This window comes from Streptosporangium heterodermiicola (assembly GCF_051390675.1).
Classification (GTDB): Bacteria; Actinomycetota; Actinomycetes; order Streptosporangiales; family Streptosporangiaceae; genus Streptosporangium.
Genome location: NZ_JBPJSR010000032.1, coordinates 1 through 56,913 on the forward strand (window position 1 = coordinate 1; position 56,913 = coordinate 56,913).

Sequence of the window (56,913 nt, forward strand, 5' to 3'; positions counted from 1 at the left end):
TGCGATGGTCGAGGCGTTCCTGGTCGTCCTGGACGAGCACGGGGAACAGATCAACCATCTCGCCCGGCCGGATCGGGCCGATCCCGTCGAGCACGGGGAGCAGGAGCCGGACACGCCGGCCGGCATCCCGCAGATCGTCGATCGCCGATGAGAGGCATCGAGCCTGGACGGTACGAGGTCGGCGCCGGTGACCGAGAGTGGTCTCGTCGGCGTGCTGTGACAACGCCTGGAGGTTGGGCTGCGACAACGCCTGGAGGCCGGCTGTGACAACGCCTGGAGGCCGGCTGCGGCAGCGCGGGCGTGGGGCGCTGGGCTGTGGTGACGAGAGGTGACGGTGCTCGTGTGGTTGTAGTGAGACGCCGAACCCGGTAGGCGGAGGATGCCCGGTTATCTCGCGGCGTGACCCCACTTGACCTTGACACGGTGACAACGTCTTCACTGTCGCCAAGGAGGTGGTTCCCATGACCATGCCGAAACAGGACGTGGTGGCGGTGCCCGCGGCCCGCCCGCAGGAGCGGTTCCTCTCGCTGGGCTCCCGTTTCGCGGGAGAGCCCATGCGGAAGCCCGCGGCCGTCGGCGACGTCTCCTCATGTCCGGTGGCCGGTTCCGCTCCGCGCGCGCTCGCCGACGCGTCGAACAGATCCGACCGCGGATGGTTCGTTCCAGAGATCGACGCGCTCGACGCGCGACCGGGGGCGCGGCCGTCATGACCATGATCTACAAGTCCGAGGCCGGTGAGCGCGAGCTCCGCGACCACTACCGGCAGGTGCTGGACGCCTGGCCGGTTCCCGCCGAGCACGTACGGGTACCGACGCGCGAGGGCGAGACCTTCGTCCTCGTCTCCGGCCCGCGGGACGCGCCACCCCTGGTGCTGCTGCACGGCTCGGGCGCGAACACGTCGATGTGGCGAGGAGATGTCGCCACCTGGTCCCGGCACTTCCGCACCTACGCCGTCGACCTCGTCGGCGAGCCGGGCCTGAGCGCGCCCTCGCGCCCCGCCCTGGACTCCGACGCCGTGTCCCTCTGGCTGGACGACGTACTGGAGGGACTCGGGATCACCGGCGGCGCGTTCGCCGGCACGTCCCTCGGCGGCTGGACGGCCCTGGACTACGCCATCCGCCGTCCGGGACGCGTGACCCGCCTGGCCCTGATCTGCCCCGGCGGCGTGGGACGGCAGAAGGTCGGCTGGATCCTCAAGGCCCTGCTGACCCGCCCGTTCCGACGCGGCGGCGGGCTGCGCGAGTCGGCGATGGCCGTCGCGGGACTGGACGGGGAGAGGGACCGGCAGGCGCTCGACGCCGTCGTCCTGACGTTCACGCACTTCAACCCGCGCAGGGAGAAGCTCCCGGTGTTTCCCGACGAGGCGTTGCGCGGCCTCACCATGCCCGTACTCGTCATCGTCGGTGGCCGTGACGCCATGTTCGACTCCCGCCAGAGCGCGCGGCGCGTCCGTGAGTGCGTCCCGCACGCGACCGTGAACCTGCTCCCCGAGGCCGGTCACGCCATCTTCGGCCAGGCCGGGCCCGTCGCCGAGTTCCTCCGGGCCTGAGGTGGAAGTCGTCCGGCACCGAAGGCCGGAGGTGAGGAGGCCCTCGGCGTCCTGGCCGTCGAGGCTCGGCCGGGTGATCGGACTCCTCACCCGGTACCGCTGACGGCGAGGTGAGCGCTGCCGCGACTCACGGAGGTGCGGGCCGTGATGTGAGGGCGGTTGAAAGTTGAGCGGCGATTAGCTTAGGCTTCCCTAAGTTACTGCAGTTAAGGCTGTGACCTAAACAGCTTTTTGATCCGGCTCGATATCGGGTTTCGCCTCTCCTTGCAGGGGAGGGACGTGACCCCGCGGTCCATGAAACGCAAGGAACCCCCAATGCCGTTCACGCTCACCCGCACGCGCCGCCACGCGCTCACCCTCTCCGCGGCCGCCGCGGTCGTCCTCGCTCTCGGCGCCTGCTCGGCGGCGGAGGAGGCGAAGGAGGAGCCCGCCGCCGCACCGGCGAAGGCCGTGGCCGGAGCGTTTCCGGTGACGATCGACAGCACGCTCGGCCAGGCGACGATCACCGAGCGGCCCGAGCGCGTCGTCACCCTCGGGCAGGGGTCCACCGAGACCGCGATCGCGCTCGGCCACACGCCGGTGGGGATCGAGAGCTACCCGTGGGGCAGCGACAAGACCGGCTATCTCCCCTGGATCCACGAGGCGGTGACCAAGGCGGGCGGCACGCTGCCGAAACAGTTCGCCGGCGCCGACAACCTCGACTTCGACACGATCGTCGAGCTCGACCCCGACGTGATCCTGGCCCCGTGGTCGGGGGTCACGCAGGAGCAGTACGACATCCTCTCGGACATCGCCCCGACCGTGGCCTACCCGGACCTGCCGTGGAGCACGGACTGGGACCAGCAGATCGACATCATCTCCCGGGCGCTGGGCAAGCCCGACGAGGGCAGGAAGCTGGTCGAGCAGATCAGGCAGCGGTTCGCCGACGCGGTCGCGAGCCGCCCCCAGTACAAGGACGTCACCTTCTCCTACACCTACACCTCCGGCCCCGGCACCCTCGGCGTGTTCAAGCCCGGCGAGCAGCGGGTCGCGATGGTCTCCTCCCTCGGGCTCACCGTCGACCCGGTGGTGAACACCTTCGAGGAGACCAAGGGCACCGACTCCTCCCTCATCGGCCTGGAGAACGCCCAGAAGCTCGCCGGCAGCGACCTGATCTTCACGTTCTACTCGGACGACAAGACCCGCACCGAGATCGAGGCGCAGAAGCTGTACGGGGCGATCCCGGCTATCAAGCGCGGCTCGGTCGTGGCGAGCGACGACACCTCCTTCGTCACCGGGTCCTCGCTCGTCAACCCGCTCACCGTGCCGTGGGTGATCGACCGCTACCTGCCGCTGATCGACAAGGCCGTCGCCGCCCTCGACAAGTAAGCCCGGCCGGCCTCGATGACCACCGGCGTCCACACCCCGCCGGGCGCCGCCCGGCGGGTGTACCTCCCGACCGTCCTGATCGCCACCCTCGCCGTGCTCGCGCTGGCCGTGTTCGCGAGCGTCGCGTTCGGCAGCCACCCCAACTCCCTCGCGGACGTCCTGGACGTCCTCTCCGGCGTCGCGGACCCCAACACCGCCGCGGTCGTCGAGAGCCGCTACCCGCGCACCGCCCTCGGCCTGCTCGCCGGGCTCTGCCTGGCCGTCGCGGGCACGCTCCTGCAGGGCGTCACCCGCAACCCCCTCGCCGATCCCGGGTTGTTCGGGATCACCGGCGGGGCGGCCGCCGCCATCGTCACCGCTACGGCCTTCCTCGGGGCGTCGGGCCACTCGGCCGCCGTGTGGTGGGCGCTGCCCGGGGCGCTCCTGGCCGGGCTCGTCGTCCACGTCCTCGGGTCGGCGGGCTCCGGCGGCGGTCTCGTGCGGCTCGTCCTCGCCGGCGCGGTCGTCTCGGCGGTGCTGGTGGCGTACGTCCAGGCGGTGACCCTGAGCATGCCGAAGGTCTTCGACAGCTACCGCTACTGGGTGGTCGGCGCCCTGGGGGGAAGGGATTTCGACGTCTTCTTCTCGGTTCTCCCGCCGGCCGTGCTCGGGCTCCTCCTCGCGGCGGCGCTGGGTTCCGGGCTCAACACGCTCGCGCTCGGCGACGAGTCCGCCTCGGCGCTCGGCGCGAACCCCGCACTGACGCGTTCCGGGGGGCTCCTCGCCGCGATTCTGCTGAGCACCGCGGCGACCGCGGCGGTCGGCCCCATCGCCTTCGTCGGCCTGGCCGTGCCGCACATCGTCAGGGCGCTCGTCGGCGTCGACTTCCGCGCACAGCTCGCCTTCTCGGCCCTGGCCGGTCCCGCCCTGCTGCTCCTGGCGGACGTCGCGGGCCGCATGGTCCTGCGTCCGCAGGAGCTGATGGTCGGCGTCGTGACCGCGTTCATCGGGGCACCGGCACTGCTGATCGCCGTACGCATGATGAGGGGCTCCGTATGAGCTGTATGAGCTGCATGAGCTGTGTGACACGGGCCCACGCCGCACGCATGACGAGGGGGACCGTATGACACGGGCCCGCGTCGCCGCCCCACGTGGCTTCGTCACGTTCGGGCCCGCGGTGGCGATCCCGGTCGCGCGCGCCTCCCTCGTCACCGCGGTCGTCACGGTCGCGCTCGTCGCCGTGGCCGCCGTCGCCACCCTGTCGCTCGGCAGGCTCGGCGTCCCCCTCGCCGACCTCGCGGGCGCGCTCACGGGGGAGGCCGACGGCAAGCAGGAGTTCGTGCTGGAACGCCTGCGCGGGCCCCGTCTGGTCGTGGCCGCCGGTACCGGAGCCGCGCTCGGCCTGTCGGGCGCGCTGTTCCAGACCGTCACCCGCAACCCGCTCGGCAGCCCGGACGTGATCGGGCTCGCCGCAGGTGCCGGCTCGGGCGCCGCGGCCGCCGCGCTGCTCCTGCCCGGCGTGCTGCCGGCCCCCGCCGGCGCCCTCGGCGGCGCCGCGCTCGCGATGGCGCTGGTGTACGTCTCGACCGGGACCGGGTTCCGCGACCCCGGGCGCCTCATCGTCGCCGGGATCGGCGTCTCCGCGATCGCCACGGCGTTCACCCAGTACGTCGTCTACGCCGTCGAACGGGACAGGGCCACCGTCCTCACCGCCTACCTCAACGGCAGCCTGGCGGCACGGTCGTGGGAGCACGCCGCCACGATCTGGGCGGTCCTGCTCGCCGCGGCGCCGCTCGTCGTGCTCCTCTCACGGCGTCTCGTCGTCGCCGAGATGGGGGACGAGGTCTCCAGCGGGCTCGGCGCCGGTCCCCGGGGCGCGAGGGCGGGCGCCGTGACGCTGTCGATCGTCCTGTCAGCGGGCGCCGTCGCCGTCGCGGGCCCCGTCGCGTTCATCGCCCTGACCGCCCCGCAGATCGCCAGACGGGTCACCGGCGGGCCGGGCCCGCACCTGACCCTGGCCGCGCTGATGGGCACGCTGCTGCTCGTGCTCGCGGACCTCGCCGCGCAGCAGGCCCCCGTACCCGTCAGCCTGCCCGTCGGCATCCACACCCTGGCCCTCGGCGGCCTCTACCTCGGATATCTGCTGGTCCGCGAATGGAGAAGGGGAACACTGTGAGCACCCGGGCGACACCACGTGAGACACCAGGTGAGACAGGACTGGCCGCGCGGGACGTGACGCTCTCCTACGGCGGCGCCCCCGTCGTGCGCGACGTCAGCCTCGACATCCCGCACGGCGGGCTCACCATGATCATCGGGCCGAACGGGTGCGGCAAGTCGACCCTGCTCAAGGCGCTGGCCCGGACGCTGCGGCCCGGCAGCGGGACCGTGCTGCTGCACGGGCGCGACCTCCGGTCGTACCGGGGCAGGGAGGCCGCCCGCCACGTGGCCTTCCTGCCGCAGAACCCGGTCGCGCCCGAGGGGATCAGCGTGCGGGGTCTCGTACGGCGTGGCCGCTACCCGCACCACACGCTGCTCCGCCAGTGGTCGCCGCAGGACGACGTCGCGATCGGCCTCGCCCTGGAGCGCACCGGCCTGCACGACCTCGCGGAGGCGCGGGTGGGCGAGCTGTCCGGCGGCCAGCGGCAGCGGGCGTGGATCGCCATGGTGCTCGCCCAGGAGACGGGCACGCTGCTGCTCGACGAGCCGACCACCTTCCTCGACATCGCCCACCAGTACGAGCTGCTGGAGCTCTGCCACGAGCTGCACCGGGACGGCCGGACCGTCGTCGCCGTGCTTCACGACCTCAACCAGGCCGCCCGCTTCGCCTCCCACCTGGTCGTGATGAAGGACGGGCGGGTGGTCGCGCAGGGCCCGCCGCCGGAGGTCCTGACCTCGCGGCTCGTCGAGGACGTGTTCGGGCTGGCCTGCGACGTCGTGCCCGACCCGCGGACCCTCACCCCGATGGTGGTGCCGCACGCCCGTTTCCCCGTCGGGGACCCGAGCGCGAGCGCGCCCGGGAACGTCCCCGGGTGATCACCGTTCGGCGGCCGCCGCGAGGTCGCCGATCCGATGCCGCCGGGCGACCGTGCCGGCCAGTTCCCTCAGTGCCCGTTCGGAGTCGCTCCCCGGTTCGGCCGCCAGGGCGACGAACTTCTGGCCGGTGCCGCCGACGGAGAGCACCTCCCAGGAAAGGGTGAGATCGCCCAGCGTCGGGTGGCGCAGCTCCTTGGCCTCGTTGCCGCGCGTCCGCACCTCGTGGCGGGCCCAGATCTGACGGAACTCCCCGCTGCGGGCGGTGAGCTCCTCCACCAGCCCGTGCAGGTACGGGTCGTCGGGGTCGGCCGCCACGGCGGAGCGCAGCTGCGCGGTCTTGGCGCGGGCTGCCTTCTCCCAATCGGGGTAGAAATCGGCCGCTCGCGGATCGAGGTAGATCATGCGCAGGCAGTTGTCGATGTTGGTCATGCCCTCGTACAGGGCCCTGATCATCGGATTGGCGGCCAGGATGTCCAGGCGCCGGCCGATCACCATCGCGGGAGTCTCCGGGCAGAGGTGGATGAGCCTGAGCAGGCTGGGACCGACCCGCTCCACGGTGCCGGTCTCGACCCGGGGGCGGGCCCAGGGGTGGGCGAGCGAGTAGAGGTAGCCGGTGGCGTCGGGCTCCAGGCGCAGTACCCGTGCCAGGGCGCCCAGCACCTGGGGGGAGGGGTTGCGCTCGCGTCCCTGTTCCAGCCGGATGTAGTAGGAGGCGCTGACGCCGGAGAGCAGGGCGACCTCCTCGCGCCGCAGGCCTGGGGTGCGGGAGGAGGGGGAGTGCAGGAAGCCCACCTGTGCCGGACTGGTGGCTTCGCGCCGGGCGCGCAGGAACTCGCCGAGCAGGTTGCGTTGACCATTGTCCATTTAATCACTATATGTCCGCATTGTCTGATTAGTTCAGGGTGACGCTTCTTCGGCTGTCGTTCGCGGCTCGCGCCTCGGGGCCGTCGTCGGTGACGGCGATGACGGCCTGGCCGTGGGCGGTGGTGAGGGTGAGGTCGGCCGCGGCGACCGCGTGCCTGCGGGCGTTGCCGAGCAGGTTGGCGAGGGCGCGGACGACCTGGACGCGCGACCCGCAGACCCGCACGTCCCCCCCGGTGCGCAGCCGGACCGGGATGTCCCGGGGCACCCCGCCCGCCCGCGCGCCGGACGATCCGTCGGCGTGAGCGCCGTTCGGCCGGTCGGCGTCGGCGGCGCACTCCGCGTCGACGGCGTCGCCGTCGCGGCCGCCGGTTCGGGGGCGCGTCCTGTTCGTACGGGCGGCCTCCTGGGTGACGAGCTCGGTGAGGTCGATGAGCTCGTGCCCGGGGGCCGTGCCGGTGGTACCGGTGGTACCGGCGGCGTCCGTGCGGGCCTGGGCGAGCAGGTCGGTGACGATGGTGTCGAGGCGGTCGGCGATGGTCAGGGCCGTGCGCAGGGTACGGCGGGGGTCGGTGTCCTCGGGATGGTCGAGGGCGTCCTCCAGCTCGGCGCGCAACCCGGTGATCGGGTCGCGCAGCTCGTGCGAGGTGGTGGCGACGAAGCGGCGCTGCCGGGTGACGGCCTCGTCGAGGCGGGCGAGGGTCTGGTTGGTGGTACGGGCCAGCTCGGCGATCTCGTCGTCTCCCGGCGGGACCCGCATGCGGCGGCCGAGGTCGTTCACGGTGACCTTCTCCAGATGGGCGCGGATGGCCTGGACGGAACGCAGCGCGCGGCCGAGAACCCACCAGGTGGCCAGGCCCGCGCCGGCGGTCAGGATCGGGACGAGGACGACGATGAGGCATTCGAGCCCGTGCTCCTGGAGCAGGCCGGGAACGCCCGGGGCGGTCACCCGGCCGGCCCGGGGGTAGGCGTCGGAACCCAGGGCGTGGCGGACGCACAGGCAGACGCTCGCGCCGAGCAGGGCCAGGGCGATCAGCGCCAGCAGGGACGTGGCCGCGGCACAACGCCCGCGGATGGATCGGGGACGGCGGATCATGGTCATGGTCCCTCCGGCGGGACGTAGGTCTGCGGCCGGCGGGGCGCGGACGGGTGGTCGCGCTCGGGCCGGCGTGGCGGTGGGGTCGTGCGGAGGAGGTGGTCGCGCTCGGGTCGGTGCGGTGGTGAGGCCGTGCGGAGGAGATCGCCGGGATGTCTGCTGGTGTTCATGCCGTCACCATAGGTCGGGGCCGCCCGGCCAGCGTGACCGTGGCACTCCCACGCAGCCGTCACCCGTAAGGCCAGGTCACGGGCGGTGTGAGCGGATCGGCGTCCTCGCCGGGGATCGCGCCCGCCCCCGCTCGCCGTGCCGCTCTCCGCGAGGGTTTGCCTGGTAGTAAAACAACCAGTCAAATTGGATAAATCGGACATATGCTTCCTTGATGGCCAGTGAAAGGCTGCTTGGCGAGTTCCTCCGCGCCCGGCGCGCGGTCACCACTCCCGCCCAGGTCGGACTGCCGGACACCGGACCCCGCCGGACGCCGGGGCTGCGACGGGAGGAGGTCGCGATGCTGGCCGACGTCAGCACCGACTACTACGTCCGCCTGGAACAGGGGCGCGAACGCCACCCGTCCGACCAGGTGATCGCCGCCCTGGCGGAGGTGTTCGGCCTCGGCGCGGACGCCACGGCGCACCTGTACGCGCTGGCGCGCACGGACGTGCCGGTCCGCCGGGGGCCGCACGCGCCTGCCGCCGCCACGGCGCGGGTCAGCCCGCACCTGATCCGGCTGATGCACACCTGGCGGACGCCGGCCTTCGTGATGAGCCTGTGCATGGACGTGCTGGCCATCAACCCGCTGGCCGCGGCCTTCTACGGGCAGGGACTGCGCACGGGGCTGAAGGTCGGCGACAACGTCCTCGGCGCGATCTTCCTCGACACCGCCGCGCGGAGGTTCTACCCCGACTGGGAGTCCGCCGCCCACGACGCGGTCGCCCACCTGCGCGCCACCGCCGGCAGGGACCTCGACGACCCCCGCCTGGCCGCGCTGGTCCGCGAGCTGTCCGACCGCAGCGGCGACTTCCGCCGCGTGTGGGCCCGGTACGACGTGCGGACCGAGATCAGCCGCGTCATCCGCTTCCGCCACGACCTCGTCGGGGAGCTGACGCTCGACTACGACATGTTCTCCGTCGCCGAGGCGCCCGGCCAGCAGCTGGTCACCATCCAGGCCGCCCCCGGCAGTCCCTCCGCGCACGCGCTCACCGCGCTCTGCGGGCAGGCCCGCGACGGCTATCCCGCCTCAGGTCACCCCACGCGGTACCCCGGCACCGGGAACGAGCGCCCGCGGTACTCCGGCACCGGGAACGAGCGCCCGGCCCAGGGGGGAGCGTCGTGCTGAGCCGGTACCTGCCGTCGTTCCGGGCCCGCCGGACGGTGGCGACCGCCGCCCTCGCGGCGTTCATGTGCCTCGGCTGCGGCCTGCTCTTCCTGCTGTTCGCCGGTGGCCGGGAGGCCGATCTCTCCCACGCCCGCGTCACGGACGCCTGGAACCGGGTGGTCCCTCTCATCCGGGAGGGCCCGCTTCCGCCCGTCCTGTACCGGGGCGAGGTGGAGGCGATCCAGGTGCTGGACGCCCGCGGCCGGGTGGCCGCGTCGACCCCGGGGCTCATCGGCAAGCCGCCGATCGCCACCTTCCGGGCCGCCGACCGGAACGTGCGCACCACCCGGGTGCTCTGCCCGCGCGGGTCCGCGGGCTGCGTGACCGTCGCCTCCTACAAGGTCTACCAGCCGCAGGGGGTCTGGCTGCTCTACGTGGCGGTCCCCGAGGTGCCCTGGTACGGCACGGCCACGGACCTCCTGCTGGTCATCGGCATATCCGTGATCGTGACCATCATGACGACCGCGTGGTCCTTCCGTAACCTCACCAAGGCCATGGCCCCGGTGAACGCCATCCGGGCCGAGCTCGGCGAGATCACCCTCACCGCCCTCGACCGGCGGGTCCCGGTCCCCGTGAACTACCAGGAGATCAGGCTCCTGGCGGAGACCGTGAACGACACCCTGGACCGCCTGGAAAGCGCCTCCACCCGGCTGCGGCGCTTCACCGCGGACGCCTCCCACGAGCTGCGCACCCCGATCACCGCGATGCGCGCCCACCTGGAGGAGGCGCTGCTGTACCCGCAGGACACCGACTGGCCCACGATGACCCACGCCGTGCTCGCCGGGGTGGACCTGCTCCAGGTGACCGCGGCCGACCTGCTCACCCTGACCCATCTGGACGCGCGCCCCCTCCTGCGGCACGATGTCACCGATCTGGGCCGGCTGGCCTCCGCCGAGCTGAAGCGCCGGCCGCGCCAGCACAAGATCGTCGAGGACCTGGCCGAGGGCGCCCACGTCAAGTGCGACCGGCTGCGGATCACCCGGCTGCTGTGCAACCTGCTCGACAACGCCGAACGCCACGCCGCCTCGCGGATCACCGTGAGCGTTCGCGCCGAAGGGACGTCGGTGATCATGGAGGTCGCCGACGACGGCCCCGGGATCCCCGCCGAACACCGGGAGATGGTCTTCGACCGCTTCACCCGGGTGGACACCGCGCGCGACCGTGGCGCGGGCGGGACCGGGCTGGGACTGGCGATCGCGAAGGAGATCGCCGAGGCCCACGAGGGCGCGCTGACCATCAAGGACAGCGAGCGGGGCGCGTGCTTCGTCCTGCGCCTCCCCGCGTACGACGCCTGCCACTCCGTCCAGATGGGATGAGCCGTTCCCCGCACGGCGCGGTGATTCTCCGGCGGGGGCCGGATGGGTGGCAGTTACCCGGCCCCCCTGACCCTATATTCCCGACATACAGTGTTTAAATGGACAAAATCCGGCTGTTGGGCGACTTTCTTCGCGAACGGCGTGAGGCTGTCTCTCCCCGCCAGGTGGGGCTGCTGAACTCCGGTCCCCGGCGGAGCCCGGGGCTGCGCCGCGAGGAGGTGGCGATGCTGGCCGGGGTCAGCACCGATTTCTACGCCCGGCTGGAGGAGGGACGCGAGCGGCACCCGTCGGGACGGGTGCTCGACGCGCTGATCCGGGTGCTCGCCCTCGGGCCGGACGCCTCCCGGCACCTGTACGACCTGGCGCAACGGTGTCCGGTCCGGTACGGCGGCAGCACGGAGAGGGTGAGCCCCGGGCTCATCACCCTGATCAGGAGCTGGCCGACCACCCCCGCGCTCGTGTGCGGGCGCTTCCTGGACGTGCTCGCGACGAACCAGTCGGGCGCCGTGCTGTACGACGGCCTGGACTATCGCGACAACCTCCTGCGCATGGTCTTCCTCGACCCCGCGGCGCGGACCTTCTACCTCGACTGGGAGCGGCTGGCCAGGGCGCGGGTCGCCTGGCTGCGCCTCGCGGCCGCCGCGGACCTGGAGCACCCCTACCTCACCGAGCTCGTCGGCGAGCTGGCGCTGAAGAGCCAGGAGTTCCGCAAGCTCTGGGCCTGCCGGGACGCCGACGACCTGACCTGCACGCCCCAGGGCATCCGGCACTCCATGGTCGGCGAGCTGGACGTGACCGGCACCACCTACGACGTCGGCCAGGCGCCCGGGCAGCGGCTCCTCCTCCTGCAGGCCGACCCCGGCAGCCCCTCCGAGGAATCCCTCGCCTTCCTGAGCGGCCTCGACACGAGCCCGTGAAACCTCGGGGTGTCGTGTCCCTCCAAGTCGCGGAAAGTACTTGACGACATGGAAAGTAGAAAGTATTTTCCATGTAGGAAAGTAAAGGAGCCGGCATGGACATCACCCCCGAAGAGGCCGCGCGGACGCTGGCCCAGGTCCACGAGACGCGGCGCAGGGTCCTGCGCGCCGCACCGCCGATGTTCCCCGCCTGGTATCCGGTGGCGGTCTGGGCCTTCGTCACCGGCATCCAGTTCTTCACCGAGATCCCACCCACCTGGTGGCTCCTGGTCGCCGTGCCGGCCCTGACGGCCGGTCTCGTCCTCGCCGTCCTCAAGTTCGTGCGAGACGTCAGGAACGCGAATCTGCGCCCGCACTCCTCGGTGGTGGACCCGTGGGCGTGGGTCGGCTTCACCGGCTGGATGGTCGTCACCAGTCTCGCGTCCGTCCCGCTGGTGCTGTGGTTCGTGGAGCAGGGCATCGCCTATCCGCGCACCACCATGGGCGTGATCATGACAGCGGTCGTGGCGGTCACCTCACCCCTGCTGGCCCGGTGGATGTCCAGGCGGACCGCGAGACGGGCAGAGAGGACAGAGCAGACGGAGAGGGCGGAGAGGGCGGAGAGGGCGGAGCGATGACGCCGCGACTCGACCCGGCGATCCACGCGCCGACGCGGCTGCAGATCGTCTCGCTGCTCGCCGCCGCCGACGAGGCCGAGTTCGCCTTCGTCCGCGACAACCTGGGCGTGAGCGACTCGGTGCTGTCCAAGCACGCGAGCGCCCTGGAGGCGGCCGGTTACGTGAAGATCCGCAAGGGGCACGTCGGCAAGCGCCCGAGGACGTGGTTCAGCCTCACCCGCGAGGGGCGCGCGGCCTACACCGGCCACGTCGCCGCGCTCCAGGCCATCGTCGCCCAGTCCGGCCTCTCGGTCCTTCCCGGCTGAGGACCCCGGCCCTTCCCGGCCTGAGGCCTCTCGGTTCTTCCCGGTCTGAGGCCTCCGGTTCTCCCCGGCCGGGACGGAACCCCCACCGGCTCAGTGACCGGTGACCGGTGAACGTCCCGTCTACCTCGGTCGCCGCGAGCGTACGGCGTCCAGGAAGGCGCGCACCGCGCGCAGGTACGCGTCGGCGGTGTCGCGGCGGACGTTGTGCCCGGCGCCGGGCACGCGGACCGTCGTCACGGTGCCGGTCGCCGCCTCCCGGAACGTGTCCGCGTCGGCGTCGGTGACCATCGCGCCGAGGCCGGCGTCGCCGTACAGGAGCAGCGTGTCGCAGCGCACGTCCGGTGCCAGGTCGTGGAGGGGGTCGAGGAGGGTGACGTCCCGTTCGCAGTAGCGCGGGTCGACCCGCTCCTTGCTGAGGGCCCACGGCGGCAGCTCCGCCTCGCTCCAGGCGGGGTCGTGCTCGCGGGCGTACGCGACGCGCCCGGCGAGGTCCAGGGCGCGCAGCTCGGTGAGCCAGGCCGGGACGCCGCGCGGCCCGCCGCCCATCCCGTACGGCGGCGGGTCCTCCAGGACCAGCGCGGCCACCAGCTCCGGCCGGGTGGCCGCCAGCGTGACGGCGGTGAGCGCGCCCATGGAGTGCCCGATGACGACGACTGGCTCGGTGACCCCGAGGTCGTCGAGGACGAGCGCCTGGTCGGCGGCGTGCTGGCGTGGCCCGACGGGTCCCTCGGGAAGGCCGGAGCCGCCGTGCCCGCGCGCGTCGGTGGCGATGACACCACCGACGCCCGCCAGCGCGGGGACGACCGGGTCCCAGCAGGTGGCGGAGTCGGTGAACCCGTGCAGGAGCAGCAGCGCGGGCGGAGCGCCGGTGTTCCCGTGGTGGCGCCACGCGACGTGCGCGGTGCGCCGGTCGGTCACCGCCGGATGGGTCATTTGGTGGCTCCCGAGACGAGGCCGCTGTAGATGAACCGCTGCAGGGCCAGGAAGACGATCAGGCTCGGCAGGATGACGAGCGCGGCGCCCGCGGAGATGACCTCCCAGTGCGCCCCGTACGGCCCCTTGAACCGGAACAGTGACGTCGAGATCGTACCGAGTCCCTCGGAGGGCATGTACAGGAACGGGATGTAGAAGTCGTTGTAGATCGCGACGCCCTTGACGATGACCACGGTGGCGATCGCCGGGCGCAGCAGCGGCATGATGACGCGCCAGTAGATGGTGATCGACGTCGCGCCGTCCAGCCTGGCCGCCTCGTCCAGGGACATCGGGATCGACCGGATGAACTGCAGGAAGATGTAGATGGAGACGATGTCGGTCCCCATGTAGAGGAGGATCGGAGCCCAGTGCGTGTCCATCACCCCCAGGTTGTTCACGACCTGGTAGGTGGCGACCTGCGTCGTCACGCCGGGGACGAGGGCGGCGACCAGGAAGAGGGCCATCACGACCCCCTTGAACCGGAACTGGAAACGGTCGACCGCGTAGGCGGTCATCGAGCCGACGAAGACCGTCCCGAGAAGCGAGAAGAACAGGATGAAGCCGGTGTTCCACAGCGCCTGCGGCATCTGACCGTCCGTGAAGGCGACGCGGTAGTTCTCCAGGTTGAACCAGTCGCCGGGCGCGGCGAGCGGGTTGTCACTGGCCGCCATCTCCCCGGCGGTCCGCAGCGAGGTGAGGAGGATCGCCGCCAGCGGCACGACCACCACCGCGCAGGCCAGGACCAGTGACAGGTACGTGAGAAGGCGCGCCGCCGCCCCGCGTACGGGAGCGTCGCGGCGGCCACCGCGCGGGGGAGCGGAGCCGGTGGCTCCGGTGGCTCCGGCAGGGCCGGTCATCGTCCTCACGACTGTTCCACCCTCTCGTCGGGAACCAGCAGGCGCTGGAGCCAGGTCACCAGCAGGACGATCGCCAGGAGCACGACCGCGGCCGCTGACGCGAGGCCGACCTTGTTGAAGTTGAAGGCGAGCTTGATCGTCTGGATGACGAACGTCTCGCTGTTGTTGGAACCCCCGGTCATGATGAATGGGATCTCGAAGACCGACAGGGCGCCGGATATCGCCAGGATGGCGCTCAGGCTGATGATGGGCTTGATGCTGGGCGCGATGACGAACCTGAACTGCTGCCACCGGCTCGCGCCGTCGAGCGAGGCCGCCTCGTACAGCTGCGGGGGGATCGACTGGATGGCGCCGATGAACAGCACCAGGTTCAGGCCCATGAAGCGCCACACGGAGACACCGGCCAGCGAGGTGTTGACCAGGTCGGGATCGCCGAGCCACAGGCCCGGTTCGACCCCGAACGCGCCCAGCACGGTGTCCAGGGTGCCGCCCGGCTGGAAGAAGTAGAGAAAGACGAAGCCGATGGCCACGCCGTTGACGAGGTAGGGGAAGAAGAGGATCCCCTTGAAAAGGTTCCGCAGCCGTATGTCGAAGCTCAGGATGGTGGCGAAGTACAGCGCCACGACCATCTGGACCGCCGAGCCCGCCAGATAGAACAGGCTGACGGTGAGGACCTGGAAGAACCGGGGCCTGGTGAACAGGTCGACGTAGTTGTCGGCCCCCACGAAGTTCCTGACCGGGCTGAGGCCGTCCCAGTCGGTGAGGCTGTAGACGAACATGTCCACGACGGGGACGTACGTGAACAGCACCAGCAGCGCCAGGGGAGCCAGCAGGTACGGCCAGGGGGTGTACCACCGGCGCGTACCGGCCGCGCGCGGCCTCCGGGCGGACGGCCGGCGCCGGTGCCGAGGGGGCGCGACCTGCGGTTCCTGGTGCGGGACCCCGGGTCCCGCGACACGGAATGCGGACATCTGTTCCTTCTCTCGGGGAGGCTCCGCGTGTCGAGCCGGTGCCGCCTCTCGTCGTTCGGCGGGGCGTGCGCGGGGGAGTCGCCGCCTCTCCTCGCGCGGGCGGGGGGCGTACGGAGAGGCGGCGTGCGCGGGCGAGGGGCGTCCGCCCGGGCGTCGGGCGCGTCAGCCCGGATGACGGCTGCCTGGATGACGACCGCTTGGGTGACGGTCACCCGGATGGCGGCCGTCTGGGGGACGGCCGCCCCCGCGCCCGGCGCGCGGCCGGTGTCAGCCGACCGTCGCCTGGGCCTCGGACCACCTCTTGTTGAGGTCGGCGAAGACGCCGCCGAGGTCACCCTCGGCCGCCCCGCGGGCGACGTCGACGATGCGCTGGCGGTACTCCTGGGCGTTCAGGCCGACCTCCGAGGCCTTGTCGATGTCGTTGACCAGGGCGTTCTTCGCGAAGCCCATGTGGACGAGCTTCACCTTGGCCTCCTGGAAGGGCTGGAGGCTCTCCGGCAGCGGCGCGCCCTTGACCGAGGAGATCGACAGAGCCTTCTGGGCGTCCCCGGACGAGTTGACGAACCACTCGATCCAGGCGCGGGCCGCTTCCTTGACCTGGCTGTTGATGTTGACCGCGTACTGGTAGTCGGGCCGGACCACGCTGCAGAAGGTGCCGTCGACCTGGGTGGGGAACGGCATGAAGCCGATGTCGTCGGGGTCGCCGCCGGCCTTCTCGGCGGCCTCCTTCATCTGCACCACGGCCCAGGAGCCGAGCCACATCGTCGCCACCTTGCCGGTGCCGATCAGGTTCTTGGAGTTCTCCCAGTTGGTGGTGTTCGGGTCCTCCTCGGAGAGCTTGTTGCCGACGATGTCGTGCAGCAGCGTGTCGACGACGTTCAGGTCCTGGCCGGGAGCCCAGGGCTCCTTGGTCTCGGCGAGCCTGTCGTTGGCGCCCGGGTCACAGCTCGGCGAACCGAGGGCGTTGCCCCAGTTGGTCAGCGGCCACCCGTCGTGGTAGTTGGTGTAGTACGGCGTCGCGTCCGTCTTCTCCTTGATCGCCTTCAACGCGTCGAGGAACTCCTGGGGCGTCTTCGGCCAGCCGGTGACGCCGGCCCGCTCCCACACGGCCTTGTTGTAGACGAATCCGTTGGCGGCGCCGATGTTGGCGATGCCGTAGACCTGGCCGCCGACCGTGGCCCGGTCGGTGAAGTCGTACTTCCCGGACAGCTCAGAGGCCGGTCCGAGGGGGGAGAAGAACGACGGGTACTGGTTGAGCGGCACCGAGTTGGGGATCAGCAGGACGTCCCCGTAGTTCTTGCTGTTCATGCGGATCTTCACGTCGCCCTCGTAGTCGGTGAGTCCCTGGAACTTCACCGTCACGTTGGGGTAGACCTTGTTGAACTCCGCGGCGTACTTCTCCGTCGTGCCGTCCTGCACCTGGTCGGTACGGTTCGTCAGCACCGTGATCGTGCCGGTCACCTTGGCCGGGTCGTTCGGGACGGCCGCCACGCCCGCCTTCTCGCCGCCGCCTCCCCCGCCGCAGGCGGTGAGGCCGACCGCCAGGGCGAACCCGGCCGCTGCCACGCGTGTTCCTCGCACGTCGTACCACTTCCTCGTTGTGAGCTGCGGCGCCGCGCTGCGTCGGCGCAGCGACGGGTACCTCGTCGTGGCCTGGCGGCTGATGGCTGCTTAACCTAGACGCAACATTTCGCGATGTCCATAGAACGGTCTAGTGTTACTTATGCGTGACCAGACGGGGTGTCGGAGTGGTCCGTACTAAAATTTGACTCAACGTGCGGCGGCTGGCTCGTCGACAACAGGTGACATACGCCCTGTTCATTAGTCATTTACGAACAATGTTCGTTTAGTCGGGCGAGTGCCGTGGTGAGTGGACGAACATCTCCGGCCAGGTCGAATCCGGCTTCGACGGGACGAGGACCGGCGACCTCCCGCTGACCGGCCGGCCCGCCCGGCGCCTCGGCAGCGCGTCCGGGCCGGTCGGCGGCGGTTCGGCGGTGACTCGGTGGCAGCTCGGCAGTGGTTCGACGGTGGTTCGACGGTGGTCCGGTCGCGGTCCGGTGTGGTGTCCGCAGCCTCCGGCCGTGCCTGACTCTTTTATCAATCGTTGTAGTACGGTGTGTGGATATCCGGGGAGGTGGGGGCGCCCTGCTCACGCCGCCGGGGGGTGAAGGCGCTCACGCCGGCGTCGAGCGGATTCGGCCCGTCCGAATCGCCCGTGACCACGCCGACCCGGGCCTCGTACGCCCTCCGGTGCCCGCCGTGAGCGAGCCGTCCGTCCGGGCGGGGGCCGCCCGTGACGCGACGGCCGGACCGGACGCGCTGCCCGCGGCTAGGGTCGGACAGGTGGACCGTTACAGGAGGGGGATGTGCCAGGTGAGGCAGATGGACGCGACAGACAAGGGGCGTAAGGCGACGATCAAGGACGTCGCGGCACGGGCGGGTGTGTCCCCCTCGGCCGTGTCGATCGCGCTGCACGACAAGCCCGGGGTGTCCGCCTCGACCAAGGAGCGCATCCTCCAGGCCGCCAGCGAGCTCGGCTGGCGGCCGAACCAGGCGGCGGCCTCGCTGTCCGGGCACAACGTGCACACCGTGGGCCTGGTGATCGCCCGCCCGGCCCGGATGCTGGGGCTGGAACCGTTCTACATGGAGTTCATCTCCGGTATCGAGAGCGTCCTGGTCCGCCGTTCGTGCTCGCTCCTGCTGCGGCTGATCGAGGCCGACGAGGAGATCCAGGTGCACCGGGAGTGGTGGCAGGGCGGGCGCGTCAACGGCAGCATCCTGGTCGACCTGCGGGTGGACGACCCGCGTGTCCCCGCCCTGGCCGAGATCGGCCTGCCGGCCGTCGTGGTGGGACACCCGAGCCTCGCGGGCCCGTTCGCGTCCGTGTGGACCGACGACGCCGCCGCGGTCGTGGAGGCGGTGCGCTATCTCGCCGCCCTGGGGCACCGCCGCATCGACCGGGTCAGCGGCCCGGCCGAGCTCGGGCACAGCGTCATCCGCACCGACGCCTTCACCGCGGTGACGCGGGAGATGGGCCTGGAGTCCCGCACCGCCGTGGCGGACTTCTCCGCCGACCAGGGCAGCCGCGCGTGCCGCAACCTCCTGCTCGCCCCCGACCGGCCCACCGCGATCATCTTCGACAACGACATCATGGCCGTGGCGGCGCTCGGTGTCGCCGGGGAGTTCGGGCTGTCGGTGCCCGAGGACCTCTCGTTGCTGGCCTGGGACGACTCCCAGCTGTGCCAGCTCACCCGGCCGACCCTCTCGGCCATGCAGCACGACGTGTTCTCCTTCGGGGCCGAGGTCACGCACGCCCTCTTCGGCGTCATCAACGGGGAGGAGCACGTCTCCCACCCCGCCCAGTCCCCGAGCCTGATCCCGAGGGCGTCGACCGCTCCGCCGCGCCGCTGACGGCGGGACCCGGATGTGCGGGTCCGATCGGGGATCCAGGGGATCCGGGGGAGCCGGGAATCCGGGGAGCTGGGGAGCTGGGGGATTCGGGGGAGCCGGGGGGATACGCCGGGCCGCTCCCGTGTCCGCCGTGTCCGCGTCCGCCGTGTCCGCGTCCGCCGTGTCCGCGCGGGCGCGGGTGGAAAATTTCAGCTCAACGGCTAAACGCACTAGTGGAAAGGGTGAACGCGAGCCCCAGGTGTGCGTGCCGGGAAGCGGCGGGCCGCTGAGTGCGGGGGCGACGGTGGCGTGAGCCGGGCGTCATGACCGTGCCCTTCCCGCCCGGCCTCCTCTGTGGTTGACGCGATATGCCTGCTGAGCAGGCTTTTTGCCATCTTGCCGCCCGGTGGTGCCATGCCGTCCCGGGTGTGGGCGGCCGTGCGGAGGGAGCCGGTGATCCGGGAAGCCCGTCCGAGCGGACTTACTAAAACGGTCTAGACAGGAGTCGGGTGAATGGTTACGTTGATCCGAGAATCGTCGCGGTTGGCCGAACACCGCTTTGTTTGTCCTGTTATGTCCTCCATCAAGCAAGGAGCACCGGTTGAAGCAGAGCACGCCCCTCACCTCGGGGTGGACCCTCCGTCTGGCCGAGGGGGCGGCTCCCGAAGACCACGGCCGCCTCCGGCGCGAGGCGGTGCCCACCGAGATGCCCACCGAGATGCCCACCGAGATGCCCACCGAGGCGTCGGCCGAGGTGCCGGCCAGGATGTCCGCCGAGGCGCCGATCGAGGTGCCCGCCGAGGTGCCGGGCTGCGTTCACGTGGACCTGCTGGCCGCGGGGCTGATCGACGACCCGTACCTGGACCGCAACGAGCTCGACGTCGCCTGGGTCGGCCGGGCCGACTGGCGTTACGAGACCGCGCTGCCCGCCGCGCCCGGGGGTTTCGAGCGCACCGACCTGGTCTTCGAAGGGCTGGACACGGTCGCGACCGTCACGCTGGACGGCACCGAGCTGGGCACCACCCGGAACATGCACCGCTCGTACCGGTTCGACGTGACCGGCCGCGGCGACAACGGTGACATCGGCGCTCACGGCGGCCGGGTCCTGTCGGTTCTGTTCACCTCGGCCTACACCGAGGCGGAGAAGGTGCGCGAGCTCGTGGGCGCCCGGCCCAGCGCCTATCCCGAGCCCTTCAACTACATCCGCAAGATGGCGAGCAGTTTCGGCTGGGACTGGGGCCCGACCCTGGTCACCGCCGGGATCTGGCGGCCGGTCCGGCTGGAGAGCTGGAGCACCGCGCGGCTGGCGGGCGTACGGCCGCTGGTGACGGTCACGGACACGGACGCGGACACGGACGCGACCGGCAGGGTCGAGGCCCATGTCGACCTGGAACGGACCGCCACCGGCGCGACCAGGGAACTTGTCGTCACCGTCGAGGTGGCGGGCCGTACGGCGCGGGCGGAGATCGAGCCCGGCCAGGTCCACGCGGTCGTCGTGCTGGAGGTGCCGGAGCCGGAGCGGTGGTGGCCGCGCGGGTACGGGGACCAGCGGCTGTACGCCTGCCGCGTCACCCTGGCCGACGCGGGAACGGGCGCGGAACTCGACCGCTGGGAGCGGCGGATCGGGTTCCGTACGGTCGCCCTCGAATACGCCCCCGACGAGCACGGCACCTCCTTCACACTCGTCGTCAACGGTGAGCCGGTGTTCGCCCGGGGCGTCAACTGGATCCCCGACGACGCCCTTCCCGCACGCGTCACCCCCGAGCGCTACCGGCACCGCCTCACCCAGGCCAGGGACGCGGGAGTCAACCTGGTCAGGGTGTGGGGTGGCGGGATCTACGAGGAACACGCCTTCTACGACGCCTGCGACGAGCTGGGCCTGCTGGTCTGGCAGGACTTCCTGTTCGCCTGCGCCGCCTACCCCGAGGAACGGCCGCTGCGCGGCGAGGTCGAGGCCGAGGCCCGCGAGAACGTCGCCCGCCTCGCCCCGCACCCCAGCCTCGTGCTGTGGAACGGCAACAACGAGAACCTGTGGGGTTTCCGCGACTGGCGGTGGGAGGCGGAGCTGGCCGGTGACAGCTGGGGCGAGGGCTACTACCTCGGCCTGCTGCCCCGGGTGGTCGCCGAGCTCGACCCCACCCGCCCCTACAGCGCGGGCAGCCCCTGGTCGGGCTCGTGGGACCACCACCCCAACGACCCGGCGCACGGGCCGTCCCACTTCTGGGAGGTGTGGAACCGCCGCGACTACACCGACTACCTGAACGACGTGCCCCGCTTCGCCGCCGAGTTCGGCTGGCAGGCGCCACCGGCGTACACCACCCTGCGCGACGCCATCACCGACGAGCCGCTCGGCCCTCGCTCACCCGGGATGCTCCACCACCAGAAGGCCGAGGACGGCAACGGCAAGCTCGACCAGGGCCTGGCCCACCACTTCGGCGCTCCGGCGACCTTCGACGACTGGCACTACCTCACCCAGGTGAACCAGGCCCGCGCCATCGCCACCGGGGTCGCCCACTGGCGGTCGTACTGGCCGATCTGCGCCGGGACGGTCGTGTGGCAGCTCAACGACTGCTGGCCGGTCACCTCGTGGGCCGCGATCGACGGCGCCGGTCGTCCCAAACCGCTCTACCACGAGCTGCGCAGGCTGTACGCCGACCGGCTGGTGAGCTTCCAGGTCCGGGACGGGGAACGGGTGCTGGTCGTCGACAACCAGTCCGCCGGACAGTGGGACGGGTTCGCGGGCGCGCGAAGGGTGTCGGCCGACGGGATCGTCCTGGCGGAGGAGACCCTGCCGTTCACCGTGCCACCGCGATCGGTGGCGCTGCTGCCGCTCTCGGCCGAGGTGGTCACGTTCGAGGACGGGCACCGGGAGCTGCTCGTCGCCGACGTCGAGGGGCTGCGGGACGTCGTCCTGGGCTGCGAGGACCGCGACTTCGCCTACCCGGCGGCCGATCTGGAGATCGACGTCGAGCCGCGCGCCGGTGGATTCGACCTGGTGATCACCGCGCGCGCGTTCGTCCGCGACCTGCTCCTCCAGGCGGACCGGGTCGCCCCGGGGGCGGGCGCCGACCGGGGCCTGGTCACCCTGCTCCCGGGGGAGAGGTGCGTCGTCGGTGTGACCGGTGTCGACGCCTCCGAGGTGGACCTCGCGTCGGTACGGTCGGCGTTGTTCACGGTCAACGCCGCGCAGGCGCCCGCGCTGGAGGCCCCACGGGAGGTCCCGCTGGAGGCACCGCGAGAGGTCGCGCGGGCCGTGGAGGAGGCCGCCCGGCCGTGACGACACGGCCCGGCCGGGCCGGGCCGGGCCGGGCCCGGTGACCGTTCCCCACGATGACCGGGCCCCATGACCCTCGCTTCTCCACCGCCCTCGCCCTTGTTCTCCACGGCCCCGCTCTCCACGGTCACCGGACGGTGCGAGAGGCGGGCGCCCAGGAGCCGGTGGGCGGTCACCACCCCACGACGGCCCCGACGGGCCGTCCCTCAGTCCTCGGGGGACACGTCAGAGAAGAGGAGAAAAGAAGTGCGTCTCACCTCACCGCGGCATCTCGACGGCCCGCCCGGCCGTCCGCACGCCGCCGCTCACCGCACCGCGAGCAGGACACGTCACCGTCTCCAGGCCGGGATCGTCGCCTTCCTGATGACGCTGGGCCTGGGAGTCGTGGGATCCCCGCAGGCCCAGGCGTTTCCCGCGTCGTCCAGGCAGGCCGTCATCGACTACCTGACCTCCATCACCGGCAGGAACGTCGTCTCCGGGCAGCACAACAAGGAACCGGCGAGCAGCCCCGGCCAGTACACCCAGCAGGTCAAGGACGTCACGGGCCAGTACCCGGGCCTGTGGGGCGGGGACCTGATGTTCCGTCCCGAGGACGTCGCCAACCGCCAGCGCGTGATCGACCAGGCCAAGACCGAATGGGCCAACGGCTCCCTCGTCGCCCTCAGCTGGCACGTCTGCACGCCGACCGGCGGCAGCACCTGCCAGTTCGACGGCGGCGTGAAGACGCAGATCTCCGCCGACCAGTTCAACCAGATCGTCACCAACGGCAGCGCGCTGAACAACGCCTGGAAGCGCCGCCTGGACGAGGTCGTGCCGTACCTCCAGCAGCTGAAGGACGCGGGCGTCCCGGCCCTGTTCCGCCCGCTGCACGAGATGAACGAGTCCTGGAACTGGTGGGGCAACCGTCCCGGCCCCAACGGCGGTGCCCGCCTCTACCAGATCACCCGCGACTACCTGGTCGGCAAGGGGCTCACCAACCTGGTCTGGGTGTGGAACGTCCAGGACAACCCCGCCGGCAACTGGGCCGCCTACTATCCCGGCTCCCAGTACGTCGACGTCGTCTCCCTGGACGTCTGGTACAAGAACCACCCCAGCCAGGGCGACTACCAGCAGATCCAGAACATCGCAGGCTCCAAGCCGATCGCGCTGGCGGAGATGGGGAAGGTCCCCAACGCCGCCCTGCTCGACGGCCAGACACGCTGGAGCTACTTCATGCTCTGGTCGGAGCAGCTGCGCGGCAACAACAGCAACACCGAGATCCAGAACGCCTACTACCACCCGCGCGTCCTGAACCAGGGCGAGTTCACCGTCTCCGGCGGCGGCACCCCGGCGCGGACGGGCCCGATCAGGGGTGTGGGCGGTAAGTGCGTGGACGCCGCGGCGGCGAGTTCGGCCAACGGCACCGCGGTCCAGCTGTGGGACTGCAACGGCGGTACCGCCCAGAGCTGGACGGTCGGCACCGACGGGACGGTCCGCGTCCTGGGCAAGTGCATGGACGCCACCGGCTCCGGCACCGCCAACGGCACGAGGATCCAGCTGTGGGACTGCAACGGCTCCACCGCCCAGCAGTGGCAGGCCACCTCCGCCTCCCAGCTGCGCAACCCCGTGTCCGGCCGCTGCCTCGACGCGCCCGGCGGTGCCGCCACCAACGGCAACCGGCTGCAGATCTGGGACTGCAACGCGAACGCCTGGCAGAGGTGGACCCTCCCCGCCTGACGTCAGGGTACGAGCCCGCGTCCACGTCCGGGTGTGAACCCCGGCCCACGAGCGGGTACGAGCCCGGATCCACGTCCGGGTAGAAGTCCTGGCCCACATCGGCGGCCCGGCCGGTGCCCTCCCTGAGGCGGCGCCGGCCGGGCCGCGCCATCCGCGCCATCCGCGCCATCCGCGCCATCCTTACCCGCCGGGACACCGGTCATCGGTGGCGCCTGAGAACAGCCGGTGCCCGAGAAGCGTGCAAGGAGAGGCTGCCCGCCTTCGTCGAGTACGCCGGGACCCGGCCCGGCGGGCGCGACGCCGTGCTGGCCGTGACCATCGGCAGCCGGGAGGAGACCACGGCGCTGGCCGAGTTCCTCGACCGGTGGCGGCGCGGTGCTGGTGCCGGTGCTCGCCGTGGTGGCCGCGGCCGTCCCGCTGCGCGGGCACCTCGTCGTGCTGTCGGTCAGCGGGCTGAGCATGGCGCCGGCGCCGCGCCCCGGAGACCGGGTGCTGGTCCGCCGGACGCCGGGGGAGGGGAACGCCCGCCCCGCCCGTCCGGCGGGCGTTCCCCCTTCTTCCGCGTTTCCGGGAGCGGCCCGGTCACCCGCCGGTCCCGCCGCCGGGCGCGGGAGTCCGGGCCGCCCGGCGGCACGCCGAGGTCGTCACCGGGGACCGGTCCCGCCGGGCGCCTGGTTCCGCAGGAGCACGTTGCCCGAGATCCTGGACTCACACAGCCTCTCCGCGTCCGGGGCGCCGGCCACGACGGTGAAGCCGGTCGGCGCCAGCCGCAGCTCCATCACCGCGGCCCGCTCGGCGACGGGCAGCCCGGCGTAGCGCGCGAGCAGCTCGTCGTCGTCGAACAGGTCGGCGTCCGACAGGAACACCGGGGAGACGGGGTGGCGGCGGCCCAGGTCGAGGATCTTGCCGCCGCCGTCCCAGTTGACGCCGTTCAGCGCGACCCAGCCGATCCCGTCGAGACCTTCGAACAGGCGGGCCGCGTCGCCGAAGCGATGGGTGCGCATGACCGGGTGCAGATAGGCGTCGGCGTCCAGCACGTCCTGGTCGCGCGGGTCGGCGCCGGGCGCGGTGCCCGTGCCGTAGCGGCCCGCGGACCGGCCGAAACCCAGCCGGTGAACGACCGAAAGGCCCTCCTCGCCGGTGTCGCCGCCCGACAGCAGCCGTACCAGCTCGCGGTCGATCAGCCGCTGGTGCTCGCCGAAGCTGTGGAACAGCCACAGGTACATCAGCCCGCCGGGCGACAGCCGCTCGGCGAGCCAGGCGAGGCCCGCGCGGGGGTCGTCGAGGCAGTGCAGCACCCCGGTCATCACGATCAGGTCGTAGGGGCCCTCGAAGCCGTCCCCGCCGATGGCGCCGCGTACCAGCTCCACGTTGTCCAGCCCGTTGCGCCCGCGCAGCTCCTCGGCCACGTCGAGCGACGACCGCGACAGGTCCATGCCGGTGAAGTGCGCCTGGGGGTACTGAGAGGCGAGCCCGAGCAGCTGGTGCCCGGTGCCGCACCCGGCGTCCAGCACCCGCTTGCCCGCGAGGGTCTTGTCCCTGGCGACCATGCCGATGCCGAGCGCCAGGTCCAGGATCAGGTCGTCGCCGACGGTGAGCGACGGGCACGGGTAGCGCTCGTACAGCTCCCTGACCTGCTCGACGGCGCTCATGGGGTGTCGATCTCCTCGTACGGGATCTCCTCGACCCGGCGGGCGAAGACCCAGTGGTGTCCTTCCAGGTCCTCGCTGGTGTAGTTGCGGTCGCCGTAGAAGCGCGTGTCCGGCTTGTCGCGGATCACGGCTCCCGCGGCCTTCGCCCGCTCGTAGTGCTCGTCCACGTCGTCCACGAACACGTACAGGCTCTGGCGCGGCTCGCCCTCGCCCTGCGGCTCGTGCCTGCGGCCGTCGCCCGTCCCGGCGAGCTGCACGACACCCTCGCCGAACGACAGCTCGGCGTGGACGACCGACCCGTCGTCGTCGTTCAGCACCTTGCGCTTTTCGAATCCGTACGCCTCGATGAGCCATTCGATGGCTTTCTCGACGTCGGAGTAGAAGATGACCGGGGTGATTCTCGGCATTCCGTCGGGTGGGGTGAGCAATTTCTTCATCTCCCTCGATCGGTGACCATGGAAACGTAAGGGGACGCTACCCCGCATCCCGCCGGCGAGACGTGCAGGCGTTCGCGGGTTCGGTGTTCTGCTCGGAGATTCCGGTCCCAAACGTCTCAGGTGTTGGGCAGGCGCAGGCCGCCGTCCAGGCGGACGACCGCCGCGTTGAGATAGCCCAGCTCGCACACGGCGCGGACCGCCCGCGCGAACTCCTCGGGCGTTCCCGGCCGGGGCGGGAAGACGATCTGCCGTTCCAGCGGGTGCCGGAACTCCGGCGGGATCGCCGCGAGCAGCGGGGTGTCGAACAGGCCGGGTGACAGCGCGCACACCCGCACGCCGACCGAGGCCAGGTCGCGGGCGGCCGGCAGGGTGAGCGCCGCGACCGCGCCCTTGGAGGCGGCGTAGGCGACCTGACCGGCCTGGCCGTCCTCGGCGGCGGCCGAGGAGGTGTTGACGACCACGCCGCGCTCGCCGTCCTGCAGCGGCTCGGTCGCGGCCATCGCGGCGGCGGCCAGGCGCATCACGTTGAAGGTGCCGACCACGTTGACCGCGAGCGCCCGCTCGAAGGTCTCCACGTCGTGCGGCCTGCCGTCGAGGCCGACCGTGCGGGCGGCGGGCGCGATCCCCGCGCAGCTCACCGCCACGCGCAGCGGCCCCGCGACCCCGGCGGCCAGCTCCACGGCGCGCTCGACCGACCCCGCGTCGGTCACGTCGGTCTCCACGAACGTGCCGCCCACCTCGTCGGCCACCGGGCCTCCCGTACCGGCGTCCAGGTCGGCCACGACCACGTGCGCGCCGGCCTTGGCGAGCTCGCGCGCGGTGGCGGCGCCCAGCCCCCCGCCGGCCCCCGAGACCAGCGCCGTCACACCCTGCAGCTCCATATCCGTTTCGCCGCCTTTTCGCAATAGAGGGTAAATGCTCTCGCTTATCAAGACATATCCTGACGCAAAATTCTGCATTCACGCTGCACCCCACAGACGTGAGGACACCATTCACATGACGATTGCCAACAGCGCGGACAATGTGCACGACCTGATCGCCCGCCGCCGGCGCGAGCGAGATCGCATCCCGCGACATCCCGTGCCGGCTTCGGGGGTGCCGGTCTCCTCAACCCAGGAGCGCATCTGGTTCGGCGAGATGTTCAATCCGGGTTTCGGGTTCTACCACGTGCCCGCCACCCTGCGGCTGCGCGGTCCCCTCGACGCGGGCGCCCTCGACCGGGCGCTGTGCGAGGTGATCAGACGCCACGAGATCCTGCGCTCCACCGTCGAGGAGGTCGACGGCATGCCCGTGCAGCGCGTCGGCGACGCGCCCGCGAGCGTGCTGCGCTCCGTGGACCTGGGCTCCGAGGACCTGGGCTCCGAGGACCTGGGCTCCGAGGACCTGGGCTCCGAGGACTCGGCCGGAGAGGCCGATCCCGAGGTCGAGGCGGAGGCCGCGCGGATGGCCGCCGACGACATCCTGGCCCCGTTCGACCTGCGTCACGGGCCGCTCTGGCGGGCCCTGCTGCTCCGGCTGGGACCCGACGACCACGTGCTCGTGCTCACCTTCCACCACATCGTCTTCGACGACCCGTCCTTCGGGATCGTCGGGCGCGAGATCGAGACCCTCTACGGCGCGGCCGGTGACGGGCCCGCGAACCTGCCCGACCTGGACCTGCAGTACACCGACTTCTCCGTCTGGCAGCGCGAGCGGCTGCGCACCGAGGACGTGCGCTCGCGCCTGGTCGACTACTGGCGGCGGACCCTGGACGGCGTTCCCCGCCTGCTCGACCTGCCCTCCGACCGGCCCAGGCCGCCGCACCGGCGCCGCGCGGGCCGCTTCCACCGCTCCCGGCTGTCCGGCGACGTCGTCGCCGCCGTCCGCGCGGTGGCGCGCGACGAGGGCACCACCCCGTTCACCGTGCTGCTGGCCGCCTACGGCGTGCTGCTGTCGCGCTACGCGGGCCAGGCCGACATCGTCACCGCCGTACCCGCCGCCGGGCGCATCCGGCCCGAGCTCGAAGCGCTCGTCGGGTGCTTCATCAACATCATCTGCCTCCGCCTCGACCTGCGCGGCGAGCCCACCTTCCGCGAGCTGCTGCGCCGGGTGCGCCACGCCTCCGTGGAGGGACACGACCACGAGGAGATGCCCTTCGAGGAGCTGGTGCGCGAGCTGCACCCGCAGCGTCCGCGGAGCCACACGCCGCTGTTCCAGGCCGGGCTCGGGGTGCGGGACAACGACGGGGTCTTCCTGAACCTGCCGGGCGTGCGGGCCTCGGAGTTCGTCCCCGACGTCGAGGTCTCGCACTTCGACCTGATGGTGGACTTCAGCGTCGACGGCGACGGCATGGCGGGCCTGTGGGGCTACAACGACGACCTGTTCGACCCCGAAACCGTCGAGGTACTCGCCGGGCAGTTCGCGCTCCTGGTCGCCGGGGCCTGCGCCGACCCGGACCGGCCGGTCGGCGACCTCTCCCTCCCCCCGGCCCCCCGGGCTCCCGAGCCGGAGATCGGCGACGCGGAGAGAGCGGCCGCCGTCCTGGCCGAGCGGGTGCGGCTCACCCCCGGCTCGCCCGCCGTCACCGCTCACGGGTCCTCCACGGACGCTTCTTTCACGGACGCGTCCTCCGAGGGCACGTCTTCCGGGGGTGCCTCCTCCGCCGTCACGCTGACGTACGCCGAGCTCGACGCACGCGCCGAGACCCTCGTGCCCGCCGTGCGCAGGGGAGCCGAACCCCCGGCCGCCGACAGCCCCGACCCCGCCGTCTGGCGGTACGCCCGCCTCAAGGCGGACGTCCTCGACGGCGGTACGGCGAGCGCGGCCACCGTGCCGATCGCGGACCTGGCCTCGCGGGCCGGCCTGGGTGCCGCCGACACCGTGCTCACCTTCGCCCCGCCCGCGTCCGGCGCGTTCGCCGACGCCATGCTGCTGGCACTCCTGCACGGCGCGCACCTGGTGACCGCGCCCCCCGAGGCCGCCCGCGACGCCGGGCGGCTGAGGGAACTGGTCGCGGACGCCACCGTCGTGCACGCCCCGTCCGCCGCGTGGCGGCTGCTGCTCCGGGACGGACTGCCCGCCGACCGGCCGTTCACCGCGCTCTGCGACGCGGCCACCACCCCGCCCGGCCTCGCGCGGGAACTGGCCGCGGCCGTCCCCACCTGGACCCTGTACGGGGAGCGCTGGGCCGCGGCCTGCCGGGTCGACCCGCTCGCCGAACCCCGCAGGGGTGTCCTCCTCGGCGAACCGCTGGCCGGTACGCCGATCGAGGTCGCCGACCGGGCCGGGCGCCCCGCCGCCACCGGCGTGCCCGGCGAGATCCACGTCGGGGGCGCCGCCACCGGCGACCGCGGCCGTACCCTGCCCGACGGCTCGACGGAGCTGCTCGGCCGCTTCGACCGGATGTTCACCGTCGGCGGGTTCCAGGTGGACACCGACGAGCTGGCCCGCTCCCTGGCCGGCCGCCCCGGCGTGGCCGAGGCCGCCGTGGACGTGCGCCACGACCGGCTCGCCGCGTACGTGGCGGGGGAGGGGATCGACGCCAAGGAGCTCACCGCCCACCTGCCCGAGTACCAGGTGCCCGGCTCCGTCACCGTCCTCGACGCCCTGCCCAGGACCGCCGGGGGCCACATCGCCCACGAGGAACTGCCCAGCCCCGACGCCCCCGGCGACGAGGGCGGGCACGTGCCGGTCCAGGGCGGCACCGAGGAGGCCGTCGCCGGGATCTGGCGCGAGCTGCTCGGCGTGGAGGAGATCGGCGCCTCCGACGGCTTCCTCGACCTCGGCGGCCACTCGCTCACCCTGGCCAGGCTGAGCCTGCGCTACGAGGTGGCGTTCGGCGTCGAGGTGGAACTGCCCGACCTGCTGCGCCACGCGACCGTCCGCGAACAGGCGGCGCTCGTCGACGAACGCCGCGCGCAAGCCGGCCTCACGGGAGAGGAGGCGGCGTCGTGACCTCGTTGGCCGCCAGGCCGTCACCGGAAACGATCGAGGGACCGCCCAGGACACGGCTGGAGTCGCTGACCGGGCTGCGGTGGTTCGCCGCGTTCGGCGTGTTCTTCAGCCACGTCGCGATCCTGCTGCCCCTGCCCTACCTCAACGAGCTGTTCGTCCTCGGCACGGCCGGGGTGACGTTCTTCTTCGTCCTGTCCGGATACGTCCTCACCTGGACGTTCTTCGACAGGGACACCGCGCCGAAGTTCTACTGGCGCCGCTTCGCCAGGATCTGGCCGTCGCTGCTCATCACCACCGTCGCGGCGGTCGCGCTGCTCGTCGGCGGCCAGCTCTGGCCCACCGAGGGCGGCACGTCGCTGGTGTGGTGGACGGTCGCCACGCTGCTCATGGTGCAGGCGTGGTTCCCGTCGTCGTTCCAGGGCGACACCGTGCCGCACACCGTCTCCTGGTCGCTGTCGTGCGAGGCGTTCTTCTACGCGGTCTTCCCGTTCGTGGTGCGCCCGATCGTGCGGCGAACCCTGCGGCAGATGGTGCTGATCGCCGCGGCGCTCATCGCGATCAGCATCGGCACGCGCGTGTGGCTCTGGCTCGCCAACCCGCAGCTCACCGCGGAGAACTGGTTCACCTCCGACCTGTACTACTTCGCCACCCACTCGCCGATCTCCCGGGTCAGCGAGTTCGTGCTGGGCATCGTGATCGCCGCCGCGGTGCGCAGGGGCTGGCGCGGCCCGATCGGGCTGCGCACGGCGACCGCGATCACGGTCGGCTACTTCGCGCTGCTGTGGGCGTGGTCCTGGTCCGGCGTGTGGCAGACCGCGCTGGCCGAGACCGCCAACCGGGGCAGCATCGTGGTGTTCGCGCTGCTCATCGCGGCGGCGGCGACCAACGACCTGGCCGGAAGGCGCAGCCTGCTGAGCTCCCGCCCGCTGGTGGCGCTCGGCCAGTGGTCCTACGCCTTCTACCTGATCCACTTCCTGGTGCTCTTCCCCATCGCCAAGCACGCGTTCGGGCGGCAGTCGCTCTACGACTTCCCGCAGCCCACCTGGGCGCACCTGCCGTACGCGCTCATCGGCCTGGTCGTCAGCGTGCTGCTGTCGTGGGGGCTGTACCGGCTGTACGAGTATCCGATCGAGAGGAAGCTGCGGGCCCTGCTGCGCCGCGAGCCCAAGGCCGCCACCCCGGCACCGGGCGCGGAACCCTCCATGTGAGCGGAGGTCCACGGGGCCCGTCGCGTCGGCGCGGGCCCCGTGGACGGGGCCGGCGAAGGTATAGTCGATCCTCCCTTCGGCATGGGTTCCGGATCCGGGGCCGCGGACGGCGTGGCGCCGCGGATCCGCCGGAACCCGCCGCGTCCGCCTCCGGGGCTCCGCGACGCCGGGCGGGTCGACCTATCGGGGGAAGAGCATGAACGCACGTCCCGGGGCGGGCGACCGCCTCACCGCTTTCGGCACACAGCTGCTCGAAGTGCACATCTGGCTCCGCGAGATGCTGGAGGACCTCCAGGACGGCGTCGACGACTACTTCGACGGCAAGGGGCTTCCGTCCCGTGACCTGCGCGCCCACTGCCTCTCCTTCTGCACGGCGTTGACGCGCCACCACGTCGGCGAGGACAGGGGCGCGTTCCCGGCGATCGCCGAGGAGTTCCCCGAGCTGCGCAAGGTGCTCTCCGACCTGCGTACCGACCACAACCAGCTGGACTGGCTGCTGGGAAATCTACAGAAACTGCTCGAATCCCTCCCGGAGCAGCCGGACCCGGTCACGGCCTCCAAGGTGCGCCAGGAGGTGGAGGCGCTGTCGGCGGTCATGCGGACGCACTTCATCTACGAGGAGAAGAAGCTGATCTCCGTGCTCAACTCGATGGACGTGCCCGGGTGGCGCGAGAACCGGCCCGACTTCCTGCTGATCGACGACGACGAGGAGGAGGACGGGCCCGGGACCTCGCCCCGGTGAGGTGCCACGCCGGGGTGGCACGAGCCGGGAACACGCGTCCCCGTCCCCACCTTCAGGATCGTGGAACGTCACCGGAGTACCGGGACGTCCCTCCCGACGTGGCCGTCTCCTTCAGTACGGCCGGCTCCTCCAGTACGGCCGGCTCCTCCCGTACGACCGATTCCTCGCGTACTGCCGGCTCCTCCTGCGCGGCCGGTGCCTCCGGGCGGCCGGGCAGGAGCGGGACGGCGGCCAGGACGACCACGATCATGGCGACGGCGAACCGGAAGACGCCGTGGAAGCCGGTGAGCGGGTCGTCGGCGGTCCGCAGGATGAGCGTGACGACGGCGACGCCGATCGCGGAGTCGACGTTCCATGCCAGCCCGGAGGCGAGGGAACACCGTCTAAACCCGACGCTGTTTAGGGCCGGACGCCGTCTGGGCCCCGACACCGTCCAGGCCCGACACCGTCCAGGGCCGGACGCCATCTAGGGCCGGACGCCGTCTAAGCCCGGACGCGGTTCGGGGCCGGACACCCGTTGGGGGCCGGCCCCCGAGTCAGGGCCGGCCCCCGAGACGCCGGGCGGTCTACGCGTCGCGGCGCCGCATCAGCACGGCGCCCGCGAGCAGGGCGACGGCCACCCAGGCGAGGTAGACCGCCAGCCCGCTCCACGGGCCCAGGGAGCCGCCGTCCCGGCCGGACACGACCAGCTGGCCGGCGTTCGTGGTGAAGTACTCGGCCACGGTCCTGCCCCAGCCGCCCGGGAGCTGGTTCGCCATCGCGGGCAGTACCAGGATCAGCGCGACGGCCGACACGATCGCGCCCGGCGTGTGCCTGATCAGCGTGCCCAGTCCCAGCCCGAACAGCCCGCACGCGGTCAGGTAGAGACCGGACCCGAGCGAGGAGCGCACCACCTCGCCCATCTCGATCGACTGCGGCTGGGAGATCGCCACGCCGACGCCGACCGCTCCGGCCGACGCGACAGTGCAGACGACCAGCGAGATCGCGACGAACACCACGATCTTGCCGGTCAGCAGCCTCATGCGCCGGGGCACGGCCAAGAGTGAGGTACGGATGCCGCCGGTCCGGTACTCGCTGGAGATCACCAGGACACCCAGGGTGGCCATGGACATCGAGGCGAGCATCGCGCCGCTCAGGCTCGTCATGATCGCCTGCCCGCCCAGGATCGGCCCGTCGGCCGTGTTCTTGACCGCGACGCTGAGGAGGGCGGAGAGGCCCAGCAGCAGCGCGGCGGTGACGACCAGGGTCCACACCGTCGAGCGGACCGAGCGGATCTTGGTCCATTCGGACCTGAAAATGTCGATCATGACGTGAACTCCAGACTGTCCTTGGTGAGCTCCATGTAGGCCGATTCCAGCGAGGGCCGCACGAACGTCAGCTCCTCCAGCGGGATGGCGGCCCGCGCGGTGATCGTGCCGATCTCCAGCGGGCTCATCGCGGTCACCCGCAGGTGGTCCGGGTGCGGCTCGCCCACCCTGATCAGCTCGGCCACCTCGGCCAGCCGGGGCGAGCGCACCCGCACGTACCCCTGCGAGCTGCGCCCGATGAACTCCCGCACGCTCGTGTCGGCGATGAGCCTGCCCCTGCCGATCACGATCAGGTGGTCGGCGGTCTGGGCCATCTCGCTCATGAGGTGACTGGAGACGAACACCGTGCGCCCCTCGGCGGCCAGCTCGCGCATGAGCGTGCGGATCCACAGGATGCCGTCGGGGTCGAGGCCGTTGACGGGCTCGTCGAAGACGAGGATCTCCGGGTCGCCGAGCAGCGCCGTGGCGATGCCGAGCCGCTGCGACATGCCCAGCGAGAAGCCGCCGACCCGCCGCCCGGCCACCTCCCGCAGGCCCGTCGCCTCCAGCACCTCGTCCACCCGGGTCGCGGGGATGCCGTTGCTCTGGGCGATGGCCAGCAGGTGGTTGCGCGCGCTGCGCCCGCCGTGCACGGCCTTGGCGTCCAGCAGCGCGCCGACCTTGCGCAGCGGGTGCCGCAGTTCGTGGTACGGCCGCCCGTCCACGAGCGCCGAGCCGCCGGACGGCCGGTCGAGCCCGAGGATCATGCGCATGGTCGTGGACTTGCCGGCCCCGTTCGGGCCCAGGAATCCGGTCACCTGACCGGGCTTGACGTCGAACGACAGGTCCGCCACCGCGGTGGTGCCGCCGTAACGCTTGCTCAGGTTCGTTGCGCGAATCACGGTCATGATCCCAGCGTGCCGTCGCGGGCGGCCGGTTTCTTCATGCCCGGGAACGGTTCTCGGCGGCGGGCTCTGGGATCCCGGTCCTACTCTCCAGGTTGGATCAGTGCCGCCTCGTACGCGACGATCACGGCCTGCGCCCGATCCCTGGCGCCGATCTTGGCGAACAGGCTCGTCACGTGGTTCTTGACGGTCGAGGGGGAGACGGACAGGTCGGCGGCGATCTCCGGGTTCGAGCGGCCTCTGGCGATCAGCACGAGGATCTCCCGCTCCCTGTTGGTCAGCCCGGCCAGCTCGGCGGGCACCGCCCTCGGGCGCGGGGCACGGACGAACGTGCCGATGAGCCTGGTCAGCAGGCGCGGCGCGACGGCCGACTCGCCGCAGTGCACCACGCGTACGCCCTCGATCAGCTCCTCGGCGGAGATGTCCTTGGGCAGGAATCCGTCGGCGCCCGCCCTCAGCGCCGCGACCACGTTCTCGTCCAGGTCGAACGTGCTCAGCGCGAGCACCCGTACCCCCGGCAGCTCCGAGGTGATGAGCTCGGTGGCGCGCACGCCGTCCAGGCCGGGCATATGCAGGTCCATGAGCACCACGTCCGGCCGGAGTCTCCTGCTCAGCTCCACCGCCTCCGCGCCGTCGGCGGCCTCGCCGACCACGCTCAGGTCGGGCTGGGCGTCCAGCATCAGCCTGAAGCCCATGCGCACCAGCTCGTGGTCGTCCGCCAGCAGAACTCTGATCACGATCTCTCCAGGGGGATGCGGGCGTGCACCCGGAAACCGCCTTCCGGGCGCGGGCCCGTGGACAGCCGGCCGCCGCACAACGCCACCCGCTCGGCCATGCCGCCGAGCCCGAACCCCGGCGCGCCGGGCTCCCTCGCCAGGCCGCCGGACTCTCTCGCCAGGCCGTCGTCGACCACCTCGACCTCCACCGCGGCCGGCTCGTACGCCAGCCGAACGTCGGCCCTGGCGCTGACGGCGTGCTTGCGCGTGTTGGTCAGCGCCTCCTGGACGATCCGGTAGACGGCGTGGTCCACGGCGGCGGGCAGCTCGACGGGCTCGCCGGTCACCGTCAGGCCGGCGGGCAGCCCCGCCGCCCTGGCCTCGTCGATCAGCACGGGCAGCCGCTCCGCGTTCACCCCCGTCGCGGCGTCCGGTCCCTCGTTGCCGTCGGCCCTGAGTACGTCGAGCAGGTGGCGCATCTCCGACATCGCCTGGCGGGCCGTCCGCTCGGCGCTCTCCAGAGCGTTCCTGGCGACGTCCTGCCCCGGTGGGAGTGTGGCCCGCGCGCCGCCGACCAGGGCGTTGATCACGGTGATGTGGTGGGCGACCACGTCGTGCAGCTCCCTGGCGATACGCCGTCGCTCGGCGCGCACGGCGGCGCCGGCGGCCTCCTGCCTGCCGCGCTCGTTGAGCTCGCTCCTGAGCCGGACGAACTGGCCGGTGCCCACGGGCACGAGGACGGCGAACAGGGACGCCAGCCAGTTGTCCGCCGTGGCGCGGGACAGCTCCGTACCGATCGAGTAGACGACGAAGACCGTCACCGAGGTGATCAGTGTCGGGCGGCCGGTGGTGTAGCGGCCCAGGCTGTAGAACGCGACGTACGAGGGCAGGTTGTAGAGGGACAGCGACTGCACGACGATGCCCGCGACGCCCAGCGCGGCCACCAGCGAAGCGGTCAGGATCGGCCGGCCACGCCTCATGAGCAGGCACAGGGAGGCCGCCACATGGAGCCCGGCGGCCAGCGTCATCCGTGTCTCGTCCTGGACGGTCACGGAGGCCGTGCTCAGGAGCACGATGACCGCGCCCAGGAGCACCGGGGCGGAGAGCACGATCACCAGCGTCGTGTCGAAGACCCGGGGGCGTCTGAGGAAACGCACGATCTTCATGAGGGTTCGTGCCACGCGCACGCTGAAACCCTAAGTCACGTTCCCTCGCCACGTGGCGGGGTTTCGCGCGGCGCCCGCCTACCCGAGTTCGCGCAGGGCCGAGGCCAGGCCCGCGGCGGTGGGGCGTTCCCAGAGCAGCCGGGCCGCGACCGGTCTGCGCAGGCCGCCGCGCAGGCGGCCGAGCAGCGTCACCGCGAGCCGGGAGTCGCCCCCCGACTCGAAGAAGGCGTCGTGCGGGCCCATCCGCGGCTCGTCCAGCACCCGCCGGAAGGCCTCCAGCACCTCCAGTTCCAGCCGGTCGCGCGGCTCGTCCGACCGGCTTCCCGCACGGGCGGCCGAGGTGGCCAGCCGGCGGCGGTCGATCTTGCCCGCGGTGGTCAGCGGCAGCTCGTCCAGCACGTGCACGGTCCCCGGCACCATGTAGCCGGGCAGCCGCCCGGCCGTCCACGCCCTGGCGTCCTTCGCCGTCACCGGAGCCGGAGCCGGAGCGGGAGCGGGAGCGGAGGTGGGTACGGGGCCGGAGGCGGAGGCGGCCACGTAGGCCACCAGCTGCTCGTCCTCCAGCGCCACCGCCGCGTCGTCCACGCCGGGGCAGGCCCGCAGCGTCTGCTCGATCTCGCCCAGCTCGATCCGGTAGCCGCGATGCTTGACCTGGTGGTCCACCCGACCGATGAAGTCGAGGCGGCCGTCGGGGCGCTGCCGTACCAGGTCACCGGTCCGGTAGAGCCGTCCGCCGGGCATCGGGGACGGCGGCACGTCCTGTGCCGTGGGCGGCGGTCCGGCGAGGGGGACGAAGCGCTCGGAGGTCAGCGCGGGCCGCCGGTGGTAGCCGCGCGCCACGCCCGCGCCGCCGACGTGCAGCTCGCCCGGCACCCCCCACGGCGCGACGCGCCCGGCGGCGTCCAGCACCAGCGCGTACGCCCCCGCCATGGGCAGCCCGATCGGCGGTACGCCCTCACCGGCCGAACAGTCGGCCAGGGTCGCGATGACGGTCGCCTCGGTCGGCCCGTAGGCGTTGACCATGCGCCTGCCGGCGCCCCAGCGTTCGACCAGCTCGGGGGTGCACGCCTCGCCGCCCGTCACCAGCACCCGCAGGCCGGGCAGCGGGTCGTCGGGCAGCGTCGCGATCACCGAGGGGGGCAGCAGCACGGCGTTCACCTCGCGCTCCGACAGGCACCTGCTCAACGCCCGGCCGACGAGGATGTTCCCGGCCTCCGGCACGCACAGGGTGCCGCCGGAGACCAGCGTGGTGAACACCTCCCACACCCAGGCGTCGAAGGTCGGCGGCGCGAACTGCAGCAGCCGCACCCCGGGGCCGATGCCCAGTTCGGGGGCGAGGGCCATGACCAGGTTGCACGCGCCGGAGTGTTCCAGCAGCACCCCCTTGGGCAGGCCGGTCGAGCCCGAGGTGTAGATCATGTACGCGAGGTCGCGCGGACCGGCCGGGCTGGGCGCGGCGGTCCTGGCGGGGTCGCGCAGGTCGAGGTCGAGACGGCGCCCCCCGCCCTCCGGCAGGCCGCCGAGGATCTCCCCGGTGCTCACCAGGACGGTCGCCGCCGCGTCGGACAGCAGGTACTCCAGTCTGGGAGCCGGTTGCGACGGGTCGAGCGCCAGGAACGCGCCGCCCGCGTACAGCACCCCGGCCACGACCGTGACCAGGCGGGCCGAGCGCGGCAGGCAGATCGCGACCACGTTGCCGGGACCCACCCCCTCGGCGGCCAGCCATCCGGCCAGCTCCCTGGCGCGCTCGTCCAGCTCGCGGTAGGTGAGCCGCCCGTCGTCCCCGTCCACGGCCGTCGCGTCGGGGGTGCGCCCGGCCTGGGCGGCGATCAGCGCGGCCAGGGTGGACCCCGGGGAGTCCAGGTCCACCGCCGCGGGCGGGCCCGCGATCGGGCCCGAGCGGTCGTCGAGCGGCAGGTCGAGCACCGGCCGTCCGGGGCAGCGGGCCATCTCGGCGAGCAGGCGGGTCAGGCGGGCGGTCATCAGTTCGATCGTGGCGCGGTCGAAGACGTCGGTGGCGTAGGTCAGGGTCGCCCGGAACCGGTCGCCGCCTCCGTCGCCTTCCCCGCTCCCGGTCTCGCTCCGGGTCTCGCTCCGGGTCGCGGTCGCGGGCCGGGTCTTTGTCCCGGTCTCGCTTCGGGTCGTGGTCACGGTCGTGGTCACGGTCGCGGTCCGATTTTTTGTCCCGGTCTCGCTTCGAGTCCCGATCCCGATCCCGGTCCCGGCGCCGACCCCGTCCGGTGCGTTCGCGGTGAGGCGCAGGTCCAGGTCGCAGGCCGTCCGCCGGGCGGCGGGCTCCCGGTCGCCGAGCGGTTCGAGGCGCAGGCCCGCGGCCTCGTGCGCGGCGGGCCGGGGGACGACGCCGTACGCCACGTCGAACAGCGCGCCCCGGCTGGGGTCGCGGGGCGGGGCGACGGCGGCGGCCAGGTCCTGCAGCGGCAGCCGGTGCCGCCAGGCGCCGTCCGCGGCCCGGTCCAGGCGGGCGGAGAACGCGGCGAGGTCCGGGTCGCCGGACAGGTCCACGGGCAGCGGGACGAGGTCGTCCAGCGGCCCCGCCGTCCCGGCGAACTCGTTCGGCTCCCCGCCGAGCAGCCCCGAGACACGGCCGGGGGCGTGCACGCCGATCGTGAAGCGCTCCTGGCCCGAGCAGCGCGCCAGGAGGACGGCGAACGCCGCCAGCACCGCCCGGGAGGGGACGCCCAGCTCGGGCGGCACGGTCACCTCGAAGCGGTGCGTCCCGCCCGCGCCGGAGCGGCGCCCGGGGCGGGCCCGGTCGGTGGCGGGTTCCAGCGGCGGCACCTCCCGCAGCGCCTCGCGCCAGAACTCCCGCCTGTCCCCGTCCGTCACCTCGGGACCGGTGCCCGGGCCCGGCGCGGAGACGCCGGCCGACGCGTCCAAGCCGCCGGCGGGCGACGCGTCCCGGGCGCCGGTAAGTGACGCATCTCGGGCACCGGTAGGCGATGCGTCCCGGGTATCGGCGGGTGACGCGTCCCGCGTGCCGGGCGGGCGCGGGGAGTCGTCCTCGGTCCGGGCCCGGTACAGCTCGGCCAGGTCGGCGGCGAGTACGGCGACCGAGCCCTCGTCCGCGACGCACGGGTGCATGCGCAGCACCAGTACGTGCTCCTCGGGGCCGAGTGCCAGCAGGGAGGCGCGGGCCAGCGGTCCCGTCACCGGGTCGAACGGCCGGCCCTCCACCTCGGCCAGCGCCGCGCCGAGCCTGTCCGGCTCGACCGGCACCGCGCGCGGCGCGGGCAGCGCCCCGGCCGACACCACCGGGCGGGGCCCGTCGCCCCGGGTGGGCAGGGCCCAGCGCAGCACCTCGTGCCGCTCGGCCAGGTCGCCGAGCGCCGAGCCCAGCGCCTTCTCGTCGAGGGGGCCGGTCAGCCGCAGCCGCAGGGAGATCCCGTCAGGTACGGCGTCGCCGCGGATCCGGTGTTCCAGCCAGGCCCGCTCCTGGGCGGGCGAGAAAAGTCTCACCGGTTGCCTCCGGGCAGGTTCAGGCGGAGCCACTCCAGCTCCTGCTCGATCATGCTCTGGAAGTTCGCGGGGGAGACCATCGAGTACGGCATGTGCGCCTCGCCCCAGTAGCTGACCAGCCGCACCTTCTTGGCCTGCCTGGCCAGCGCGGTGTACATCTCCTCCGAGCCGGTGTGGGTCAGGTAGTCACGCTCGCCGTGCAGCATGAGCACCGGCGTCTTGATCTTGCCCGCGTGCAGGAGGGGGCTGTTGCGCACGTACCGCTGCGGGTCCTCCCACGGCGGCTTGCCCAGCCCGAACTCGAACGCCGGGTCCTCGATGTAGGCGGGCGCGAACCACTCCTGGGCGCGCGGCGTGTAGCGGAAGCGGGAGTCGAACACGCCGTAGCTGCTGATCACGTCGGAGAAGCCGGAGATCGCGATCGCCGCCTTGAAGCGGTCGGTCTGCGTGACGAGGCTGTGCACGTTGTAGGAGCCGAAGGAGTGTCCCAGCACCGCGAGCCGCTTCGGGTCGGCCACGCCCTCGTCGATCGCGGCGTCCACCGCGTTCATGATCGGCTTGGTGGGCCACGTCATCGGCTCGGCCGCGGCCTTGCCCAGGGGGCGGGGGATCGAGGGGACGAGCACGGCGTAGCCCTGGGCCGCGAGGAACTGCAGGGTGAGATAGCTCGGGTTGTTCACTTTGAACTCCGGCACGTCCTCCAGCGTGGTGACGATCCGGGTGCCGTACACGTTGACCACGAGCGGGTGGCGTTGGCCGTCGCGGTGGCCCGGGGGCAGCAGCAGCGCGCCGGTCAGCTTCTCCCCGTTCGCGCCCTTGTAGGTGACGAGCTCGCGCTTCGGCGGGGTCACCTGGGCGAGGTGGGCGTTCAGCGACAGCCGCCGGGTGTGGCGCCCGGCGTGGGAGGTCCACAGCGCGGTGCCCTGGTCGCCGCCCGCGCCGAAGATCGCGGTGCGGTTCGCGGGGGAGTACCCGGCGACGCCCGCCTCGGGGTGGGGCAGGGGGAGCGGGGTCAGCACGGGAGAGGCGCCGGGTGCCAGCTCGTACAGGCCGCCCTTGGCGTCGCGTGCCAGCACCAGGGGGAAGTCGCGGTCGAGGCGGGGGTTGGCCGGTTCGGCGCCGCCCCGGTCGGTGGGCCGCACGCCGTTGCGCCTGACGCCGTCGTCCAGCGGCCAGGCCAGCTCCGCCAGCGGGGCGGCGCCGGTCGCCTTCAGGTCGCGCGCCTGCCCGGTGCGCGGGTCGATCAGCCAGGCGCGCCCGTCGGCCACGCCCAGCACGCCGCCGGGCACCGGTACCAGCTCCAGCGGCGGGACCTTGAACCGCGAGGTCAGGTCGCGCGGCGCGGCGGAGGGGTCGGCGGGGTCGAACGCCCACCAGTCCTGGCGGGCCGCCGGGTTGGCAGCGTCCTTGACCTTCAGCCCGCGTACCAGCGGGGTGCCCGCGCCCCACAGCAGGCCGGTGGCCACCAGCCGGTCGGCGGCGAGCGGCGCGGCCTTCCCCCCGGCGGCGGGGACGAGGTAGGCGGTGAACGGGTCGGGCGTCTCGGGGGTGGTCTTGCCGACGATCAGCAGCCGGGAGCCGTCGGCGGCCCAGCGGGGCTGCACGGTGACCGAGGGGCTCGGCACGTCGCCCACCACGCGCGGCTGCCCGCCGGAGGCGGAGGCGATCGCCAGCTGGGTGCGCCGCTCCAGGACGCGCTTGAGCTGCCCGTCGACCGCCGGGGTGGGGCCGAGGTCGTCCACCCGGGCGATGTTCCGCCCGGTCGGGTCGGCCACCAGGTTGCCGGCCGTGTAGGTGCGGGCCGGGCCCGCCGAGGTGATCTTCCCGGTGACGGCGTCGATGACGGCGACCTCCTCGTCCAGCTTGTCCTGGCCCTGGGTCGCGGAGCTGTCGAGTACGGAGGCGGTGGTCTCCTTGCCCTTCTCGACCTTGGCCCACTGCTTCGGGGCGGCGCGCTGGGCCTCCAGCCACTGCCCGTACTCCAGCGCCCACCGCCCGGCGTTCACCATCGGGGCGATCACCCGCCGCGCGTCCAGCCACTGGATCAGGTAGCCCGAGGCGTTCGTCATCGTCTGCACCCCGCGCGGGGTCAGCTTGCGGGTCTCGCCCGTCTCGCGGTCCCACACGTGCAGGAACACGTCGTCGCCGCCCCGGGTGGAGGCGAAGGCCAGCATGCGCCCGTCGGGCGACCACACCGGGTTGTAGTGGCCGGTGCCGTCCTTCGCGCCGTGCGTCACGTCGCGCGCCGGTCCCTCGCCGTCGGCTATCCAGATGTCCGCGCGCTCGTTTCCGTCGACAAATGATGCGCCATATCGGCTCGACTCGCTCGGCCCGCGTTTCACGACGGCCGCTACCGCTTTACCGTCGGGGGACGGGACGACCTGACCGAGTTTCCGCGTGGTCATGAAGTCCTGCATCGTGAACGGTCTCGCGGCCCCGGCGGCGGCGGGCCGTCCCACTGATGGGGAAGCAGGTGGTGAGGCGCCTCCCACCAGGGCGGCGGCCGTGAGCAACGACAGGACGAGCTTGACACGTAGAACCATGGGAGGACGATAACCATGTCGCCGGAAACGCGGAAAAACGCTCGGACGGGTCTCCGGCGGGCGGCCTATAATCCCGCCCTCGCCTTAATCCGGGGCGGCACGCGGGTTAATCGGGGCCGCCCGCAGGTAATCGACCTCGTCCCGCCGCAGAACGGGCCCGCAGCCAATCAGTCCTGTCACCGATCAGGTCCCCGGTAATCGGGCCATCCCGCCGGCGAGATGACTTCTGCCGGAAAATTCTCCGAGGAATGGGAAGTTCCTAAATGACTGATGTCGATCTGGCCGATGCCGATCTGCACGTCGGCGACAGACCCCACGAGGTCTTCCGCCACCTGCGAGACAACGACCCGCTCTACTGGAACCCCGACGGCAAGGAGCCCGGCTTCTGGTCGGTCACCCGGTACGAGGACTGCGTGAACGTCCAGAAGGACCCCCAGACGTTCAGTTCCAACCAGACCAACACCCTCGGCCCGCACCGCAACACCGGTGACCAGGGCTCCGGAAAGATGATCAACACGACGGACCCGCCCCGGCACACCGAGCTGCGCAAGCTGGTCAACAAGTGCTTCACCCCCCGGGCGATCGCCGCCCTGGAGCCGTACCTGCGCTCGGTCGTCAAGGACGTGTTCGCCGACGCGCTGGAGCGCCGGGAGTGCGACTTCGCCACCGTCGTGGCGGCCCTGCCCGTCGCGGGCATCTCCGCGCTGCTGGACGTGCCGCGCCAGGACTGGGACCTGATGCTCAGGCTCACCTCCACGGCGTTCGGCTCGCACGACAGCGAGTACCAGATGACCTCCGACGTGCGCGCCAACGCCGCCCAGGCGCACGGCCAGCTCCTGCTGTACTGCCAGGGCCTGGTGGAGAAGCGCCGCAAGTCGCCCGGCGACGACATCGTGAGCCTGCTCGCCCGTTCCCAGGACGCGGGGGTGCTGAGCGAGGAGGAGTGCCTGCTCTTCTTCGACGTGCTGATGCTCGGCGGCAACGAGACCACCCGGCACGCCGCCGTCGGCGGGCTGCTCGCCTTCATGGAGCACCCCGACCAGTGGGACCGGCTGCGCAAGGAGCCCGAGCTGGTGCCCAACGCGGTGGGCGAGCTGCTGCGCTGGACCTCCCCCAGCCGGCACGTGCTGCGCCGCGCCGCCCGCGACACCGAGCTGCACGGCAAGACCATCCAAGAGGGCCAGGACGTCGTCATCTGGCACACCTCCGCCAACCGCGACGAGCGCGTGTTCGACTCCCCCGAGGTGTTCGACGTCGGGCGGCCGCGCAGCTCCCGCAGCGGGCACGTCGCGTTCGGCTCCGGTCCGCACTTCTGCCTGGGGGCCGCCCTCGCAGAGCTGGAGCTCACCGTCTTCCTGGACGAGCTCGCGAACTCGGTGTCGGCGGCGGAGCTGCTCGGGCCGCCCGACTACCTGCGCTCTCCCGTCATCAACGGCGTCAAGCACGTCCAGGTTCGGCTGCATCCCATGGGGTAGAGGCGACGACCATGAACTCACTCACCTGGGATCAGGTCCACGCGCGGCGGCTGGCCCGCCACCACCTCGTGAAACCCGTCTCCGGCGACCTGCGCAAACCCGTGCGCGACGTGTGCGGGGTGCAGTCGCAGGTCGCCGCCGCGGCCGAGCTGGCCATCGGGTCACGGGTGAAGGGCGCCACGCAGGAGCAGGTGCGCGCCGAGCTGTACGACAAGAAGCGCCTCGTCAAGACGTACAGCCTGCGCGGCACCCTGCACGTGCACGCCGCCGACGAGCTGGCGCTGTGGATGGCGGCGATGCGCTGGAAGCCCTACTGGCGCGCCAAGGGCAGCTGGCACGCCCACCACGGGCTCACCGCCAAGCAGGGCGAGGCGTTCGTCGACGCGGTCCGCGAGGCGCTGGACGGCGAGTGCCTCACCCGCGAGGAGCTCGCCAAGGAGGTCTCCGGGCACGTCGGCGCGTGGGCCAAGGACAAGCTCTCCTCCAACTGGGGCGAGCTGCTGCGTCCCGTCGCCTACCTCGGCGTGCTCTGCTTCGGGCCGGTACGGGGCGCCAAGGTCACCTACGTCAGGCCCGACCGGTGGGCGGGGCTGAAGACCGAGGTCAAGGACCAGCCCGACCCCGAGGAGTCGGCGATGGAGATCGTGCGCCGCTACCTGCGCGCGTACGGTCCCGCCACCCACCAGGACCTCGCCCGCTGGTTCGCGCTCAGGCCGCCCGAGGCGCGTGAGGCGCTGGAGTCGCTCGGCGACGAGGTCGCCCAGGTCGAGGTCGAGGGGCGCAAGGCGTACGTCCTCGCCGCCGACGAGGGCCGCTGGCCGTCCGACCCGAGCTGCGTGCGGCTGCTGCCGCAGTACGAGGCGTACGTCCTCGGCAGCGGTCCCAAGGAGGTCGTCGTGCCCAAGGACACCGCCGCCCGCGTCTTCGAGCACGGCCGGGGCAGGTACGAGGGCGCGGTCGCCCACCAGATCATGCTGGTCGACGGGGTCGTCTCCGGGATGTGGGAGCGGAAGGAGAAGGGCGGCAAGGTCGAGATCAAGCTGGAGTCGTTCGTCAAGCTCGACTCCGGCCAGACCAAGGAGCTGGAGAAGGAGGTCGAGCGCGTCGGCCGCTTCTACGGCGCCGAGGCCACCCTGTCCACGGGCAAGCTCGTCGGCAAGAAGCGCTGAGCCTCTTTCGGTCCTCCCGGGACATCCGCTGACCGCCGGCCCGGTGGGCACGTTCGGGCGGGGGAGTCCGTCCAGGACTCCCGCCCGTCGGCGGGCACCGGGTTCCCGCTCGGCCGGATCTCCCGCCCGTCGCGGGCACCCTCACCGGCAGGCGCCGAGGTCTCCCCGTATCGCGCGCAGCACCGCCCGGCGCTGGGTGTGGATGAAGAAGTGCCCGCCGGGCAGCAGCCGCAGCCGGAACGCCGACCCCGTCTGCGCGCTCCACGCGCCCAGCCCGGCCGCCGTCGTGGTCGGGTCGCCGTTCCCGCCGAACACCGAGATCGGGCAGGCCAGCGGCGGCTCGTCCTGGTGGACGTACGACTCCGCCGCGTTCAGGTCGGCCCGCAGCACCGGCATGACGAGGTCCATCAGCTCCGCGTTGCCGATCACCTCCGGCGGGATGCCGTCCAGCCGGTGCAGCACCCGCATCAGGTCCTCGTCGCCGAGCTGCCCGAGGCGCGGCATGCCGTCGCGGACGTGGGGGGCGTTCCAGCCCGACACGAACAGCCGCCCGGGACCCGGCAGCCCGCGCGAGCGCATCCGCCGCGTCACCGTGAACGACACCAGCGCGCCCATGCTGTGCCCGAACAGCGCGAACGGCAGCGGGTCCAGGCGCGACAGCCCGTCGACCACCGGATCGACGATCGCCGACAGCTTGTGCAGGGGCTTCTCCGAGATGCGGGTCTCCCTGCCCGGCGAGCGCACCGCCCACAGCTCCACGTCGCCGGGGAGCAGGTCTGCCCAGCCCCGGAACGTCGTGGCGCCGCCCCCCGCGTTGGGCACACAGACCAGCCGCGCGCGGGGCCGTTCCGGCCGGCGCAGCGGCACCAGCCAGCTCGCGGGATGGGTCATGGAGGCCGTGGAGGTCATGGAAGTGGTGGAAACAGTCATCGCGAAACCGCCAGGGATCGTGCGGAGTCCCGGGCCCGCTCGCAGGCGGAGACCAGGTCCGCCAGGGACTCGGGAGGGAACATGTGCGCCGCGTCGCCCGGCCGGTACATCCGCTCGGGCTTCACGCACGACTCGATGAGCAGCCCGTCCGCGCCGTACGCGGCGGCCGCCAGCGAGGCCGGGGCCACCAGCGAGGCCGAGCCGGTGCTGTGGCTGGGGTCGAAGACCACCGGCAGGTCGGTACGGGCGCGCAGCGCGGCGATCGCGGAGAAACCGGGCTGGGGCGGCGTCCCCGAGGCGCCCGCGCAGAGCACCACGGCGGCGTTGCCCCGGGCGAGGACGAACTCCGCCGCCCGCAGCCAGTCGTCCAGGCTCGCCCGGGGCCCCCGCATCAGCAGTACGGGCCTGGGCTGCGCGCCCAGCTCGGCGAGGAGCGGGCGGTTGTCCAGCTGCCGCCCGTCCACCTGCAGGCAGTCGGCCACCTCGGCGACGGCCTCCACCTCGCGCGGGTCGCACACCTCGGTGATGACCGGGATGGCCGCCGCCCGCCGGACCTCCGCGAGCGCCTCCAGGCCCCGCGCGCCCTTGCCGGGGAAGTTGTAGGGGCTGCTGCGCGTCTTGGACAGCCCGGCCCGCAGGGCGTGCGCCCCCTGCGCCTTCACCGCGAGGGCCGTCTCGACCGCGTCCTCGGCCGACTCCAGCGCGCACGGTCCGGCCGCCCACCACAGCCGCGCTCCCCCGACCGCCCCGCCGCCGATCTCCCGCCCGGACCCCGCAGGAGAGCCGATCGTCACCTCGCGCGGTGCCACGCCGTTCTCCCGCCGTACCAGCCAGTGGCCGTCGGGGGTCGGGCGGCGGGCCAGCACGGCGGGCGAGGCGGGTACGCGGGCGAGGGACTCGTCGCCGCTCACCACGACGAAGACCCTCCCGGCCAGGCTGACCGGCCAGGCGGTGACGTCCTCGTGCGCCCCGGCCAGCGCCGCCACCTCCTCGGCGGCCTCGGCGGGGGTGCCGGGCCGGAGCTCGATCAGCACGCCGGGACCTCCGCGCCGATCGTGCCGATCTCCTCCCGCCAGGCCGCGATGCTCGCGCCCAGCGCGGCGACGTCGGGCCCGTGCCGCAGCACCCCGGTCGTGACCGGCAGGACGGCCCGGCCGGGCGCCTCGGCGGCGACGGCGACGAGGTCGCGGGTCTCGCGCCCGGCCCGGCCGAGGCCCGGCAGTTCCACGACCGCGGACGGCATGCGGGCCACCAGGTCGAGGGCCTCCTCGCGGCCGGCCCCGACCACGGCAGCGGCCGCCACGCCGTGCTCGTCGTTCCACTCCCGCACCTCGTCGGCGGTGCGCTGCGCGACGGTGCGCGATCCGGTCACGGCGCCCTGCACCCCGCCGGCCGCGTGGTTGGAGGTGCGTACGAGCACCATGACCAGCGTCCCGCTGTCACGGGCCCGGCGCAGCAGCGGGCCGAGGGAGGCGAAGCCCATGAACGGGTTCGCCGTCACCGCGTCCCCGCCCAGCACGCTGCCGGGACCCAGGTAGAGGTCGGCGTAGGAGTCCATGGTGTCGTCGGCGTCGCACACCTTCGCGTCCAGCACGGCGAGCGAGCCCCGCTCGTGCACGCCGTCGACGACCTCGCGCAGCAGGGCCGCGCCCGCGGCGCCGAAGCGGGTGAAGAACGGCACCTGGATCCGGTAGACGGACACCCGCTCGCCGGCGGCCTCCAGCACCACCGCGCACATCCGCCGGGCCCCGTCCAGGTCGTCGTCCATCCTCCAGGCCTCCAGCCACTTGGGGGAGGGGGCGATCCCCAGGCAGAGGGCGGAGCGGGTCGTGAGCAGGTCGGTCCATATCGGTACGGCAGCCATGGACCCATTGCACACGCTTCCGCCGGGGACCGCCTCGCGCCCGCTCGCCGTCCGGGCTCGTCGGCTAAAATCTCCGCTCCGCGCGGCCAGGTTTGTGATCTACATTGTAAAGGCGCTCGGCCGGTACGAGACATCACACGGTCGCGGGCGAGGTCATCGGGAGCGCTGTGTGCCCGCCCCCGATGACCTCGCCGCCGTCCGGCGGGTTGCGGGGCTCACCGAGTGCAGCGCGCCCCGTTCCTGGGCGGGGTCAGGTCGACGAGGTAGCGGGTGACGGTGTCGTCGACGCAGGAGGAGACGCCGGTGGCGTAGACGGTGTGCCCGTCGGCGTCGTAGGTCAGCAGCACGGCCGAGGGCATGTTCCCGGCGACCTCCCTGGCCCAGCGGTACGGCGTGCGCGCGTCCCTGGTGTGGCTGACCAGCACGATGGGCCCGGCGCCCCTGGCGCGGGCGGGGGTGGGGGCGACCGCGGGTGAGGGCAGGAAGGCGCAGGTCAGGTTGGTGCCCTCGGAGAGGCGGTCGAGGCGGCGGATCCGCCCGGCGAGCCGTTCGTAGTCCCTCAGGTTCCTGGAGTGGGGCCGGTCGAGGCAGTTGACCACGCTCGTCACCTCGTCGACGGGCAGCGACACCGAGGGGGAGCCGAGCTGGACCCGCAGGTCCGCGAGCGGGGTCCCGTCTCCGTCGGCCGCCGCTCCCAGCGCGGTGGACAGCTCCCGCCAGGAGGAGGGGTTGATCAGGGTGCCGCCGATCACCGCTCGCACGGTGTCGGCGTCGAGGTCGTACCTGCCGCCGCGCAGGGGTTTGGTCCTCGCCCGCGCGATCACCTTGTCGATGGCGGCGAGGACGCCCTTCGCGCTGGTGGCCGGGCAGGCCATCCGGGGGTCGCGGGCGCACGCGCGGGCGAAGGAGTGCAGCGCCGCGGTGTGGGCCCTGGCGCCGTGGAGGGAGTCGGTCTCCCAGTCCAGGTGCGCGGTGTCGATGCCGTCGAGCACCATGGCGCGGACGCGGCGAGGGAAGCGGTCGGCGTAGCGCTGGCCGATGTTCGTGCCGTAGGAGTAGCCGAGGAAGCTGATCGTGTCCTGGCGCAGCGCCGCGCGCAGCAGTTCCAGGTCGGTGACGACATTGGCGGTGCCGACGTGGGGCAGGACGTCCTCGCCGGTGCCACGGGCGCAGGCCTGGGCGATGAGCCGGTAGTACGGTGCGACCTCCCCGACCAGCGGCAGGTCGGCGCGCGGTCTCCCGATGGGCTTGTCACCCGCGCGCAGGCCGCAGTCGATGGCGGGCCTGCTGCCGCCGACCCCGCGGGGGTCGAAGCCGACGACGTCGAAGCGTTCGCGGAGCTGCGCGGGCCAGCTCTCGTGGAAGGTGCGGACCATCCAGGTGCCGGACTGGCCGGGTCCTCCGGCCGCGGTGACGAGGGTCCCGATCCGCTGGTCGGGCCTGCTCGCCGGGGCCTTGATCAGGGGGAGGGTGAAGGTCCTGGCGTTGCCCGGGTCGGCGTAGTCGACGGGCACCGTGAGGGTCGCGCATCTGAACAGGCCGCACCTCTTCCAGCGCGGCTTCTTGACGAAACGTTCCAGACGGGAGTCGGACGCGAAATCGGGTGCCGTGGCGAGGACCTCGGTGGGGGCCTTGGTGGGGGTCTTGGCGCCGGACGTGTTCGCCGCTCCGTCCGTCGCGCGGGTCGCCGCACTGTTCGTCACGCCGTTCGTCACGCCGTTCGTCACGCCGTTCGCCACGTCGTTCGTTATGCCGTTCGGTACGTCGGCCGAGGCGGGGCCGGCCCCGAGGCCCGCCACGGCCGCCGCGGTGGCCAGCGCCAGCACGGCTCCCGCCCATCGGCGCCGGGCGCCGCCGGCTCTCGCCGTTCTCGTCGGCTTCTCGCCGTTCATGTTCTCTCCTTTGGGTCGGTCCTGATCGGTCCGCCCCACCTGCGGGTGGAGTCGAGGATCACCGGACGGCAGGAAAGAACTCCGGGGAATAAAACACAGGTCCTTCCGCCTCTGCCTACCTTTGTAGGCATTTCGAGTTGCAGGCCGCTTTCGTAGCGCTTGACGGGTGGCCATCAACAGCGCATTGGGTCACTTTCCGGATGATCTGCCGGTGAGAGGCGAGGGAGCGGAGGGGGGCGAGGCGAGGGGCGGGGAACGTGGGGTTGTGGCGCGCTGGGCGATGGCGCGTACCCCCGTGCCCCGTGCCGGGTCGCCGCCTTTCGCCGTCGCCTCGCCGACCCCGGGGGCCGAAGCGGGTGCGGGGGTGCGGGCGTGTTCCCGGGTTCTCGCCGTCGCGGGGCGGGCGGCGCATGACCCCCGACGGCGAACGACGCGTTTCCCGCCGTCTCCCCTCCGCCTTCCCGTCGTACGGCATGCGGGCACGTGAATCGCAGAATTATTTCAATATATAAGTCGATATGGCGACTTCAATGGCTTTCCTCTCCGCGGGGATTGATGTCCTCGCGGGTGGGAGGACTAATGGTGATGAGATTTACCCGTATGTCGTATAACGAGTACGGCCCAGCTCCTCGGTATGGTCGGAAGGAGTGGTGCATCACTGAAAATGCGCCCTTATGGGACAATGTTCAAGGAAAAGGAAAATATTATGACGGAGACCGTTCGACCTCGTTTGACGGCGCGAAATATCGTTCGCTCCCGGCTGGCGGGTGTCCTCGTGGCCGTGGTCGCGCTGGGGGGGCGTGGCCGCGCCCCCGGCGATCGCGAACACGGCGACGCCGGTGCCATTCGGCACGGCCGCGAGCGTGGGGACACCGGTGCCGCTCGGCACGGCGGCGGGCTTCGCGGTCCTGGGCCGGGACTCCGTCACGAACACCGGGACCACCGTCGTCACCGGAGACCTCGGGGTGTGGCCGGGCACGACGCTGAGCGGCTTTCCGCCCGGTGTCGTGAACGGGACCGTTCACCCTTCGTCTTCAAGACGGTCACCACCCTGATCACCGCGAATGCCGGCACGGTGACCCTCATCGGGGGCGCGCAGGCGGCCAACGTCTTCTGGCAGGTCGGCAGCGCGGCCACGCTGGGCGCCGGTTCCAGCTTCGCGGGGAGCGTCCTCTCACTGGGCGCGATCACCGCGACCACCGGCGCGACCGTGGTCGGACGCCTGCTGAGCCGCGACGGCGCGACCACCCTGGACACGGACACCGTCTCGCCGCCCCTCTTCGCCTCCCGCGGAGCGCCGACGACCACCACGCTGACCTCCACGTGCCCGCTGGGAGACGGCGGCCCGATCACCTTCACCGCGACGGTGACGTCCTCGGACGCGACCATCCCCACGGGACAGGTCGTCTTCGCCACCGACGGGGCGACGCTGGGCACCGTCCCGCTCGTCGCGGGCGTCGCCACCCTGACCACCTCCAGCCTTCCCGCGGGGGTGGATCGCGTCGTCGCCACCTGCACGGGCACGGCCCAGCACGATCCCAGCACCTCGCCGGTGCTGATCCAGCGGGTGGACCTCGGGTGTCCCTGCACGACGTTGACCGCGCGGGGAAGGAGCGGTGAGCGAGACGATGTCCGCCGCGACGACCGTGCCGGTTCGCAGGCCGGTTCGCGGTCCGGTCCCGTGGCCGAGGGGAAGGCCGGCACCCGGATCACGGCCGCCTGCGGCCGTCGTTCCTAGCCCGGCGCGCGGGGAACCGGAAGCGGCCGTCGCTCCCGGCCGGCGTACGGAACACCGCTGTCGACGTACGGAACCGGCGTACGGAAGACGGACGACGCCCGGGGACCCCGGTCAGGAACGGGGTTCCCGGGGGCCTCGGTAGGGGAGCGTCCGGCTGTAGACGAGGTTGGTGGTGGTGCTGCCCAGCTGGGCCAGCTCGTTGACGAGCTCTTCGAGGTGGCCCATGGAGGTCGCGGCCACCTTCAGCATGTAGCAGTCGTCGCCGGTGGTCCGCAGGCACTCCAGGATCTCCAGGCGCTCGCCGAGCAGCCGGTGCAGCGGCTCGTGCCGGCTGCCCGGGTACTTCAGGCGGACGACGGCCAGCACGGGGAAACCGGCTTTCTCCAGGTCGACGTTCGCCTGGTATCCGGTGATGACGCCCGCCGCCTCCAGCCGCCTGACCCGCTCGGTCGTGGCGGAGGCGCTGAGGTTCACCCGCCGCCCCAGCTCGGTGATCGGGATGCGGCCGTCCCGCTGGACCTCGACCAGGATCAACCAGTCGGTCGCGTCTAGATTCTCGGTCATCCGGTGAAGATACCGGCATATCACCGGCGTACGGCACTGTACGCCGGGATGATTCCCTTCCGGCCGCCGGTGATCGCTGGATAGCCTGAAGCGGTGAGAATAGGCGTTAATGTCCCCAACTTTGGGCCCGGCACCGATCCCGGGATGCTGCGCGGCTGGGCGCGGACGGTGGAGGGCCTGGGCTTCGATCTGCTCATGGTCTCGGACCATGTCGTGATCACTCCCGACGTCGCCGAGCAGTACCCGGCGCCGTTCTACGAGCCCTTCACCACCCTCTCCTGGCTGGCCGGGGTCACCGACGGGATCCGGATCGGCACCACGGTGCTCATCGTGCCGTACCGCCACCCGCTGCTCGTCGCCCGGATGGCCGCCAACCTCGACCGGCTCAGCGGCGGGCGGCTCGTCCTCGGCGTGGGGGTCGGCTGGGCACGGCAGGAGTTCGAGGCGCTCGGGGTCCCGTTCGAGCGGCGCGGGGCGCTGACCGACGACCATCTCCGGGTGATGCGCGCCGCCTGGGAGGACGAGGAGGACTACCGGGCCGGGCGGATACCGGTCTGGGTCGGCGGCAACAGCGACGCCGGGCTGCGCCGGGCGGTGCGCCTCGGCGAGGCGTGGCACCCGCTGCGCCTCACCTTCGACCGGATGCGCGAGGCGCTGGACCGGCTGAAGGTCATCGCGGACGAGGAGGGCCGCCCGATGCCCGGTTTCGCGCCCCGCATCGCCCTGCGGCTCACCGAATCCCCGATCACCGCTCCCGGGCGGCTCGCCGGTGAGGGCACGATCGACCAGGTCGCCGACGACCTCGAACGGCTGCGCCTGCTCGGCGCCGACACCGTCGTGCTCGACCCGTTCGACGGCGACCCGGAGGAGACGCGCCACCCGGAGGTGGCCTGGCGGGCGCTCGCCGCCGTGGCCGCCCGCTGGGACCTGCGCACCCATCAACCACGAACAGGACGATCATGACGAACGACGACGAGAAGTATCTCCGCCGGGCCATCGAGCTCGCCGCCGGGGCGCGGGCGGGTGGGGAGGCCCCGTTCGGGTCGCTGCTGGTGGGCCCGGACGGCACCGTCCTCGCCGAGGACCACAACACGGTCCTCGGCGACCGCGACATCAGCGCCCATCCCGAGCTGAAGCTGGCCAGGTGGGCGGCCCGCGAGCTCGACCCCGGCGTCGCGGCGGCCACGACCATGTACACCAGCTGCCAGCCCTGCCCGATGTGCGCGGGCGCCATCGCACGGTCCGGCCTCGGCCGCGTCGTGTTCGCGCTCTCCAACGAGCAGTTCGCGAGCCTCAAGCCGGGGGGCGGCTGGCCGCACGTGCCGCAGGAGGGCCCCGCGCTGTTCGACGAGGCGCGCGTCCCGGTCGAGGGCTACTACACCTGACCGTCGACCGTCACCGCCCCGGCCGCTAACGCGCCGTCGTGGCAGGGCTCCCGGGCGGGCTCTCGGAGAGGAACGAGCCGAGCAGCTCGGCCGTCGCCTCGGGAGCCTCCTCGGGGACGTAGTGCCCGCTGGGCACCGCCCGGCCGCGCACGTCGTCCGCGTACCGCCGCCAGACGTCCAGGACGTCGTAGGTGCGCCCGACGAAACCGCGCTCGCCCCACAGGGCCAGCACGGGGCAGGTCACGCGCCGGCCCGCGTCCGCGTCGGCGTCGTCGTGGCGCAGGTCGATGCTCGCGGCGGCCCGGTAGTCCTCGCAGGAGGCGTGGACGGCCGCGGGATCGGAGAAGCAGCGGACGTACTCGTCCTGGGCCGCCGGGTCGAACGGGGTCGGGCCGTGCTGGACCTTCATGTGGGAGCGGAGCCAGTAGCCGGGGTCGGCGCCGATCATGCGCTCGGGGACGCCGTCGCCCGAGGCGAGGAAGAACCAGTGGTAGTAGCCGAGCGCGAACGCGGCGTCGGCGTGCCGGAACGCGTGACGGGTGGGCACGATGTCCAGCACGGCCAGCCTGGTCACCGCCTCGGGCTCGTCCAGGGCCAGGCGGTGGCCGACCCGCGCCCCGCGGTCGTGGCCCGCCACCGCGAAGCGGCCGAAGCCGAGCGAGCGCATGACCAGCAGCTGGTCGTGCGCCATCGCCCGCTTGGAGTAGGGGGCGTGGTCCGGTGCGGAGGGAGGCTTGTCGCTGTCGCCGTACCCTCGCAGGTCGGTGAGGACCACGGTGTGCTCGCGGGCGAGCACGGGCGCCACCCGGTGCCAGATGAGATGGGTCTGCGGGTAGCCGTGCAGCAGCAGGACCGGGGGGCCGTCGCCCGAGACGTACGTGTTGACGCGCACGCCGTCGGCGTCGATCACGTGGTGGGCGAACGAGGCGGGCAGCGGGATGCTCACGGTGGTTCCTCCGATGGGCGCGACGGGTCTGCGCGGGACCGGCCGGTCGCCTGGCGGCTCCCGGTCCGCCCCCTGCCTGGATACCGGAACCCGGCGGCGCCTGTCGTCCGTGACACGTCCGAGCCTCGTCTTTCCCGGGCCTCATCCTCCGGCGGGCCAGGCGCGCAGGGCCGTCTCGGCGACCCGCATCAGGTCCTCCCTGGGGCAGCCCGCGGCGGCCTGGACCGCGATGCCGTCGGTGAGGGCGGTGACGAGACGGGCCAGGTCGGCCGGGTCGCAGTCGCCGGGCAGGTCGCCCTCGTCCCTCGCCCGTGACAGGCGTGCCCGCAGCGCCTCCTCCCCGGCCTTCCTGCTCGCCACCACCTCGCTCCTGATCCGCTCGGCCTCCGGCGCGCACGCCTGCACGCATCGGACGCTGAGGCATCCGAGGGGGGTGTCGGGGCCGGTGGTCAGCTCGACCGCGCCGTACACCAGGCGTTCGGCCACCTCCCGTGCCCGCGGCGCCTCCAGGGCGCGCGCGACGTACGCCCCCGGGCCGTCGAGGTAGCGGTCGAACACCTTCCGGAACAGCTCCTCCTTGTTGCCGAAGGTGCCGTAGAGGCTGGGCCGGTTGATCCCCATGGCCGTGGTGAGGTCCGAGATGGCCGTTCCCTCGTAGCCCTGGCTCCAGAAGACCTCAAGCGCGCGGTCCAGCGCGTCCTCGGGGTCGAACGCGCGCGGGCGCCCTCCTGGCATGCGCACCTCCCAAGTTTCTTACCAATCGATACGTTACCCCGTTGACGCCGTCCTCCGCCCCGGGCTAGTTTCTTACCGATCGATACTTAACTCGTGAAGGGGGATCATGAGCAGACCAACCACCGGCCCGATCCGGGTCGGCGTCGTCGGTGCCAGTCCCGACCGGGGCTGGGGAACGGCCGCGCACCTGCCCGCCCTCCTCAATCTTGAGGAGTACGCCGTCACCGCGGTCGCGACCACCAGGCAGGACAGCGCCCGCCGCGCCGCCGCCGCGTTCGGCGTCCCGCACGCCTTCGCCGACGCCGCCGAGCTGGCCGCCCACCCGGACGTGGACGTGGTCGCCGTGGTGGTCAAGGCGCCCGACCACGCCACGGTGATACGGGCCGCGCTCGACCACGGCAAGCACGTCGTGTCGGAGTGGCCGCTGGGCGTGGACCTGGCCGAGGCCGTCGAGCTGGCCGAGGCGGCGACCTCGGCGGGGGTCGTCCACGCGGTCGTCCTCCAGGGCTTCCGCTCCCCGGCGGCCGGTTTCGTCAGGGACCTGATCGCCGGGGGCGGGATCGGGCGGCTGGAGTCGGTCACCGTCGTGGCCGACGGCGCCCCGCTCGGCGGGACCCGCATCCCCGGCGACCTCGCCTGGAGCGTCGACCCCGCCGCCGGGATGAACCTGCTGACCATCATGGCCGGGCACGTCCTGGCGATGGTCGAGCATCTGGCGGGCCCGCTGGTGGAGGTCTCCGCCTCGCTCGACCGCGTCCACCGCGAGGTCGTCGTGGCCGAGACGGGCCGGTCCGTACCGGGCGGGGTGCCCGGCCACGTGAGCGTCCACGGGCTTCTGGAGAGCGGGGCCGTGGCCGTGGTGAGCGTGCCCGGGGGCAACGCGCCGGGCCCCGACGGCTTCCACCTCAGGATCACCGGAAGCGAGGGCGCGCTGACCGTCGCCCCTGCCGAGCCCGGGATGTACCCGCACTGGGCCGACTGGACGGTCACCCGCTCGGCCGCCGACGGCACCCGCGCCGAACCGGTCGTCGCGGGCCGCCACACGCGCCCGGACGCGCCCACGGCCCCACCCGGCGACGCCCTCACGCCCCCGCCCGCCGACGCCCTCGCGGGTCCACCCGGCGAGATCCCCGCGAGTCCGCCCGCCCACGTTCGTGCGGATCCCCTCGCCCGCGTCCCCGAGGGTTCCCTCGCAGGCCCCCTCGTCCGTGTCCCCGCGAGTCCGTCCGCCCGTGTCCGTGCGGATCCCCTCGCCCGAGTCCCCGCGGGCCCGCCCGCGAACGTCGCCGCCCTCTACCTGGAGGTCGCCCGCGCGATCGCCGAGGGGCGCGAGGCGCATCCCTCCTTCCACACCGCCGTGCGACAGCACCGCGTGCTCGCCGCCGTCGAGAACGCCTCGCGGACCGGCGTCCGCCAGACGCTCGCCCCCTAGCCCTTCTTGGACCTTCGGATCTCCAAGGAGCCGTACCATCATGAAGATCCTGATCATCGGTGCCACCGGCTACGTCGGTTCGCACGTGGCCACCGCGTTCACCGAGGCCGGTCACGACGTCGCGGCCCTGACCCGTCCGGGCGGTGGCCGGTCACCTCACCGGCCCGTGACCGGCGACCTGGCCGACCCGTCCTCGCTGACCGCCGCCGCGACCGGGTACGACCTGGTCGTGCACGCCGGGGCGCCGCTCGGCGAGGCGGCGGACCTCGCCGGGGTGGACGCGTTGCTGGCGGCCGGCAGCCCGCTCCTGTACACCACCGGAGCCGCCGTCCTCGGCTCCAGTCCCGCCGACGAGGACACCCCGCCCGACCCCCACCCCGTCGCCGCGTGGCGGCCGGAGATCGAACGGCGGGTGCTGGCGGCCGGCGGACGGGTGGTCCGGCCCGGCCTGGTGTACGGCCACGGCGGCGGCCTGGTCCACGGACTGCTGACCGGCAAGGCGGCCGAACGGGGCGAGGGCGTGTACATCGGCGACCCCGGGGTGCGCTGGCCGGTCGTCCACGTGACGGACCTGGCCGCCCTCTACGTGGCCGTCGCCGAGCGGGCCGCTCCCGGCACCGTCTGGCACGGCGTCGGCGAGACGGCACGACTCGACGCGATCGCGGCGGCGCTGGGAGGCGGGAGCGCCTCCTCGTGGCCGCTGGAGGAGGCCGAGGCCGAGCTGGGGCCGCTGGCCGGCCTGTTCACGCGCGACCAGCAGGTCTCCGCCACCCGGACACGCGACGCGCTGGCCTGGGAACCGGCCCACCTCTCCATCGCCGACCACCTGCGAACCGGCCGGGAGTAGGGCCGCCACCGGCCCGGGCCGGTGGCGGGCCACGGGGCCGCTGCCTCCCTCACCGTGCACCCGGCTCTCCCAAGGCGAGGCCACCCCCAGCGCGGAATAGGTGATCCCGAAGGCGCGCGGCGGGTCGAGGTAGACGGTCCTCGCGCCGAACGCGTCTGGATTTCAGCCCGGTTCCTCTTGTCCGGTTCTCGGGCGCGTACGCCGTCCGAGAGGTGGTGTGCACCCGTGGCGGTAGGAGGCTACCGCCACGGGGGGATGCCCCGGCCCGCCGG

Annotated in this window: 47 protein-coding genes; 24 read left to right on the forward strand and 23 right to left on the reverse strand. The window is 72.5% G+C overall.

The genetic code is table 11. The features are described from left to right. Positions 1–461 precede the first annotated feature (461 nt). The 6 genes from ACSC1Q_RS39025 to ACSC1Q_RS39050 all read left to right on the forward strand — a co-directional run bounded on the left by ACSC1Q_RS39025 (position 462) and on the right by ACSC1Q_RS39050 (position 5,929). Positions 462–710, forward strand: a complete 249-nt coding sequence (locus ACSC1Q_RS39025) for a hypothetical protein (RefSeq protein WP_436763773.1) — start codon at positions 462–464, stop codon at positions 708–710. Beyond that, the gene (locus tag ACSC1Q_RS39030; protein ID WP_436763774.1) at positions 707–1,549 is read left to right on the forward strand and encodes an alpha/beta fold hydrolase; all 843 of its coding nucleotides are present in this window, start codon (positions 707–709) and stop codon (positions 1,547–1,549) included. The genes ACSC1Q_RS39025 and ACSC1Q_RS39030 overlap by 4 nt, the downstream gene beginning before the upstream one ends. Before the next feature lie 315 nt (positions 1,550–1,864). After that, positions 1,865–2,917, forward strand: coding sequence for an iron-siderophore ABC transporter substrate-binding protein (locus ACSC1Q_RS39035; RefSeq protein ID WP_436763775.1), 1,053 nt, complete (start codon positions 1,865–1,867; stop codon positions 2,915–2,917). A 15-nt stretch (positions 2,918–2,932) separates the two neighbouring features. Beyond that, complete coding sequence (locus ACSC1Q_RS39040; protein WP_436763776.1) at positions 2,933–3,955, forward strand: FecCD family ABC transporter permease; 1,023 nt, start codon at positions 2,933–2,935, stop codon at positions 3,953–3,955. A 64-nt stretch (positions 3,956–4,019) separates the two neighbouring features. Continuing rightward, positions 4,020–5,072, forward strand: a complete 1,053-nt coding sequence (locus ACSC1Q_RS39045; RefSeq protein ID WP_436763777.1) for a FecCD family ABC transporter permease — start codon at positions 4,020–4,022, stop codon at positions 5,070–5,072. Then, positions 5,051–5,929, forward strand: coding sequence for an ABC transporter ATP-binding protein (locus ACSC1Q_RS39050; protein WP_436763778.1), 879 nt, complete (start codon positions 5,051–5,053; stop codon positions 5,927–5,929). Before ACSC1Q_RS39045 ends, ACSC1Q_RS39050 begins: the two co-directional genes overlap by 22 nt. Here the strand turns inward: ACSC1Q_RS39050 and ACSC1Q_RS39055 are convergent, their stop codons facing one another. Further along, positions 5,930–6,793: a helix-turn-helix domain-containing protein gene (locus tag ACSC1Q_RS39055; RefSeq protein WP_436763779.1), complete on the reverse strand. Its 864-nt coding sequence runs from the start codon at positions 6,791–6,793 to the stop codon at positions 5,930–5,932. It lies immediately after the preceding gene. A gap of 28 nt (positions 6,794–6,821) precedes the next feature. Beyond that, positions 6,822–7,892, reverse strand: a complete 1,071-nt coding sequence (locus tag ACSC1Q_RS39060; protein ID WP_436763780.1) for a sensor histidine kinase — start codon at positions 7,890–7,892, stop codon at positions 6,822–6,824. 376 nt (positions 7,893–8,268) lie between these two features. On the opposite strand from ACSC1Q_RS39060, the gene ACSC1Q_RS39065 reads away from it, so the two are divergent. The 5 genes from ACSC1Q_RS39065 to ACSC1Q_RS39085 all read left to right on the forward strand — a co-directional run bounded on the left by ACSC1Q_RS39065 (position 8,269) and on the right by ACSC1Q_RS39085 (position 12,416). Then, the gene (locus ACSC1Q_RS39065) at positions 8,269–9,222 is read left to right on the forward strand and encodes a helix-turn-helix domain-containing protein (protein WP_436763781.1); all 954 of its coding nucleotides are present in this window, start codon (positions 8,269–8,271) and stop codon (positions 9,220–9,222) included. Then, positions 9,216–10,577, forward strand: a complete 1,362-nt coding sequence (locus ACSC1Q_RS39070; protein WP_436763782.1) for a sensor histidine kinase — start codon at positions 9,216–9,218, stop codon at positions 10,575–10,577. Before ACSC1Q_RS39065 ends, ACSC1Q_RS39070 begins: the two co-directional genes overlap by 7 nt. A gap of 98 nt (positions 10,578–10,675) precedes the next feature. Continuing rightward, positions 10,676–11,494, forward strand: coding sequence for a helix-turn-helix transcriptional regulator (locus tag ACSC1Q_RS39075; protein ID WP_436763783.1), 819 nt, complete (start codon positions 10,676–10,678; stop codon positions 11,492–11,494). A gap of 95 nt (positions 11,495–11,589) precedes the next feature. Then, entirely contained in the window at positions 11,590–12,111 is a 522-nt protein-coding gene (locus ACSC1Q_RS39080; protein WP_436763784.1) for a hypothetical protein, read from the forward strand. Beyond that, entirely contained in the window at positions 12,108–12,416 is a 309-nt protein-coding gene (locus ACSC1Q_RS39085; protein ID WP_436763785.1) for a winged helix-turn-helix domain-containing protein, read from the forward strand. Before ACSC1Q_RS39080 ends, ACSC1Q_RS39085 begins: the two co-directional genes overlap by 4 nt. Positions 12,417–12,536: 120 nt before the next feature. Here the strand turns inward: ACSC1Q_RS39085 and ACSC1Q_RS39090 are convergent, their stop codons facing one another. The 4 genes from ACSC1Q_RS39090 to ACSC1Q_RS39105 form a co-directional block, all read right to left on the reverse strand. Beyond that, positions 12,537–13,349 carry an alpha/beta fold hydrolase gene (locus tag ACSC1Q_RS39090; protein ID WP_436763786.1) on the reverse strand — a complete coding sequence of 271 codons (813 nt, stop codon included), beginning with the start codon at positions 13,347–13,349 and terminating at the stop codon, positions 12,537–12,539. Continuing rightward, the gene (locus ACSC1Q_RS39095) at positions 13,346–14,245 is read right to left on the reverse strand and encodes a carbohydrate ABC transporter permease (RefSeq protein WP_436763833.1); all 900 of its coding nucleotides are present in this window, start codon (positions 14,243–14,245) and stop codon (positions 13,346–13,348) included. Before ACSC1Q_RS39095 ends, ACSC1Q_RS39090 begins: the two co-directional genes overlap by 4 nt. Positions 14,246–14,250: 5 nt before the next feature. Further along, entirely contained in the window at positions 14,251–15,216 is a 966-nt protein-coding gene (locus ACSC1Q_RS39100) for a carbohydrate ABC transporter permease (RefSeq protein ID WP_436763787.1), read from the reverse strand. Positions 15,217–15,483: 267 nt separating this feature from the next. Then, the gene (locus ACSC1Q_RS39105; protein ID WP_436763788.1) at positions 15,484–16,782 is read right to left on the reverse strand and encodes an ABC transporter substrate-binding protein; all 1,299 of its coding nucleotides are present in this window, start codon (positions 16,780–16,782) and stop codon (positions 15,484–15,486) included. Between the two features lie 819 nt (positions 16,783–17,601). Here ACSC1Q_RS39105 and ACSC1Q_RS39110 point away from each other — a divergent pair. The 3 genes from ACSC1Q_RS39110 to ACSC1Q_RS39120 all read left to right on the forward strand — a co-directional run bounded on the left by ACSC1Q_RS39110 (position 17,602) and on the right by ACSC1Q_RS39120 (position 23,599). Beyond that, complete coding sequence (locus ACSC1Q_RS39110) at positions 17,602–18,630, forward strand: LacI family DNA-binding transcriptional regulator (RefSeq protein WP_436763789.1); 1,029 nt, start codon at positions 17,602–17,604, stop codon at positions 18,628–18,630. A 580-nt stretch (positions 18,631–19,210) separates the two neighbouring features. Continuing rightward, the gene (locus ACSC1Q_RS39115) at positions 19,211–21,886 is read left to right on the forward strand and encodes a glycoside hydrolase family 2 protein (protein WP_436763790.1); all 2,676 of its coding nucleotides are present in this window, start codon (positions 19,211–19,213) and stop codon (positions 21,884–21,886) included. Between the two features lie 243 nt (positions 21,887–22,129). Further along, a complete protein-coding gene (locus ACSC1Q_RS39120; protein WP_436763791.1) occupies positions 22,130–23,599 on the forward strand; it encodes a glycosyl hydrolase in 1,470 nt (489 codons plus the stop codon). A gap of 644 nt (positions 23,600–24,243) precedes the next feature. Here ACSC1Q_RS39120 and ACSC1Q_RS39125 read toward each other — a convergent pair. From ACSC1Q_RS39125 to ACSC1Q_RS39135, 3 genes are all read right to left on the reverse strand, one after another. Beyond that, the gene (locus tag ACSC1Q_RS39125) at positions 24,244–25,251 is read right to left on the reverse strand and encodes a class I SAM-dependent methyltransferase (protein ID WP_436763792.1); all 1,008 of its coding nucleotides are present in this window, start codon (positions 25,249–25,251) and stop codon (positions 24,244–24,246) included. Further along, positions 25,248–25,688 (reverse strand): VOC family protein, encoded by a 441-nt coding sequence (locus ACSC1Q_RS39130; protein WP_329080250.1) that lies wholly within the window; start codon positions 25,686–25,688, stop codon positions 25,248–25,250. The genes ACSC1Q_RS39125 and ACSC1Q_RS39130 overlap by 4 nt, the downstream gene beginning before the upstream one ends. A 116-nt stretch (positions 25,689–25,804) precedes the next feature. Beyond that, on the reverse strand, positions 25,805–26,569 hold the full coding sequence (locus tag ACSC1Q_RS39135; RefSeq protein WP_436763793.1) for an SDR family NAD(P)-dependent oxidoreductase: 765 nt from the start codon (positions 26,567–26,569) through the stop codon (positions 25,805–25,807). Between the two features lie 115 nt (positions 26,570–26,684). On the opposite strand from ACSC1Q_RS39135, the gene ACSC1Q_RS39140 reads away from it, so the two are divergent. The 3 genes from ACSC1Q_RS39140 to ACSC1Q_RS39150 all read left to right on the forward strand — a co-directional run bounded on the left by ACSC1Q_RS39140 (position 26,685) and on the right by ACSC1Q_RS39150 (position 31,571). Beyond that, positions 26,685–29,621: a condensation domain-containing protein gene (locus ACSC1Q_RS39140; RefSeq protein WP_436763794.1), complete on the forward strand. Its 2,937-nt coding sequence runs from the start codon at positions 26,685–26,687 to the stop codon at positions 29,619–29,621. Then, positions 29,618–30,829 (forward strand): acyltransferase family protein, encoded by a 1,212-nt coding sequence (locus tag ACSC1Q_RS39145; protein WP_436763795.1) that lies wholly within the window; start codon positions 29,618–29,620, stop codon positions 30,827–30,829. The genes ACSC1Q_RS39140 and ACSC1Q_RS39145 overlap by 4 nt, the downstream gene beginning before the upstream one ends. Before the next feature lie 196 nt (positions 30,830–31,025). Then, positions 31,026–31,571 (forward strand): hemerythrin domain-containing protein, encoded by a 546-nt coding sequence (locus ACSC1Q_RS39150; RefSeq protein WP_436763796.1) that lies wholly within the window; start codon positions 31,026–31,028, stop codon positions 31,569–31,571. Between the two features lie 52 nt (positions 31,572–31,623). Here ACSC1Q_RS39150 and ACSC1Q_RS39155 read toward each other — a convergent pair whose 3' ends face one another. The 7 genes from ACSC1Q_RS39155 to ACSC1Q_RS39185 form a co-directional block, all read right to left on the reverse strand. After that, the gene (locus tag ACSC1Q_RS39155) at positions 31,624–32,001 is read right to left on the reverse strand and encodes a hypothetical protein (RefSeq protein ID WP_436763797.1); all 378 of its coding nucleotides are present in this window, start codon (positions 31,999–32,001) and stop codon (positions 31,624–31,626) included. 136 nt (positions 32,002–32,137) lie between these two features. Beyond that, positions 32,138–32,878 carry an ABC transporter permease gene (locus tag ACSC1Q_RS39160; RefSeq protein ID WP_436763798.1) on the reverse strand — a complete coding sequence of 247 codons (741 nt, stop codon included), beginning with the start codon at positions 32,876–32,878 and terminating at the stop codon, positions 32,138–32,140. Next, positions 32,875–33,759, reverse strand: a complete 885-nt coding sequence (locus ACSC1Q_RS39165; protein WP_436763834.1) for an ABC transporter ATP-binding protein — start codon at positions 33,757–33,759, stop codon at positions 32,875–32,877. Before ACSC1Q_RS39165 ends, ACSC1Q_RS39160 begins: the two co-directional genes overlap by 4 nt. A gap of 86 nt (positions 33,760–33,845) precedes the next feature. Further along, positions 33,846–34,499, reverse strand: a complete 654-nt coding sequence (locus ACSC1Q_RS39170; protein ID WP_436763799.1) for a response regulator — start codon at positions 34,497–34,499, stop codon at positions 33,846–33,848. After that, the gene (locus ACSC1Q_RS39175) at positions 34,496–35,665 is read right to left on the reverse strand and encodes a sensor histidine kinase (RefSeq protein ID WP_436763800.1); all 1,170 of its coding nucleotides are present in this window, start codon (positions 35,663–35,665) and stop codon (positions 34,496–34,498) included. Before ACSC1Q_RS39175 ends, ACSC1Q_RS39170 begins: the two co-directional genes overlap by 4 nt. Positions 35,666–35,722: 57 nt before the next feature. Then, on the reverse strand, positions 35,723–39,121 hold the full coding sequence (locus ACSC1Q_RS39180) for a non-ribosomal peptide synthetase (protein ID WP_436763801.1): 3,399 nt from the start codon (positions 39,119–39,121) through the stop codon (positions 35,723–35,725). Then, positions 39,118–41,664, reverse strand: a complete 2,547-nt coding sequence (locus ACSC1Q_RS39185) for a S9 family peptidase (RefSeq protein ID WP_436763802.1) — start codon at positions 41,662–41,664, stop codon at positions 39,118–39,120. Before ACSC1Q_RS39185 ends, ACSC1Q_RS39180 begins: the two co-directional genes overlap by 4 nt. A 263-nt stretch (positions 41,665–41,927) precedes the next feature. On the opposite strand from ACSC1Q_RS39185, the gene ACSC1Q_RS39190 reads away from it, so the two are divergent. Together ACSC1Q_RS39190 and ACSC1Q_RS39195 are read left to right on the forward strand one after the other, a co-directional pair. After that, positions 41,928–43,139: a cytochrome P450 gene (locus ACSC1Q_RS39190; protein ID WP_436763803.1), complete on the forward strand. Its 1,212-nt coding sequence runs from the start codon at positions 41,928–41,930 to the stop codon at positions 43,137–43,139. An 11-nt stretch (positions 43,140–43,150) separates the two neighbouring features. After that, positions 43,151–44,308: a winged helix DNA-binding domain-containing protein gene (locus tag ACSC1Q_RS39195; protein ID WP_436763804.1), complete on the forward strand. Its 1,158-nt coding sequence runs from the start codon at positions 43,151–43,153 to the stop codon at positions 44,306–44,308. A gap of 141 nt (positions 44,309–44,449) precedes the next feature. Here the strand turns inward: ACSC1Q_RS39195 and ACSC1Q_RS39200 are convergent, their stop codons facing one another. From ACSC1Q_RS39200 to ACSC1Q_RS39215, 4 genes are all read right to left on the reverse strand, one after another. Then, positions 44,450–45,238, reverse strand: a complete 789-nt coding sequence (locus tag ACSC1Q_RS39200; RefSeq protein ID WP_436763805.1) for a thioesterase II family protein — start codon at positions 45,236–45,238, stop codon at positions 44,450–44,452. Further along, positions 45,235–46,272: a 3-deoxy-7-phosphoheptulonate synthase gene (locus tag ACSC1Q_RS39205; RefSeq protein ID WP_436763806.1), complete on the reverse strand. Its 1,038-nt coding sequence runs from the start codon at positions 46,270–46,272 to the stop codon at positions 45,235–45,237. Before ACSC1Q_RS39205 ends, ACSC1Q_RS39200 begins: the two co-directional genes overlap by 4 nt. Further along, on the reverse strand, positions 46,266–47,102 hold the full coding sequence (gene pyrF / locus ACSC1Q_RS39210) for an orotidine-5'-phosphate decarboxylase (protein WP_436763807.1): 837 nt from the start codon (positions 47,100–47,102) through the stop codon (positions 46,266–46,268). Before pyrF ends, ACSC1Q_RS39205 begins: the two co-directional genes overlap by 7 nt. Before the next feature lie 215 nt (positions 47,103–47,317). Beyond that, complete coding sequence (locus ACSC1Q_RS39215; RefSeq protein WP_436763808.1) at positions 47,318–48,994, reverse strand: alpha/beta hydrolase; 1,677 nt, start codon at positions 48,992–48,994, stop codon at positions 47,318–47,320. Positions 48,995–49,700: 706 nt separating this feature from the next. Between ACSC1Q_RS39215 and ACSC1Q_RS39225 the strand changes: the two genes are divergently transcribed. Next, positions 49,701–50,732: an ice-binding family protein gene (locus ACSC1Q_RS39225; RefSeq protein WP_495573952.1), complete on the forward strand. Its 1,032-nt coding sequence runs from the start codon at positions 49,701–49,703 to the stop codon at positions 50,730–50,732. A 111-nt stretch (positions 50,733–50,843) separates the two neighbouring features. Here the strand turns inward: ACSC1Q_RS39225 and ACSC1Q_RS39230 are convergent, their stop codons facing one another. Next, a complete protein-coding gene (locus tag ACSC1Q_RS39230; protein ID WP_436763810.1) occupies positions 50,844–51,296 on the reverse strand; it encodes an Lrp/AsnC family transcriptional regulator in 453 nt (150 codons plus the stop codon). Positions 51,297–51,389: 93 nt separating this feature from the next. On the opposite strand from ACSC1Q_RS39230, the gene ACSC1Q_RS39235 reads away from it, so the two are divergent. Both ACSC1Q_RS39235 and ACSC1Q_RS39240 read left to right on the forward strand, forming a co-directional pair. After that, positions 51,390–52,259: an LLM class flavin-dependent oxidoreductase gene (locus tag ACSC1Q_RS39235; protein ID WP_436763811.1), complete on the forward strand. Its 870-nt coding sequence runs from the start codon at positions 51,390–51,392 to the stop codon at positions 52,257–52,259. Continuing rightward, on the forward strand, positions 52,256–52,681 hold the full coding sequence (locus tag ACSC1Q_RS39240) for a nucleoside deaminase (protein WP_436763812.1): 426 nt from the start codon (positions 52,256–52,258) through the stop codon (positions 52,679–52,681). Before ACSC1Q_RS39235 ends, ACSC1Q_RS39240 begins: the two co-directional genes overlap by 4 nt. 25 nt (positions 52,682–52,706) lie before the next feature. Here the strand turns inward: ACSC1Q_RS39240 and ACSC1Q_RS39245 are convergent, their stop codons facing one another. Further along, positions 52,707–53,627 (reverse strand): alpha/beta fold hydrolase, encoded by a 921-nt coding sequence (locus ACSC1Q_RS39245; RefSeq protein WP_436763813.1) that lies wholly within the window; start codon positions 53,625–53,627, stop codon positions 52,707–52,709. A 141-nt stretch (positions 53,628–53,768) separates the two neighbouring features. Next, positions 53,769–54,362, reverse strand: coding sequence for a TetR/AcrR family transcriptional regulator (locus ACSC1Q_RS39250; protein ID WP_436763814.1), 594 nt, complete (start codon positions 54,360–54,362; stop codon positions 53,769–53,771). Positions 54,363–54,468: 106 nt separating this feature from the next. Here ACSC1Q_RS39250 and ACSC1Q_RS39255 point away from each other — a divergent pair, with 106 nt between their 5' ends. Together ACSC1Q_RS39255 and ACSC1Q_RS39260 are read left to right on the forward strand one after the other, a co-directional pair. Next, positions 54,469–55,794, forward strand: a complete 1,326-nt coding sequence (locus tag ACSC1Q_RS39255) for a Gfo/Idh/MocA family protein (RefSeq protein ID WP_436763815.1) — start codon at positions 54,469–54,471, stop codon at positions 55,792–55,794. A 40-nt stretch (positions 55,795–55,834) separates the two neighbouring features. Next, entirely contained in the window at positions 55,835–56,641 is an 807-nt protein-coding gene (locus tag ACSC1Q_RS39260) for an NAD-dependent epimerase/dehydratase family protein (RefSeq protein ID WP_436763816.1), read from the forward strand. The last annotated feature ends 272 nt before the right edge of the window (positions 56,642–56,913 follow it).

Coding starts and splice junctions, on each gene's coding strand:
- ACSC1Q_RS39025 (WP_436763773.1), top strand. CDS start 462: ATGACCATGCCGAAACAGGACGTGGTGGCGGTGCCCGCGGCCCGCCCG.
- ACSC1Q_RS39030 (WP_436763774.1), top strand. CDS start 707: ATGACCATGATCTACAAGTCCGAGGCCGGTGAGCGCGAGCTCCGCGAC.
- ACSC1Q_RS39035 (WP_436763775.1), top strand. CDS start 1,865: ATGCCGTTCACGCTCACCCGCACGCGCCGCCACGCGCTCACCCTCTCC.
- ACSC1Q_RS39040 (WP_436763776.1), top strand. CDS start 2,933: ATGACCACCGGCGTCCACACCCCGCCGGGCGCCGCCCGGCGGGTGTAC.
- ACSC1Q_RS39045 (WP_436763777.1), top strand. CDS start 4,020: ATGACACGGGCCCGCGTCGCCGCCCCACGTGGCTTCGTCACGTTCGGG.
- ACSC1Q_RS39050 (WP_436763778.1), top strand. CDS start 5,051: ATGGAGAAGGGGAACACTGTGAGCACCCGGGCGACACCACGTGAGACA.
- ACSC1Q_RS39055 (WP_436763779.1), bottom strand. CDS start 6,793: ATGGACAATGGTCAACGCAACCTGCTCGGCGAGTTCCTGCGCGCCCGG.
- ACSC1Q_RS39060 (WP_436763780.1), bottom strand. CDS start 7,892: ATGACCATGATCCGCCGTCCCCGATCCATCCGCGGGCGTTGTGCCGCG.
- ACSC1Q_RS39065 (WP_436763781.1), top strand. CDS start 8,269: ATGGCCAGTGAAAGGCTGCTTGGCGAGTTCCTCCGCGCCCGGCGCGCG.
- ACSC1Q_RS39075 (WP_436763783.1), top strand. CDS start 10,676: ATGGACAAAATCCGGCTGTTGGGCGACTTTCTTCGCGAACGGCGTGAG.
- ACSC1Q_RS39080 (WP_436763784.1), top strand. CDS start 11,590: ATGGACATCACCCCCGAAGAGGCCGCGCGGACGCTGGCCCAGGTCCAC.
- ACSC1Q_RS39085 (WP_436763785.1), top strand. CDS start 12,108: ATGACGCCGCGACTCGACCCGGCGATCCACGCGCCGACGCGGCTGCAG.
- ACSC1Q_RS39090 (WP_436763786.1), bottom strand. CDS start 13,349: ATGACCCATCCGGCGGTGACCGACCGGCGCACCGCGCACGTCGCGTGG.
- ACSC1Q_RS39095 (WP_436763833.1), bottom strand. CDS start 14,245: ATGACCGGCCCTGCCGGAGCCACCGGAGCCACCGGCTCCGCTCCCCCG.
- ACSC1Q_RS39100 (WP_436763787.1), bottom strand. CDS start 15,216: ATGTCCGCATTCCGTGTCGCGGGACCCGGGGTCCCGCACCAGGAACCG.
- ACSC1Q_RS39110 (WP_436763789.1), top strand. CDS start 17,602: ATGGACGCGACAGACAAGGGGCGTAAGGCGACGATCAAGGACGTCGCG.
- ACSC1Q_RS39125 (WP_436763792.1), bottom strand. CDS start 25,251: ATGAGCGCCGTCGAGCAGGTCAGGGAGCTGTACGAGCGCTACCCGTGC.
- ACSC1Q_RS39130 (WP_329080250.1), bottom strand. CDS start 25,688: ATGAAGAAATTGCTCACCCCACCCGACGGAATGCCGAGAATCACCCCG.
- ACSC1Q_RS39135 (WP_436763793.1), bottom strand. CDS start 26,569: ATGGAGCTGCAGGGTGTGACGGCGCTGGTCTCGGGGGCCGGCGGGGGG.
- ACSC1Q_RS39140 (WP_436763794.1), top strand. CDS start 26,685: ATGACGATTGCCAACAGCGCGGACAATGTGCACGACCTGATCGCCCGC.
- ACSC1Q_RS39150 (WP_436763796.1), top strand. CDS start 31,026: ATGAACGCACGTCCCGGGGCGGGCGACCGCCTCACCGCTTTCGGCACA.
- ACSC1Q_RS39160 (WP_436763798.1), bottom strand. CDS start 32,878: ATGATCGACATTTTCAGGTCCGAATGGACCAAGATCCGCTCGGTCCGC.
- ACSC1Q_RS39185 (WP_436763802.1), bottom strand. CDS start 41,664: ATGGTTCTACGTGTCAAGCTCGTCCTGTCGTTGCTCACGGCCGCCGCC.
- ACSC1Q_RS39190 (WP_436763803.1), top strand. CDS start 41,928: ATGACTGATGTCGATCTGGCCGATGCCGATCTGCACGTCGGCGACAGA.
- ACSC1Q_RS39195 (WP_436763804.1), top strand. CDS start 43,151: ATGAACTCACTCACCTGGGATCAGGTCCACGCGCGGCGGCTGGCCCGC.
- ACSC1Q_RS39200 (WP_436763805.1), bottom strand. CDS start 45,238: ATGACTGTTTCCACCACTTCCATGACCTCCACGGCCTCCATGACCCAT.
- pyrF (WP_436763807.1), bottom strand. CDS start 47,102: ATGGCTGCCGTACCGATATGGACCGACCTGCTCACGACCCGCTCCGCC.
- ACSC1Q_RS39215 (WP_436763808.1), bottom strand. CDS start 48,994: ATGAACGGCGAGAAGCCGACGAGAACGGCGAGAGCCGGCGGCGCCCGG.
- ACSC1Q_RS39225 (WP_495573952.1), top strand. CDS start 49,701: ATGACGGAGACCGTTCGACCTCGTTTGACGGCGCGAAATATCGTTCGC.
- ACSC1Q_RS39230 (WP_436763810.1), bottom strand. CDS start 51,296: ATGACCGAGAATCTAGACGCGACCGACTGGTTGATCCTGGTCGAGGTC.
- ACSC1Q_RS39240 (WP_436763812.1), top strand. CDS start 52,256: ATGACGAACGACGACGAGAAGTATCTCCGCCGGGCCATCGAGCTCGCC.
- ACSC1Q_RS39250 (WP_436763814.1), bottom strand. CDS start 54,362: ATGCCAGGAGGGCGCCCGCGCGCGTTCGACCCCGAGGACGCGCTGGAC.
- ACSC1Q_RS39255 (WP_436763815.1), top strand. CDS start 54,469: ATGAGCAGACCAACCACCGGCCCGATCCGGGTCGGCGTCGTCGGTGCC.
- ACSC1Q_RS39260 (WP_436763816.1), top strand. CDS start 55,835: ATGAAGATCCTGATCATCGGTGCCACCGGCTACGTCGGTTCGCACGTG.